General features: G+C 71.3%; 40 protein-coding genes and 1 pseudogene. 14 read left to right on the forward strand and 27 right to left on the reverse strand.

Annotated elements, in window-relative coordinates:
* Both STRTUCAR8_RS07780 and STRTUCAR8_RS07785 read right to left on the reverse strand, forming a co-directional pair.
* On the reverse strand, positions 1 to 880 hold an 880-nt coding region (locus STRTUCAR8_RS07780), incomplete at its 3' end, for an alpha/beta hydrolase (RefSeq protein ID WP_006374998.1).
* Between the two features lie 515 nt (positions 881 to 1395).
* Positions 1396 to 2409, reverse strand: a complete 1014-nt coding sequence (locus STRTUCAR8_RS07785) for an NADP-dependent oxidoreductase (RefSeq protein ID WP_006375004.1) — start codon at positions 2407 to 2409, stop codon at positions 1396 to 1398.
* A 196-nt stretch (positions 2410 to 2605) separates the two neighbouring features.
* Between STRTUCAR8_RS07785 and STRTUCAR8_RS07790 the strand changes: the two genes are divergently transcribed.
* The gene (locus STRTUCAR8_RS07790) at positions 2606 to 3079 is read left to right on the forward strand and encodes a winged helix-turn-helix transcriptional regulator (protein WP_044471820.1); all 474 of its coding nucleotides are present in this window, start codon (positions 2606 to 2608) and stop codon (positions 3077 to 3079) included.
* Between the two features lie 306 nt (positions 3080 to 3385).
* Here the strand turns inward: STRTUCAR8_RS07790 and STRTUCAR8_RS07795 are convergent, their stop codons facing one another.
* Both STRTUCAR8_RS07795 and STRTUCAR8_RS07800 read right to left on the reverse strand, forming a co-directional pair.
* Positions 3386 to 4084, reverse strand: coding sequence for an SDR family oxidoreductase (locus STRTUCAR8_RS07795; RefSeq protein WP_006375003.1), 699 nt, complete (start codon positions 4082 to 4084; stop codon positions 3386 to 3388).
* A gap of 341 nt (positions 4085 to 4425) precedes the next feature.
* Positions 4426 to 4659, reverse strand: coding sequence for a hypothetical protein (locus STRTUCAR8_RS07800; protein ID WP_143666574.1), 234 nt, complete (start codon positions 4657 to 4659; stop codon positions 4426 to 4428).
* A 350-nt stretch (positions 4660 to 5009) separates the two neighbouring features.
* On the opposite strand from STRTUCAR8_RS07800, the gene lpdA reads away from it, so the two are divergent.
* Entirely contained in the window at positions 5010 to 6422 is a 1413-nt protein-coding gene (gene lpdA, locus STRTUCAR8_RS07805; RefSeq protein WP_006375019.1) for a dihydrolipoyl dehydrogenase, read from the forward strand.
* A gap of 231 nt (positions 6423 to 6653) precedes the next feature.
* Here lpdA and STRTUCAR8_RS07810 read toward each other — a convergent pair.
* The 4 genes and pseudogenes from STRTUCAR8_RS07810 to STRTUCAR8_RS54005 form a co-directional block, all read right to left on the reverse strand.
* Positions 6654 to 7007 (reverse strand): annotated as a pseudogene (locus STRTUCAR8_RS07810) (helix-turn-helix domain-containing protein); the annotation flags it as partial.
* A gap of 378 nt (positions 7008 to 7385) precedes the next feature.
* On the reverse strand, positions 7386 to 7844 hold the full coding sequence (locus tag STRTUCAR8_RS07820) for a hypothetical protein (protein WP_006375012.1): 459 nt from the start codon (positions 7842 to 7844) through the stop codon (positions 7386 to 7388).
* Between the two features lie 92 nt (positions 7845 to 7936).
* Positions 7937 to 8446 (reverse strand): hypothetical protein, encoded by a 510-nt coding sequence (locus STRTUCAR8_RS54000; RefSeq protein ID WP_241784680.1) that lies wholly within the window; start codon positions 8444 to 8446, stop codon positions 7937 to 7939.
* Positions 8443 to 8841, reverse strand: a complete 399-nt coding sequence (locus tag STRTUCAR8_RS54005) for a hypothetical protein (protein ID WP_006375000.1) — start codon at positions 8839 to 8841, stop codon at positions 8443 to 8445. The genes STRTUCAR8_RS54000 and STRTUCAR8_RS54005 overlap by 4 nt, the downstream gene beginning before the upstream one ends.
* Positions 8842 to 9243: 402 nt before the next feature.
* Here STRTUCAR8_RS54005 and STRTUCAR8_RS07830 point away from each other — a divergent pair, with 402 nt between their 5' ends.
* The 4 genes from STRTUCAR8_RS07830 to STRTUCAR8_RS07845 all read left to right on the forward strand — a co-directional run bounded on the left by STRTUCAR8_RS07830 (position 9244) and on the right by STRTUCAR8_RS07845 (position 14927).
* A complete protein-coding gene (locus STRTUCAR8_RS07830) occupies positions 9244 to 12342 on the forward strand; it encodes an AfsR/SARP family transcriptional regulator (RefSeq protein WP_006374989.1) in 3099 nt (1032 codons plus the stop codon).
* A gap of 84 nt (positions 12343 to 12426) precedes the next feature.
* The gene (locus tag STRTUCAR8_RS07835) at positions 12427 to 13092 is read left to right on the forward strand and encodes a M15 family metallopeptidase (protein ID WP_006374981.1); all 666 of its coding nucleotides are present in this window, start codon (positions 12427 to 12429) and stop codon (positions 13090 to 13092) included.
* 62 nt (positions 13093 to 13154) lie between these two features.
* On the forward strand, positions 13155 to 13691 hold the full coding sequence (locus STRTUCAR8_RS07840) for an RNA polymerase sigma factor (protein WP_006374993.1): 537 nt from the start codon (positions 13155 to 13157) through the stop codon (positions 13689 to 13691).
* Positions 13692 to 13790: 99 nt separating this feature from the next.
* Positions 13791 to 14927, forward strand: coding sequence for a C40 family peptidase (locus STRTUCAR8_RS07845; protein WP_086025732.1), 1137 nt, complete (start codon positions 13791 to 13793; stop codon positions 14925 to 14927).
* Between the two features lie 281 nt (positions 14928 to 15208).
* On the opposite strand, the gene STRTUCAR8_RS07850 is transcribed toward STRTUCAR8_RS07845, so the two are convergent.
* From STRTUCAR8_RS07850 to STRTUCAR8_RS07875, 6 genes are all read right to left on the reverse strand, one after another.
* Positions 15209 to 15628 (reverse strand): TOBE domain-containing protein, encoded by a 420-nt coding sequence (locus STRTUCAR8_RS07850; protein WP_006375020.1) that lies wholly within the window; start codon positions 15626 to 15628, stop codon positions 15209 to 15211.
* Between the two features lie 92 nt (positions 15629 to 15720).
* Positions 15721 to 16821, reverse strand: a complete 1101-nt coding sequence (locus STRTUCAR8_RS07855) for an ABC transporter ATP-binding protein (RefSeq protein ID WP_078507144.1) — start codon at positions 16819 to 16821, stop codon at positions 15721 to 15723.
* A 5-nt stretch (positions 16822 to 16826) separates the two neighbouring features.
* Complete coding sequence (gene modB / locus STRTUCAR8_RS07860) at positions 16827 to 17693, reverse strand: molybdate ABC transporter permease subunit (RefSeq protein WP_006375001.1); 867 nt, start codon at positions 17691 to 17693, stop codon at positions 16827 to 16829.
* The gene (gene modA / locus STRTUCAR8_RS07865; RefSeq protein ID WP_006375005.1) at positions 17690 to 18514 is read right to left on the reverse strand and encodes a molybdate ABC transporter substrate-binding protein; all 825 of its coding nucleotides are present in this window, start codon (positions 18512 to 18514) and stop codon (positions 17690 to 17692) included. The genes modB and modA overlap by 4 nt, the downstream gene beginning before the upstream one ends.
* Before the next feature lie 141 nt (positions 18515 to 18655).
* Positions 18656 to 19522: a sugar phosphate isomerase/epimerase family protein gene (locus tag STRTUCAR8_RS07870; protein WP_006374999.1), complete on the reverse strand. Its 867-nt coding sequence runs from the start codon at positions 19520 to 19522 to the stop codon at positions 18656 to 18658.
* A complete protein-coding gene (locus STRTUCAR8_RS07875) occupies positions 19519 to 20535 on the reverse strand; it encodes a Gfo/Idh/MocA family oxidoreductase (protein ID WP_006375013.1) in 1017 nt (338 codons plus the stop codon). Before STRTUCAR8_RS07875 ends, STRTUCAR8_RS07870 begins: the two co-directional genes overlap by 4 nt.
* A gap of 177 nt (positions 20536 to 20712) precedes the next feature.
* Here STRTUCAR8_RS07875 and STRTUCAR8_RS07880 point away from each other — a divergent pair, with 177 nt between their 5' ends.
* The gene (locus STRTUCAR8_RS07880; RefSeq protein WP_044471816.1) at positions 20713 to 21705 is read left to right on the forward strand and encodes a LacI family DNA-binding transcriptional regulator; all 993 of its coding nucleotides are present in this window, start codon (positions 20713 to 20715) and stop codon (positions 21703 to 21705) included.
* A 14-nt stretch (positions 21706 to 21719) separates the two neighbouring features.
* Here STRTUCAR8_RS07880 and STRTUCAR8_RS07885 read toward each other — a convergent pair whose 3' ends face one another.
* Positions 21720 to 22724: a sugar ABC transporter substrate-binding protein gene (locus STRTUCAR8_RS07885; protein WP_006375014.1), complete on the reverse strand. Its 1005-nt coding sequence runs from the start codon at positions 22722 to 22724 to the stop codon at positions 21720 to 21722.
* Between the two features lie 348 nt (positions 22725 to 23072).
* On the opposite strand from STRTUCAR8_RS07885, the gene STRTUCAR8_RS07890 reads away from it, so the two are divergent.
* Positions 23073 to 25127, forward strand: coding sequence for a phosphocholine-specific phospholipase C (locus STRTUCAR8_RS07890; protein ID WP_006375017.1), 2055 nt, complete (start codon positions 23073 to 23075; stop codon positions 25125 to 25127).
* Positions 25128 to 25203: 76 nt separating this feature from the next.
* Positions 25204 to 26124, forward strand: coding sequence for an LURP-one-related family protein (locus tag STRTUCAR8_RS07895; protein ID WP_006375011.1), 921 nt, complete (start codon positions 25204 to 25206; stop codon positions 26122 to 26124).
* An 84-nt stretch (positions 26125 to 26208) separates the two neighbouring features.
* Here STRTUCAR8_RS07895 and STRTUCAR8_RS07900 read toward each other — a convergent pair whose 3' ends face one another.
* Together STRTUCAR8_RS07900 and STRTUCAR8_RS07905 are read right to left on the reverse strand one after the other, a co-directional pair.
* Positions 26209 to 27273, reverse strand: coding sequence for a DMT family protein (locus STRTUCAR8_RS07900; RefSeq protein ID WP_006375022.1), 1065 nt, complete (start codon positions 27271 to 27273; stop codon positions 26209 to 26211).
* Entirely contained in the window at positions 27270 to 28067 is a 798-nt protein-coding gene (locus STRTUCAR8_RS07905; RefSeq protein WP_006374983.1) for a phosphatase PAP2 family protein, read from the reverse strand. Before STRTUCAR8_RS07905 ends, STRTUCAR8_RS07900 begins: the two co-directional genes overlap by 4 nt.
* A 239-nt stretch (positions 28068 to 28306) precedes the next feature.
* On the opposite strand from STRTUCAR8_RS07905, the gene STRTUCAR8_RS07910 reads away from it, so the two are divergent.
* Entirely contained in the window at positions 28307 to 28918 is a 612-nt protein-coding gene (locus STRTUCAR8_RS07910; RefSeq protein ID WP_006374994.1) for a TetR/AcrR family transcriptional regulator, read from the forward strand.
* 174 nt (positions 28919 to 29092) lie between these two features.
* On the opposite strand, the gene STRTUCAR8_RS07915 is transcribed toward STRTUCAR8_RS07910, so the two are convergent.
* The gene (locus STRTUCAR8_RS07915; RefSeq protein ID WP_006374997.1) at positions 29093 to 30085 is read right to left on the reverse strand and encodes a DUF2510 domain-containing protein; all 993 of its coding nucleotides are present in this window, start codon (positions 30083 to 30085) and stop codon (positions 29093 to 29095) included.
* Between the two features lie 511 nt (positions 30086 to 30596).
* Between STRTUCAR8_RS07915 and STRTUCAR8_RS07920 the strand changes: the two genes are divergently transcribed.
* Positions 30597 to 33278, forward strand: coding sequence for an ATP-binding protein (locus STRTUCAR8_RS07920; RefSeq protein ID WP_006374982.1), 2682 nt, complete (start codon positions 30597 to 30599; stop codon positions 33276 to 33278).
* Between the two features lie 43 nt (positions 33279 to 33321).
* Here STRTUCAR8_RS07920 and pcaDC read toward each other — a convergent pair whose 3' ends face one another.
* The 7 genes from pcaDC to STRTUCAR8_RS07955 are packed head-to-tail and all read right to left on the reverse strand — an operon-like array spanning position 33322 to position 39772.
* Positions 33322 to 34449, reverse strand: a complete 1128-nt coding sequence (gene pcaDC, locus STRTUCAR8_RS07925; protein ID WP_006374987.1) for a bifunctional 3-oxoadipate enol-lactonase/4-carboxymuconolactone decarboxylase PcaDC — start codon at positions 34447 to 34449, stop codon at positions 33322 to 33324.
* Entirely contained in the window at positions 34446 to 35753 is a 1308-nt protein-coding gene (pcaB, locus tag STRTUCAR8_RS07930; protein WP_044471821.1) for a 3-carboxy-cis,cis-muconate cycloisomerase, read from the reverse strand. Before pcaB ends, pcaDC begins: the two co-directional genes overlap by 4 nt.
* 44 nt (positions 35754 to 35797) lie before the next feature.
* A complete protein-coding gene (gene pcaG / locus STRTUCAR8_RS07935; protein WP_006374988.1) occupies positions 35798 to 36379 on the reverse strand; it encodes a protocatechuate 3,4-dioxygenase subunit alpha in 582 nt (193 codons plus the stop codon).
* Positions 36379 to 37152 (reverse strand): protocatechuate 3,4-dioxygenase subunit beta, encoded by a 774-nt coding sequence (gene pcaH, locus STRTUCAR8_RS07940; RefSeq protein ID WP_006375009.1) that lies wholly within the window; start codon positions 37150 to 37152, stop codon positions 36379 to 36381. The genes pcaG and pcaH overlap by 1 nt, the downstream gene beginning before the upstream one ends.
* 9 nt (positions 37153 to 37161) lie before the next feature.
* The gene (locus STRTUCAR8_RS07945) at positions 37162 to 38373 is read right to left on the reverse strand and encodes a thiolase family protein (RefSeq protein ID WP_006375008.1); all 1212 of its coding nucleotides are present in this window, start codon (positions 38371 to 38373) and stop codon (positions 37162 to 37164) included.
* On the reverse strand, positions 38370 to 39017 hold the full coding sequence (locus STRTUCAR8_RS07950; RefSeq protein WP_006374992.1) for a CoA transferase subunit B: 648 nt from the start codon (positions 39015 to 39017) through the stop codon (positions 38370 to 38372). The genes STRTUCAR8_RS07945 and STRTUCAR8_RS07950 overlap by 4 nt, the downstream gene beginning before the upstream one ends.
* Complete coding sequence (locus STRTUCAR8_RS07955) at positions 39017 to 39772, reverse strand: CoA transferase subunit A (protein WP_006375007.1); 756 nt, start codon at positions 39770 to 39772, stop codon at positions 39017 to 39019. The genes STRTUCAR8_RS07950 and STRTUCAR8_RS07955 overlap by 1 nt, the downstream gene beginning before the upstream one ends.
* A gap of 232 nt (positions 39773 to 40004) precedes the next feature.
* Here STRTUCAR8_RS07955 and STRTUCAR8_RS07960 point away from each other — a divergent pair, with 232 nt between their 5' ends.
* Together STRTUCAR8_RS07960 and STRTUCAR8_RS07965 are read left to right on the forward strand one after the other, a co-directional pair.
* A complete protein-coding gene (locus STRTUCAR8_RS07960) occupies positions 40005 to 40478 on the forward strand; it encodes a MarR family winged helix-turn-helix transcriptional regulator (RefSeq protein WP_006374996.1) in 474 nt (157 codons plus the stop codon).
* Positions 40479 to 40588: 110 nt separating this feature from the next.
* Entirely contained in the window at positions 40589 to 41389 is an 801-nt protein-coding gene (locus STRTUCAR8_RS07965; RefSeq protein WP_044471817.1) for an IclR family transcriptional regulator, read from the forward strand.
* Positions 41390 to 41642: 253 nt separating this feature from the next.
* On the opposite strand, the gene STRTUCAR8_RS07970 is transcribed toward STRTUCAR8_RS07965, so the two are convergent.
* Together STRTUCAR8_RS07970 and STRTUCAR8_RS07975 are read right to left on the reverse strand one after the other, a co-directional pair.
* Positions 41643 to 42641, reverse strand: coding sequence for a DUF3048 domain-containing protein (locus STRTUCAR8_RS07970; protein WP_044471818.1), 999 nt, complete (start codon positions 42639 to 42641; stop codon positions 41643 to 41645).
* Between the two features lie 141 nt (positions 42642 to 42782).
* Positions 42783 to 43853: an ATP-dependent DNA ligase gene (locus STRTUCAR8_RS07975; RefSeq protein WP_006375021.1), complete on the reverse strand. Its 1071-nt coding sequence runs from the start codon at positions 43851 to 43853 to the stop codon at positions 42783 to 42785.
* 74 nt (positions 43854 to 43927) lie between these two features.
* On the opposite strand from STRTUCAR8_RS07975, the gene ligD reads away from it, so the two are divergent.
* Positions 43928 to 44938 (forward strand): non-homologous end-joining DNA ligase, encoded by a 1011-nt coding sequence (gene ligD / locus STRTUCAR8_RS07980; RefSeq protein WP_044471819.1) that lies wholly within the window; start codon positions 43928 to 43930, stop codon positions 44936 to 44938.
* Positions 44939 to 44956 lie beyond the last annotated feature (18 nt).

Raw genomic sequence — 44956 nt, forward strand, 5'->3', positions numbered from 1 at the left:
CCATCTGCCCGATGGCCTGGTCCACCTCGGGTACGCGTCCGGCGCCCAGGACGAACGAGTGCTGCCCTTCGGGCATCGCGTGGCTCTCGGTGGTGACCTTGAAGTCCGCGAGGCGGCGGCCGAGCTGGGCGCCGTCGTCGGCGAGGGTCTCGTACTCGCCGTAGTAGACGAGTGTGGGCGGCAGGCCGGTCAGATCGGCCTTTACGAGGCTGATCTCGGGGGATGCGAAGTCCACGGCCGCGTCCTGCAGCCAGGCGCCCCGGAAGAGCTCCAGCGTGCCCCGGCTGAGCATCTTGTCGTTGGTCTCGTTGGCGTCCACGGCCGGGTTGCCGAGTGTGAGGTCGGTCCAGGGGGAGACGCTGACGATCGCTCCGGGCGTGGCCTCACCCTTGGCGAGCAGGCGCAGCGGCAGCATCACCGCGAGGGTGCCGCCGATCGAGTGGCCGGTGCTGCCGATGTTCTGCGGCTGGTAACCCTGCGAGAGCAGCCAGCGGTAGGCGGTTTCGGCGTCGTCGAGCTGAGCGGGGTAGGGGTGTTCGGGTGCCAGGCGGAAGTCCACGACGAGGGAGCGGGCACCGGCCGCCTTCGCTATGTGGCCGGCGGCCTTGCGGTCGGAGTGCATGGACGCTGTGACGGATCCGCCGAAGTGAAAGTGCAGCAGCGCGCGGTCGGGGCCGGCGCCCTCGGGGATGGCCCACAGGGCGGGGACGCCGTCCGCGTCGACCTCGGCGTAGGAGACGCCTTCCGGCTCGGTCGATGCCTTGTGGTTGGAGTCGACGATGTCGCGGATGACGGCCAGGTCGAGGCCAGGTGTCGACGACTTCGCGCTCACGCTCGCGAGGAACTCCGCGAACTCGTGTGCTTCCCTGCTGACTCCCATGAGGGCGCTCCTTCTCAAGACGGGTGCCGTGCGGGGTTCTCCCGCGGCAGCCGGGGCGATGTGCTGACGCTGACCATGACGCTACTAGTTGAGTATAGAAAAATAAACCCAGGTGGGGTTGCGGTCATCCTCATGGACGTGAGCAGCCCTCTGAGGGGCATCGGTGTGGACTCTCTCTCGATCCGGGCACGTCGAACCGCCCCGTCGAGGGGGTTCTGAGGTCGCCGGCGGGACGTGGAGGCTCCGGATTCTGTGGCGCGACCGTCCCCTTCGGGCGGCCGAACGCGGTACCGGCTGTGCTCGGAACACCTCCGTTGCGGATCGGCGGCCTGAGGTCCGGCTGTCGTGTGGGGAGGACGCAGAGCAGCAGTCCTCCGTAGACGGACCACGGCAGTCCTCTGTGGTCGAACGGCGGCTCCCCGCGGCCGTGGTCACAGTCACCATCGGATCGCCGACAGCGTCGTCGCCCCCTCTGCTGATCGTGCCGGACGGAGGGTCCGTGACCTGCACCGGCGTCAGTGGTTGTCGGGCACCATCGAGACCACGACCTTGCCGGCCTTGGTGCGGCCCTGTTCGACGTGCGCCATCGCCTCGAGTGTCCGGTCGAACGGGAAGGTGCTGTCGATGACCGGGCGCAGCTTCCCGCTGTCGTAGAGGGCGCCGAGCTTGCGTAGTTGGGAGCCGTTGGCCTGCATGAAGAGGAACTGGTAGCGCACGCCCAGTGCCTTGGCCCGCTTGCGGACCTTGCGGCTGAGGACGCTCATGACCGGGCGCATGACGGCGGGGGCGCCGAGCTGCTTGGCGAAGGCGGCGTCGGGCGGGCCGACGACGCTGATGGCCAGGCCGCCGGGCTTGAGTACGGTCAGAGACTTCTCGAGGTTCGTCCCGCCCAGGGAGTCCAGCACCAGGTCGTAGCCCGAGAGCACCTTGGAGAAGTCTTCTTTGGTGTAGTCGACGACGACGTCGGCGCCAAGGCTTCTGACCAGGTCCTCGGACCTGGTGTTCGCCGTCGTCGCCACCGTGGCGCCGAGGTGCTTGGCGAGCTGGATGACCGTCGACCCGAGGCCGCCGGCTCCGGCGTGGACGAGCACTTTCTGCCCCGGCTTCACGTGCGCGCGCTCGACGAGGATCTGCCAGGCGGTCAGGGCCACCAGTGGTACCGCGGCCGCTTCCTGCAGGGTGAGGGAGGCCGGCTTGGGCGCGACGTCGTCCGCGTCGATCGCGATGAACTCCGCGAAGCCCCCCACCCGCAGGTCGCGCGGACGGGCGTAGACCTCGTCGCCGACTTCGATGCCGCGTACGGCGGAGCCGACCCGGGTCACGACGCCGGCCACGTCGTGGCCGAGCACGAACGGGGTCTTGTACTTCAGGAGCTGCTTGAACTCCCCGTTGCGGACCATCTTGTCCAGCGGGTTGATGCTGGCGGCGCTCACTCTGACCAGGACGTCGCGGTCCCCGACGACGGGCTCGGGTACCTCCGCGGCGCGCGCGCCGTCCTTGCCGTACTTCTCGACGACGAAGGCCTTCATGTCGGCCGCCTTTCTGCGCGGTGTTTCGGTGGCTGATGCGATTCATCGGGCTGGTCCCCCTGTGTGCCCGTGTCTCGCGTGCGGCCGGGTTGATGTGCCGACTGCGATGCTACTAGCTGAGTATGGATAAGTAAACTCAGGAGAGGTTAGAATCACCCTCATGGATGTAACGACCGAAGCTCTGCGGGACGCCGGCATGGACCCCCGACTCGACCGGGACACGTCGAACTGCTCGATCGCCCGGACCCTTGAGGTCGTGGGGGAGAAGTGGACGATCCTGATCCTTCGCGAGGTCTGGTACGGATCGTCCCGTTTCGGTGAGTTCGAACGCGTCCTCGGTTGTCCCCGCAACCTCCTCGCGGCGCGGCTCAAGATGCTGGTGGAGGAAGGGATCCTGGCCACCGAGACCTACAAGGAGCCGGGCTCGCGAAGCCGTCCCAAGTACGTGATCACGCCCAAGGGCACGGACCTGGTCCCGGCCGTGATGGGGCTCCTGCAGTGGGGCGACCGCTACCGCGCCGACCCGGAGGGCCCGGCCATGCTCTCCCGCCACCGAGGATGCGGCGCGCACGTCGACGCCCAGATCCGCTGCGAACAGGGCCACGCCGTACAGCCGGAAGAGATTGAGAGCACCCCCGGCCCGGCGTTTCGTCTGCGGGCCGCCGAGTGAGTTTGAGTGCGGTCGCGCCAGGGGCTCGGCGTGGGCTCGGTCCCCCGAGGTGTGCTCGCTGCGTCTGGCCCGGGCCTGGTGGGGGTGGGCCTTCGCGCGGTTGGCGCGGCGGGACGTGGAGCACCGGTGTCGGTTGCGGGCGGGGGAGACACGGGAGGGGGCTCGGTTACAGCCGGAACAGCCGGAACCGCCGGAACCGCCGGCAAGTGCGCTGAATTCTCGGGCCCCGGCGCGGGCCTCCTTGACCCACCTGCGGGGAGCGCCGGCGTTCCCGGGTCTCGTCGGCGGCTCCTGGAGGGCTTGTTTTCAGGGGAGTTGCGGGTAGAGCACCGAAACGCCCCCGGACAGCGCTGCCTGCGCCTGGCGGGCGGCGTTGTCGGCGAGGATCTCGTAGGCGCCGGCGGCGATGCCGTCCACGGCGATACGCGCGATGTCGGCGGGGTCGGACTTGGCCGCGTCGACGGTTCTGGCCATGTCGGTGTCCATGTAACCGACGTGCAGGCCGGCGACGCGGATGCCCTGGTCGGCGAGTTGCACCCGCAGGGTGTTGGTGAGCGACCACTCCGCGGACTTGGCGGCGCAGTAGGCGCCCAGTTCCGGGAAGCTGACCCAGGACAGGCCGGACAGGACGTTCAGCATGGCCCCGCCGCCGTTGGCCGCGATCTGGGGTGCGAAGGCGCGGGCCACCGTCAGGGTGCCGAGGAAGTGGGTGTTCATCTCCAGGCGGATGTCGTCCAGGTCGGCGGTGAGCAGGTCGGCGCCGGTGGAGGAGCCCGCGTTGTTGACCAGCACCGTGACATCACCGGTGGCAGCGGCGGCGGCCGCGACGGAGGCGGGGTCGGTGATGTCGAGTGCGATCGGCTTGGCGCCGGGCAGGTCGACCTGGTCGGGGTTGCGGGCGCCGGCGTAGACGGTGGCACCGCGGCTGAGCAGTTCGGCGGCGAGGGCCCGGCCGAATCCCCGGTTGGCGCCGGTGACAAGGGCGGTACTGGCGGAGAGGTCCATGAAGGTTCCCGGTGAAGTGGAGGGGAGATGACAAGAGCGCTGAGGGCGTGGCCAGAGTGTGGCCCCGGCCCATTAAATTACGATCATAATCGTAAACGGGATGGGTCGGTGCCCGCAAGCGATCCGCGTGATGAACGTGCTGCGCCCGGCTGCCGTGCCGGAGTGTCGGCCCACTTCGACGTCGGTCATGCTCGGGTCGACCGGTGTGACGCTCGCGCCGAGCCGTCAGGCGGCGGACAGCGGGAGCGCGAACTCGACGCGGTTGGTCAGCTTGAGGGCCACGACGTCACCGGGCCCGATTCCGAGGTCCTGGAGCTGACGCGCCGCCATTCGGCCACGGCTCAGCGGACATCCGTCGCGCAGTCATCCTTGTTGCGCTCGGCGAGGGCGCGGGCCGCTCCGGAGCGTTGGTCCGAGCGGCTCCCGGATCGCAGCGCGAGCCGGACCCCGGTGGCTGTTCCCTGGTGATCGCCGTCGCCCGCGACAGGCAGGGCCGATCGCCGGCCACGACGGCCCGGACCGGATCCGGCCCGTACGAGATGACGGGATCCCTCCTGGCGCGGGGTGCCGTCCACGCGGTCCAGCCTGATGCCGTCCGCGGACCCGGCGTGCACGGCCCGGGTCGCCGACTTCGGCCTCGACGTTCCCAGGCTCGGTGCCGCCGAGGCGGGAGTGCGCGAAGCCGACGGGGCGCCGGCCCGTCGTCGATGACGCGAGAGCGGGCATGGATCACCGCGCCGCGGCGCTGAAGGTGCCATCCGGGGAGCCGCCGCTGGGATGGTGGACCACATGGTCGCCTCCACCGGTTGCCCGCGGCCGGGCGGTGGCGGATGCAGCCGCCGGCGTGTTGATGAAGAGATTGTTCGATCGGGAGTGAGCCCGCCCCTCGCAGGGGCCGGCCGCCGCAGCGGAAAGGAAGCCGTCCATGGACGAGCAGGATGAGCGCTTCGACGTCGTCGTACTCGGCGCGGGACCCGGCGGATACGTTGCCGCCATCCGGGCCGCCCAACTGGGCAAGCGCGTCGCGGTCGTCGAGGAGAGGTACTGGGGCGGCGTCTGTCTGAACGTGGGCTGTATCCCCACCAAGGCCCTGTTGCGCAATGCCGAACTCGCGCACATCTTCACGCGCGAGGCGAAGACCTTCGGCATCAAGGTCGAGGGTGAGGTCTCCTTCGACTACGGCGAGGCCTTCCGCCGCAGCCGGAAGGTCGCGGACGGCCGCGTCAAGGGCGTCCACTACCTGATGAAGAAGAACAAGATCACGGAGGTCAGCGGGCGCGGTACGTTCGTCGATCCCCACACGCTTCAGGTGGTGGACTACGACGGCGACACCCGCACCATCGGCTTCGACCAGTGCATCATCGCCGCCGGGGCGACCCCCAAGCTGCTGCCCGGCACCCGCCGTACGTCGCGTGTGGTGACGTTCGAGGAGCAGATCCTCGCCGAAGACCTGCCGCAGTCGATCGTGATCGCCGGTGCCGGTGCGATCGGCATCGAGTTCGCGTACGTCCTGCACAACTACGGCGTGAAGGTCACGATCGTCGAGTTCCTGGACCGGGTCGCGCCGCTGGAGGACGCCGAGGTGTCCGCCGAACTCGCCAAGCAGTACCGGAAGTTGGGTATCGACGTCCTCACCTCGACCCGCGTCGAGTCGATCGACGAGTCGGGTGCGCAGGTCCGGGTCACGGTCACCGGCAAGGACGGCGCCCAGCAGGTTCTGGAGGCCGACAAGGTCCTGCAGGCGATCGGCTTCGCGCCGAACGTCACCGGCTACGGCCTGGAGAACACGGGCGTCAAGGTCACCGAGCGCGGCGCGATCGACGTCGACGGCCGCTGCCGTACCTCAGTCCCGCACATCTACGCCATCGGTGACGTCACCGCGAAGCTGATGCTGGCGCACGCCGCCGAGGCGATGGGTGTGGTCGCCGCGGAGACCCTCGCGGGCGCGGAGACCATGGAGTTGGACTACGTGATGATCCCGCGGTCCACTTTCTGCCAGCCGCAGATCGCCAGCTTCGGCTACACCGAGGCGCAGGCGAGGGAGAAGGGCTTCGACGTCCAGGTGGCCAAGTTCCCGTTCACCGCGAACGCCAAGGCTCACGGCCTGGGCGATGCGACGGGCTTCGTGAAGCTGATCAGCGACGCCAAGTACGGCGAACTCCTCGGTGGCCACCTCATCGGCCCCGACGTCACCGAACTCCTTCCCGAGCTGACCCTGGCCCAGCAGTGGGACCTCACGGTCCACGAGGTCGCCCGCAACGTCCACGCCCACCCCACCCTCGGCGAGGCGGTCAAGGAAGCCGTCCACGGCCTCGCCGGCCACATGATCAACATGTAGCGCGCCGCGTGGGGTCGTGTCCGTCGTTCTCCTGGTCCCGGGCCGGGCTGTCGGATCTGGACGAGGGCCGCAGGCGGCACGAAGCCGTGCCCCGGTCGGCCTCCTCATCGGATCGGGCGCCTCGCGGAGTCCAGCAGGTGAGGCATGCGGTCCGACAGGTCGCGTCCGCCTGTGCCGACGAGAGTGACGACGGCACCGGGAACAGCGCGAGCCACACCGGGGATCGGGTGCTCACACGGCGGCATAGGCGGTGTCGGCCGCCGGGGTGGGTGACAGGGCGCCGCGGAAGGTGCGCCGGTAGGCGAGTGGGGAGACGCCGATGGCGGCGTGCAGGTGTTCACGCAGCGAGGTGCCGCCGGCGAAGCCGACCTGGCCGGCGATCTCGTCCACCGGGAGGTCGGTGGTCTCCAGGAGGTGCCGGGCCCGCTCGACGCGCTGCTGGATCAGCCAGCGTCCCGGGCTCATGCCCACCTCCTCGGTGAAGCGGCGGGCGAAGGTGCGCAGGCTCATGTGGGCGTGCTCGGCGAGGTGGGCCAGGGTCATGGGCTCGCGGAGGTTCTCCAGCGCCCACTGCGCCGCGATCGCCAAGGTGATCGTCGCAGCGGCGACCGCCGCAAAGCCGAAGCTGAGCTATCCCGCCGGCTCGATCGCCGCGCGCGTGAGCGTGCTGCGCCGCGTCGTCCCCGCCCGGGCCTTCGACAAGAGCGTCCGCAAACTCAACCGGATGACCCCATCGGCGCCGGCAAGATCCCCGGGACGGCCGTCCTGGGGGCCCTCGTCGGACTGGCCCCGACTGGAGGCAGGCGTCCCCGTGGCGGCTCGACCGAGATCGAGCTCGCGTGAGCGCAGGTCGGAAACTTCCTGAGAGCGGGGCGTCATCGCCCCGCGGCCGGGCTGGTCAGCGGTGGTACGAGCGCCCCGGTACGCCCGTCAACGGGAGTACCGGGGCGCGCTCGGTGGGGGTCAGCCCTGGCTGCAGTAGTCGACCCAGCGGTGCGAGGAGATGTTGTTGTTGACGCTGGCACCGAACTGGGACAGGCCCGCGCCGTAGGTGAAGTGGTAGTTGTTCGTCGTCGTGTCCCACCAGCGGTCACCCTGGCCGATGCAGGCGTGCGCGCCGCCGCCGTTGGGAGCCGTGTACAGGTCGACCGCGTCCAGGCCGCCCGCGTAGCCGTTGTTCCAGATGTCGGAGGTCAGGTTGCGGCAGCTGCCCCAGTTGTCGGAGTTGCCCTGCCACTTGCACTCGCGGCCGCCGCCGTAGGGCTGGGTGTAGACGTGCAGGTAGCCGTCCGCGGAGGCGAGCTGGACGGACTTGGTGCCCTGCGTACCCGCGTCCAGTGCGCTGGCGCTGGAGAGCGGGGAGAAGAGGGCGGCGACGGCGGCGGCGGAGGCCGCGACGGTGAAGAGACGCTTGACGGACATGGTGTTCCTCGTTTTCGTTGGTTCGTTGTTGCGTGGGGATGGTTCGACCACGGCTCGGCGGCCGTGGAAGTCTGTTGGGGGAGCGGGCCGGCTCAGTCGCCGCGGGCGACGATCGCGCGGGCCCGGGGCAGCGCCTCGCGCTTGAGGCGGGCGAGATCGGCCGTCTCCTGCGGGTAGCGCCGCCGCAGCTTGTCCCGGTACTCGGTGTCCAGGGACTTCGCCACGGTCGACAGACCGCTTGATGCGGCGCAGGCCGCCTCGGCCGAGGCCAGCCGTACCTCCTTGGCGTGCGGCCACGGATCCGCCGGCTGGGTGGCCGCGGCGCGGGCCTCCGCGGGGCCCGGGTACGTGAGCCCCTGGCCGCGCATACAGCGGGCCCACGGTTCGACGGCCGCCCGGTAGCGCCTGTCGTTCGTCACGAGACCGACGCGCATGCCGGCCAGGCTCTCGGTGACCCGGGTGGCCCGGAACCAGTCCTGGAGGTCCGAGTACAGCTTTCGTTCGGCGTCGGCCTGGCAGCCCTGGTCGCTGTGGGAGACCTGCATGCCACCCGGCAGCCGGGCCGAAAGCCCTTGTGGCCGCGCCCCGTTGAGGGCGCTCACCAAGGCGGCCCGGTCCTTCGCCGGCCTGGAGTGGAAGTACCGCTGGTTGGGGTTGCGCCGGACCTCGGCCTCCCGGTCGCGCCGCAGTCGGTGCCGTAGCCGTGGGCCCTGGCCCACGCCGGGTCGTCCACGACGTAGGGGAACCGGGTCGAGACGTCGTCGGGCCTGAGCGGCTCGACCCAGTACTCGTGCCCCTGCTTCTCCATGCACTCCTTGATGAGGAGCTGCTCGGCGAGCGCCAGCGTCTCCCGGGGGGTGCCCGTGGTCCGGCGCGGGGCGGCGTCGGCGGTACCGGGAACGGCGGCACCGGGGACCGCCGCGGCGTCTCCCGAGCAGCCGGTGGCCGTCGTCGCCAGCAGACCGGCGGTCAGCAGGGCCAAGGTCCAGCGGTGCATGCGGCGCCTCCCGGGTGCTTCTGTCGAACGGACGTGTTCTTCTCGACCGGTTGACGCCTTGCGGGCCGCATCCGTATGCGCTCGGACCTCGGGTTTCTTTTCTTTTCGCGATCTTTCTCCGACGGTCATACGACGGCGTCGGGAGAGCCGTCCTTCCTGCGCGCCACGCGAATCACCGAGCGGCGGAATCCAGCCAACCGGTGACAGAAGGGAGGAGCGCCGGCCCCTGCCGACGGCACGGCCGACAGGCTCTGTCCGCCGCGTGATCGCGGGGGAGTGGAACCGGTTGGCCGCATCGACCGGATCCGGTCACGGCGGTCCGGCCGCAGCCGTGCCGAACACGTGATCGCCGATATCTTTTACCCTGTTCCGCGGGGCGGACGGTACGGCGATCGGGGAGCGATGTTCGAGGTGCGGCTGCTCGGTCCGGTGGAGGTGTGGGAGGGCGACCGGCGGGCTCCGCTCGGCGGTGTCAGACCCCTCGCGGTCCTCTCGGCGCTGGTCGTCCACCTCGGTGAGGTGCTCTCCACCGAGCGGCTCGTGGACTGCGTCTGGGACGAGCGGGCACCGGCCACCGCGGGCGCCCTGGTGGCCACCCATGTCTCCGCCGTGCGGCGCGCACTGGCCCAGGTCACCCCGGCCACGGTCGTCCGGACGCGACCGCCCGGCTATGTCGCCGACCTCGAACCGTCCCAGGTCGACGCCCGCCGTTTCGAGGATCTCCTCGCGTCGGGCCGGACCTCGGCCGCGGACGGCCGCCCCGAGGAGGCCGCCGACCTGCTGTCCGAGGCGCTGGGGCTGTGGCGCGGGCCGGAGGCACTGGAAGGGCTCGCCCAGTCGTTCGCCCGGATCGAGGCCGCCCGGCTGGCGGAACTGCGGCTCATCGCCCAGGAGGAGTCCTTCGCCCTGCGCCTGGACCTGGGCGGCGCGGACCGGACGATCGCCCCCCTGCTCGCGCACGTCGCCGCCAACCCCCTGCGGGAGCGGCCACGCGGCCAGTTGATGACCGCGCTGTTCCGCACAGGCCGGGTCTCCGACGCCCTGCGCACGTACCAGGAGGGTCGCGCGATCCTGCGCGAGGAACTCGGCATCGACCCCGGCCCGCAACTGCAGTCCCTGCACCAGGCGGTACTGACCAACGACGCGAAGCTGTCCGGCGACGCCGGGCCGCAGCGCACGGTGAGGGAGCGGCCGAGGCTGCCGAAGCCGTCGTCGGACGCCCCGCGCGGCGCGTCCGGCGCCTCGCCGAGACCCGCGCCGTCTCATCTCCCGCCGGACATAGCCGACTTCGTGGGCCGCTCCGAGCAGATCGACTGGGCGTCCTCGCTGCTGAGCAAGGTCGACGAGACCGGCCGTACCGCCTCACCGATCGGCGTACTCTCCGGCCGTTCCGGAACAGGCAAGACCGCGCTCGCCGTGCATGTCGGCCACCGTATGTCCGCGCTCTTCCCGGACGGCCGCCTCTTCGTGGACCTGCGCGCGGGGGACACCGCCCCGCTGCAGCCCGCCGACGCCCTGGCCAGGTTGCTGCGCGCCATGGGCGCCGACCCCGAGGACCTGCCGACCTCGGTCGAGGAGCTGACGGGGCTGTACCGCACGCTCATCGGGCACCGGCGCGTCCTGCTGATCCTGGACAACGCGGCCGGCGAGGCGCACGTACGGCCGCTGCTGCCCTCGGGCCCCGGCTGCGCGGTGCTCGTCACCAGCCGGCGCCGGCTGGTGGCGCTGGAGGGCGCCGCCCATCTGGACCTGGCCGTGCCCGACGAGGGGGAGGCGCTCGAACTGCTGCGCAGGGTCGCCGGCCCGGACCGTACGGACGCCGAACCGGAGCGGGCCGCCGAGATCGTCTCGCTGTGCGGGCGGCTGCCGCTGGCCGTGCGCATCGCCGGCGCCCGGCTGGCCGCCCGCCCGCACTGGACGCCGGGCCGGCTCGCCGGACGGCTGCGCGACCAGCGCAGCCGGCTCAACGAACTGAGCGCCGGAGACCTGGAGTTGCGCACCAGCCTTGAGCTCGGATACGCCGACCTCGACCTGTCGGAGCGCCGGGCGCTGCGCCGGCTGGCCCTGTTCGACCTGCCGGACTTCGCGGCGTGGATCGCCGCCCCGCTGCTGGACATCGGCACGCTGGAGGCCGAGGAGGCGGTGGAGCGGCTGGTGGACCGCCACTTCATCGATGTGATCGGCGTCGACGACACCGGGCGCGGCCGGTACCGCATCCACGACCTGGCCCGGGAACACGCGCGGGAACACTGTCTGTCCGAGGAGAGCGCCGAGGAGCGCAGGGCGGCCGTGCTCCGGCTGGTGGCCTCCTGGCTGGGCCTGGCCAGGAAGGCGGCGGCCCTGGGCCCGGGCGCGGCCGGCCGGTACTTCCCCGAGCCGGCCGCCGTACGCGCCCTCGACGCGGAGACGGAGGAGGAGCTGCTCGGACGCCCCGCGTCCTGGTTCGCCGCCGAACAGGCCTGTCTGCTGGCGGCGGTCGAGTACTGCGCGGACAACGGTATGGACCGAGCCGCCCGCGACCTGGCCGGCGCGCTGATCGCGAGCTCGGCCGCGCTGTACAACCAGTTCGACGCCTGGACCCGCTCGCACGCCGCCGCCATGGCCGCCGTACACCGCAGCGGGGACGGCGAGGGCGAGGCGTGGCTGCTCGCGGGACTGGGTCAACTGCGCTACGAACAGGACGAGTTCGAGGAGTCGTACACCTACTTCAGCAAGGCCCTGCGGCTGTTCGAGGCACGCGGCGACGTACCGGAGGGCGCGGCGCTCGCGCTGGCCGGGATGGGGACGGCCCGACGCGAACAGGCCGGGTACGCCGAGGCGTCGGACCTGCTGAACGCGGCGCTCGGCCTGTACGGGGAGTCGGGCGAGCGGGGTGCCCGCGCCCGGGTGCTGTACGGCATCGGCTATGTGCACCGGGAACAGGGGCGGGGCGCACAGGCCCGGCAGGTGCTCGCGGAGGCGCTGGAGCTGTACCGCGCGGAGGGCGACCGGAACGGTGAGGCGCTGACCCTGCGGTCGCTGGCCCTGTGTCATCGGGCCGAGGGCCGACTCGCGGACGCCGAGCGGCTGTTGCACGAGGCGCTGCGGATCTTCGCGGGCCTGCGGGACACGTTCGGGGTGATGTACACCGAACAGTCGCTGGCCAAGACGGAGTTGCGGCTGGGGCGTCTCGACGAGGCACGCGAGCGGCTCGGCCGATGCCTGGAGATCGCCCGCGAACGCCAGGACCGGTTCGGTGAGGCACTCGTCCTGCGCACCCTGGGCGAGTGGCATCTCGCGGCCGGTGATCCGGACGGCGCCCGGGAGCCGCTGGAGCGGGCCCTTTCGGCCTGGCAGACCCTGCGGCTGCCGCTGTGGCGGGCACGTACCGTCCGGGATCTGGCCGAGGTGTGGGAGGCGCAGGGGGATTCGGCGGCGGCGCGCTCGGCCCGGGCCGAAGCACACGCGGTCTTCCGGGAGTTGGGCTGCGGGACGGCGGAACCGGCGGCGGACGCCGAGTAGTCCCCCACCGCCTGCACGCGCTCCGGTGGGCCGCTTGCAGACAACTTGCAGAGGATCTGCAGCGCCGTCCGGGACTCTTTGAGCGTGACAGAGATCATCACGCTCTCGGACGCCCGGGTCGCCGCGGTCACGCAGGACGACTGCGGTGAGTCGCTGGTCGACCTGCGCGGGACGGGCCACCTGAGGCTCGACCACCGGCAGGCCGACGACGACGGCCACTACGCCCACCTCAGGTCCGGTGCGCTGCGCAGGCTGGTGCGGGCCCAGCGCCTGCTGCCGGCCGGGGTCAGGTTCCTCGTGGTGGAGGGATACCGGCCGCCCGACCTGCAGCGCCGCTACTTCGAGCAGTACTCGCGAACCATGCGCCTGGCCCACCCGGACGCGTCGCCCGAGCGGATCCGCGAACTGGCGAGCGCGTACATCTCCCCGCCGGAGGTGGCACCGCACGTCAGCGGCGGGGCCGTCGACCTGACGCTGTGCGACCAGGACGGCCGTGAGCTGGCGCTGGGCACGGAGGTCAACGCGACCCCGGAGGAGAGCGAGGGCGCCTGCCGCACCGAGGCGCCCGGCATCAGCGCCGAGGCGCGCGCCAACCGGGCCCTGATGGGCTGGGCCCTCGGCGCGGCCGGCTTCGTCAACTACCCGACCGAATGGTGGCACTGGTCGTACGGAGACCGGTACTGGGCGCTGCTGCGCCAGGCACCGGCCGCCCGCTACGGCCCCGCCGCCCAGCCCGGCCCGACGGCCTGACCAGCCGCCCGCCGTGACACGACACGACCGTACGACCGCGCGTACGAACGAGGGGAACAGTTGTGAACACCAGCACCTACGCCTGTCCGCCACCACCTCGCGAGGACGGCGACGGGATGAGTCCGAAGGACTTCGACGCCTCCTTTGCCGCGGACATGCCACGGCTGCGCCGACGGCTGCTGGCCCTGACGGGCAACCCGCACGATGCCGACGACCTGGTGCAGGAGACCTATCTACGGCTCTCCAGACGGGCCCGCGCCCAGAACCTGACGCACCAGCAGCACCCGTACGCCTACACCTGCACCGTCGCCCTGAACCTGCTCCGTGACTCCTGGCAGCGACCCTCCCGCCGCGAGGAGGCCACCGACCGGCTGCCCGAGACCGGCTGGGACGGCGGACTGGCCTCCTACGAGGCTTCCGAGACCACGCTGGCGCTGCTGGGTGTGCTCTCCGAGAAGGAGGCCGCGGCGGTGATCCTCGTGGACCTGGAGGGACTCAGCCACGACACGGCCGGAGAACGGCTCGGCGCGCACCGCGGAACCGTCCAGCGCAACCGGATGCGGGGCCTGGCCAAGATGCGCGACGCGCTCGGCAGCTGACTCGTGCCGCTCCCTCCACGGGGGTGGGGGAGTGGCACGTACCACCACCGCCGTCTCCGGCCCGGCCGGTGACGTCACTTCGAAGAAGAGAAGAGTTCTCTGATGATCAGCAGCACGCGCCGCCGGACCAGCGGCGCGCTCCTGGGGGCCTCGGTCCTCGCCCTGTCCGCGTTCTTCTCCGCTCCGGCCCAAGCCGCGCAGGACGCCACCTGCGGCGTTCTCGCTCCGGGTGCGTCGGCCACCGCGCAGGCGGCCGTGAACGCCGCCTGTTCGCAGATCGGCGTCTGGTACAGCTGGGGCGGCGGGCACGGCGCGTCGCCGGGCGCCAGCTACGGCTACTACGACGGCTCGGACCCCGACAGCCTCCACGACAACGAGCGCAAGGGCTTCGACTGCTCCGGCTTCGTGCGCTACGCGTACGCGCAGGCCACCGGCAGGGACCTGATCAACGGAACGGCCGACGACCAGTTCCACAGCTCCCAGGCCTCGGCCCGCTTCTCCGCCTCGCAGGGCAGCGCCCCGCTGCTGCCGGGTGACCTGATGTTCTGGGGCAGCGGGCACGTCCATCACGTCGCCATGTACCTGGGGGGCGGGCAGATGGTCGAGGCGTACGAGTCGGGCACCCACATCAGGGTCGCGCCCGTGCGCACCGGTGGCGACTACGCGGGCGCGATCCGGATCAACGGGTCGGGCACTCCCACTCCGCCGCCCGCGAACGGCGGTACGACCTTCGAGACCTGGGGCACCGGGGTGCGCACCCACCGCACGCCTAGCGTGGGCGGCGCGGTGGTCGACACCTTCGCCGGACCGACCCAGGTGTCGGTCCAGTGCCAGCAGCACGCGGAGAGCGTGACCGCCGAGGGCTACACCAACGACATCTGGTCCAAGCTGGCCGACGGCTCCTGGCTGACGAACATCTACATCAAGGGCCCGGCGTCGCTGCCCGGTATCCCGGACTGCGGCGGCAGCAGCACCCCTCCGCCGTCGAGCGGCAGCAAGCCGTTCCAGACCTGGGGCACCGGGGTGCGTACGCACAGCGAGCCGAACGTCAACGCCGGGGTGGTCGACTACTTCGCGCAGCCCACCACGGTCAACGTGGTCTGCCAGGCGCACGCCCAGGAAGTGACGGCCGAGGGCTACACCAATGACGCCTGGGCCAAGCTGACGAACGGTTCCTGGATGACGAACATCTACATCAAGGGCGGGGCCTGGCTGGCCGGCGTCCCGACCTGCTGACGCACGCAACTCCCGTTCCCGGCCGCCGGAGGGCAGCCTCCGGCGGCCCGGTGCCGCGCCCGGCACGAGGCCGTCCAGCCGCCCACGGTGGTGCCGACGGTGCCCACTACTCGGCCTGTCGACCGACGTCCCGCCGACGGCCGGACCCTCGCCTGCCCCGTCCGGCACGGCGAGCGCCACGGCGTACGGCACTGTTCGGCCGCCTCGCGCGACACGCTTCCCGGGGGCGACGTGGTCTCCCCGCGGCGGCGCCATGTGCGCTACCGGGCGGCACCGGACGCTCACCCGGTGGAGAGGGAGATCTCGGTCGACTTGATCAGGGCGACGACCGGGGAGCCCGCCGCCAGACTCAGGTCGTGCACGGCGTCCGTGGTGATCGCGGCCGTGAGCGTGCCGCCCGCGACGGTGACCTTGACGGACGCCATCGCGGCACCCGCGCTGATGTCGACGACGGTGCCGGGGAGTTGGTTGCGGATGGAGACGCCCTCGACTACGGCGGTGGCGAGCGCGACCTCCGTGGACTTGACCAGGGCGTGCACCGTGGTCCCCTCCGCGAGCCCGAGATCGTCGACGGACTCCCGGGTGATCGCGGCGGTGATCTCCTGCCCGCCGTCGAGGCGGACCTTGACGGTGGCCATGACCTGCCCGGAGGTGACGGCGAGTACGGTGCCGGGAATCTGGTTGCGGATGCTCAGGCTCATGGCGGAACGCCTCACAGGGAAGAAGGTACGGAACAGCGGCTTTCGCGGCTTTTGCGAGGCTCACGCTAGCCGGGCCGGGTACCGGCTCCCGCTCAGGCCGGGTACGCGTGCGTCTGTGTCGCCTTGACGGTCGCCCAGACCTCGGCGCCGGGATGCAGGTCGAGTTCGGCGGCGGCGACGGTGGTGAGGTCGGCGGCGAGGGGGAGTTCCCCGGTGAGGTTGGCGCGTATCCGGTCGCCGTGGGTCTCCATGCCGGCCACCTCGCAGCGCCACAGGTTGCGGGCGCTGGAGCCGGTGGGCCGGCTCTGGTGCAGGGTCACCGCGCTGGGCGGGAAGGCGACGAAGACCGGGCCGGTGAGATCCTCGGTGGTGGTGATCACCGGACCGGTGTCCAGGGTGACGGCGTGCCCCTCCGCCCGGCCCGGGTAGAGGTTCAGCCCGACGAGCTGGGCGATGTAGTCGGTGCGCGGACGCCGCGCGATGTCCTGCGGCGGCCCCTCCTGGACGACCCGGCCGTGTTCGACGACCACCAGCCGGTCCGCGAGCACCATGGCGTCCAGCGGATCGTGCGTGACCAGCACCGCGACCGCCTCGAAGTCGGCCAGGTGGCGCCGGAGTTGGGCCCGGACATCGAGGCGGGTACGGGCGTCCAGCGCGGCCAGCGGCTCGTCGAGGAGCAGCAGCCGGGGGCGGGTCGCCAGGGCGCGGGCGAGGGCGACACGCTGGGCCTGGCCGCCGGAGAGCCGGCGCGGCTTGGCGCCGGACTGCTCGGCGAGCCCCATCCGCTCCAGCCACCCGGCGGCTGTCACCCGGGCCTCCGCTTTGCTCGCCCCCCGGCAGCGCGGGCCGAAGGCGACGTTGTCGAGGGCGGTGAGGTGCGGAAAGAGCAGGTAGTCCTGGAAGACGACGCCGACCGGCCGCGATTCCGGTGGCGTACGCTCCAACTCCGCCCCGTCCAGCCGCAGATGGCCGCCGTCGAGCGGGGTGAGCCCGGCCAGCGCACGTAGTGCGGTGGTCTTGCCGGCGCCGTTGGGGCCGAGCAGTGCCACGACGTCGCCGGGCGCCGCCGCCAGTCGGATGTCGAGCCGGAAGGAGCCCCGGTCGACGACGACATGGGCGTCGAGCCCCGCACCGGACGCACCGCCGCTGCCACTTCCGCTACTGGAGCCGGCGCTGGATCCGGTCTCGTCCATGGAGGTCATGACGCGGTCATCCAGCGGTCGCGCAGCCCGGCCAGCACCGCGATCGAGACGGCGAGCAGCACCAGGCTCAGGGCGATGGCGGCGGCCGGGTCGCTCTGCAGGGCCAGATAGACCGCCAGCGGCATCGTCTGCGTACGGCCGGGGAAGTTGCCCGCGAAGGTGATCGTCGCCCCGAACTCGCCCAGCGCCCGCGCCCAGGCCAGTACCGCGCCGGCCGCGACCCCCGGGGCGATGAGGGGGAGTGTGACCCGGCGGAACGCGGTGAAACGGGAGGCGCCCAGTGTCATGGCGGCCTCCTCGTAGCGCGGGTCGGCGGCCCGCAGCGTCCCCTCCACGCTGATGACGAGGAACGGCATCGCCACGAACGTCTCCGCGACCACGACGCCCGCCGTGGTGAACGGCAGCGTGATGCCGAACCAGGAGTCCAGCCACTGCCCGACGACCCCGTTGCGCCCGAGGGCGAGGAGCAGCGCAACACCACCGACGACCGGTGGCAGCACCAGCGGCAGGGTCACCAGTGCCCGTACGAAACCGCGTCCGGGGAACTCGGTGCGGGCCAGCAGCCAGGCCAGCGGGACGCCCAGGACCAGACTCACCGCCGTCGCCGAGGTGGCGCAGAACAGCGACAGCCGCAGGGCCTGCCAGACCTCGGGGCTGGTCAGCTGCTCGGGCAGGCCCCGCCACGGGGCCCGTACCAGCAGCGCGAGCAGCGGCAGCAGCAGGAACGCCAGGCCCACGAGCGCGGGGACGAGGAGAGGCACCGGGACGGCGGAGCGACGGGCCCGGACGCGCCCGCGCCGAGGCCCACCGGTGAGGGTGTCGGCCACGGCGACGGGCTTGTCGGAGCTGTCGGGCTCGGTCACGGCTTGAGGAATCCCGCCCCGGTCAGGACCTGGCTGCCCTCGGCGGACCTGACCAGCTCGACGAACGCCTTCGCGGCCTCCGCGTTCGGCGCGTCCTTGAGCAGGACGATCGGATAGTCGTTGACGGCCTCGGCCGACTCGGGGAACTCCACGCCCTCCACCTTGTCACCCGCGGCGTGCACGTCGGTCTTGTAGACGACGGCGGCGTCCGCCTCCTTCAGCTCGACCTTCGTCAGGGCGCTCTTGACGTCCTGTTCGTACGACACCGGGGTGAGTTTCAGTCCGCTCGCGGCGAGGGTCTTCTGCGCGGCGGCGCCGCACGGCACCTCCTTGTCGCAGAGGACGACCTTCAGGCCGGACTTCGTCAGGTCCTTCAGAGACGCGATCTTGTCGGGGTTGCCCGGCAGGGTGGCGATCTCCAGCTGGTTGCGGACGAAGGTGACGGGGGTCCCGGCGGCGTCCTTCGCGGCGGTGACGATCTTCATCGTCTTGGGGCTGGCCGACGCGAACACGTCGGCCGGGGCACCGCCGGTGATGCTCGCGGCGAGGGAGTCGCTGCCGCCGAAGCTGAAGGTGACCTTCGTACCCGGGTACTTCTTCTCGAAGTCCTTGCCCAGCGCGGTGAAGCTCTCCTTGAGGGAGGCGGCGGCGAACACGGTCACCGTGCCGGACACCTTCGGGGAGGAGGAGTCCGACGCGGCGGAGTCCGCCTTCGCCGCCGGGTCGTCGGAGGAGCAGGCGCTCAGGGCCAGCAGCGCGGCGACACACGCGCCGGCCACCTGGAAGGTCCGGCGGGTCCGGCGTGCGGAACGGGTCGTCACGGGGCTGCTCCTCTGTCTGTCGCGGACAAGCACCGATAATACGTCCGCAAGTGCAAGGAGTAAGCCCCCTGTCTCATTGCATGAGCATGGGTGACAGGCGAATGATCTGGCATGTGCGAGTTTGCCGGGTGAGGCCGCCGATCACGCCCCGAGCTCCTTCCGGATCCGGTCGAGCATGAACGCGGAGGACTCGTGGGCGCGTTCCTCCCAGGCGAAGACGCAGGCCGTGGCGACGCCGTCGAAGTTCAGCTCGCGCAGGGTGGAGAAGAAGGCGTTCCAGTCGACCTCGCCCTGGCCGATGTCCAGATGCTGGTGGACACGGGCGGTGGTGCCGGGCGGGTTGAGGATGTAGCGCAGGCCCGAGGAGCCCTTGTGGTTGAAGGAGTCGGCGATGTGCACGTGCTGGAGCTTGTCGCCCGCGTGGCGCATCATCGCGGCGACGTCCGCCGTCGGATCGGACCCCGACAGATGGAAGCTGTGCGGGGCGCAGTAGAGGTAGTTCACCCAGGGCTTGTCGACGGCGCGGACCAGCTCGACCGCAGGGGTGTTCTCCTCGCAGAAGTCGTCCGGGTGCGCCTCCAGGTTCAGCGCGATGCCCTCGCGTTCGAACAGCGGCAGCAGTTGCTCCAGTGAGCGCCAGAACGCGGCCTCGCTCTCGGCGGCGCGGTCGGGGCGGCCGTTGAACTCCGAGTTCATCAGCGGGCATTCGAGGTCGGCGGTGATCTCGATCATCCGCTTCCAGTAGCTGACGGCGGCCTGCCGCTCGGCCTCGTCGGGCGAGGACCACTTGTAGAGGGGGAGTACCGAGGAGAGCTGAACGCCGTGCAGGCGAAGGGAGTTCTTCAGCTCCGCGACGCGCCCGGCGTCGGCCCGCGGGTGCAGGAAGAACGGCATGAAGTCGTCGCGCGGCGACAACTCGATGTATTCGTAGCCGAGTTCGGCCACCGTTCGCACCATGTCGTCGATCGGCAGCGCGCGGAACATGTAGGGGTCGAGGGAGATCTTCACGCGGCACCTCCGTAGAGAGCGGGCTTAGGCTTGAGGCCGGTGGCGACGACGTCGCCCGACTCCAGGGCCTCGACGGTCGCGCTGGTGATGACGGTCGCGGCGTAACCGTCCCAGGCGGACGGTCCGGTGGGCTCCGTACCCGCCGCGATCCCGGCGATCCACTCGCGGAACTCGGTGTCGAAGGCGGCGGCGAAACGCTCCGTCCAGTCGGTGAGGACCTCCGTGCTGTGCTGCCCGGCGGTGCGCACCCCGGCCGAGGCGGGGTCCGGCAGCCGGACGAGGCCCTCCTCACCGACCACCTCGCACTGGATGTCGTAGCCGTACCGGCAGTTGACGAAGACCTCCAGGTCGACGCGGACACCCCTGGCGGTCTCGAAGAGCATGATCTGCGGGTCCCTGAGGTGGGCGAACCGCCTGCTCGTGGCGCGTGGGGTGACCACCTGGGCGGAGACGATCTCGTCGTCGAGCAGCCAGCGCAGTACGTCGATCTCGTGCACGGCCGTGTCGAGGGCGGCCATGGCCGAGGTGTAGGACTCGGGGACGGCCGGGTTGCGGTGGGCGCAGTGCACGATGAGCGGCTCACCGATGCGGCCGGCGTCGATGACCTGTTTCACCTGCCGGTACCCGGCGTCGTAGCGGCGCATGAAGCCGACCTGGACCAGCCGGCGGCCGAGCGCCGTCTCGGCCTCGACGATCCTCAGACAGTCCTCGGCGGTCGTGGCGAGAGGCTTCTCGCAGAACACCGGCTTGGCGGCGGCCAGCGCGTTCAGCACGTGCTCGGCGTGGGTCGGGCCCCACGAGGTCACGAGCACGGCATCGACGTCGGCCGCCCCGATCAGGGCCGCGCCGTCGGGCAGCACCCGCGCGCCGGCCGGGATCGCCGCCTCCTCGGCGCGGGCCGCGTCGATGTCGGTGACCGCGGTGACGCGCGCGCCGGTGACGGTGTCGGTGAGGCGCCGGATGTGCTCCTTGCCGATCCAGCCGGCGCCGATGACGCCTACACGCACAGGCATGGGTGGTGTTCCTTTCCGAGGGGGAGGGGTACGCGGGATTTCCGCATCGATCTGTCGCGCTCTACTAGCGCGCACTAGTTCAGTGCTGCGAGTACGATGACCCCTGTTCAAATGTCATGTCAATGGCTTCGGAGGGTTGGTTCACAGGTGGATGCACCGGGCAGGCAGCGGCCCACGATGGCGGACGTCGCCGAGAAGGCGGGAGTCTCCCGGGCGCTCGTCTCGATCATCTTCCGCAACCAGCCGGGAGCCAGCGAGGAGACCCGCGAACGGGTGCTGCGGATCGCCGACGAGATCGGCTACCGCCCCGACAGCGCGGCCCGGCTGCTGGCCCGGGGCCGCAGCCGCACCCTCGGAGTGATGTTCACCGTCCAGCAGGCGTTCCACGCGGACCTCATCGAGGGCATCTACCCGGCGGCCGAACGCCTCGGCTACGACGTGCTGCTCTCCGCCGCCGCCGAGGGCCGCAGCGAGGCCAAGGCGGTTGAAGCCCTGCTCAGTCACCGATGCGAGGCACTGATCGTGCTCGGGTCGGACGCCGAGGGCGCCCACCTGGACGCGCTCGGCCGCCAGACGGTCGTCGTCTCGGTCGGCCGCCGGGTGCCCGGCGCCCGCGTCGACTTCGTGCACAGCGCCGAGGGCAAGGGCGTACGGCAGGTCATGGACCACCTCGTCGCACTCGGGCACCGCCGGATCACACACATCGACGGCGGACGTGGTCCCGGGTCGGCCGACCGCCGCCGCGCCTACCGGGCCGCGATGCGCCGCCACGGACTGGAATCCGAGGCCCGGGTGATCCCCGGTGATCACACGGAGCGGTCCGGCATCGGGACCGGACGGCTGCTCCTGGCGGAACGCGACCAGGGGCAGCCGCTGCCGACCGCGGTCCTCGCGGGCAACGACCGCAGTGCGATGGGCCTGTTGATGTCCCTGACACGAGGAGGCGTCGAGGTACCGCGCGACCTGTCCGTCGTCGGGTACGACGACAGCCATCTCTCCCACCTGATGCCGATCGGTCTGACCACCGTCCGTCAGGACGCGGTGCTCATGGCGGAACGTGCGGTGGAGTTCGCCGTCCGGCGGCTGGAGAACCCGGGGCTGGATCCCCAAGAGGCGGTCCTGGAGCCGAAGTTGGTGGTACGCGGTACCAGCGGACCGCCCTCGGAGTAGGCGGCCCTGGGCGGTCAGCGTGTTCCCTTCGCGGCGAACTCGGCGACGGAGTCCGCGTTCTCCCTGGTGATGAAGGCGGGCCCGGTGAGAACCGGCGCCGTCCCGCCGCCGCTGAAGTTGCCGTTCGTCCTGTACAGCCACAGCGCGTCGACGGCCAGGTAGCCCTGCAGGAAGGGCTGCTGGTCGACCGCGAACTCCACGGTCCCGTCCTGCACTGCCTTCACCAGGTCCTTGTTGAGGTCGAACGTCGCCAGCCTGGCCTTGCTCCCGGCGTCGGACAGTGACTGGACGGCGGTGAGCGCGATCGGGGCGCCGAGGGTGACCACCTGGTCGATCGACTTGTCCTGCTGGAGCTTCGCGGTGATCGTCGACTTCACGGACGGCATGTCCGTGCCGTTGACGTACAGGGTGTCCGTCTTGCCGCCGAAGCCCTTCCGCAGGCCGGCGCAGCGGGCCTCCAGGGCGACCTGCCCCTGCTCCTGGACGACACACAGGGCGTGCTTGGCGCCGAGCTGGTCGAGGCGCTTCCCGAAGGCCTGCCCGGCGATGTTCTCGTCCTGGCCGAAGTACTCCAGCATGCCGAGCCGCTTCCAGTCGTCGAGCCCGGAGTTGAAGCCGACGACCGGGATGCCGGCCGCCCCGGCCTTGGCGACCACGTCCTTCATGGCGTCCGGCTTGGCCGCGGTGAGCGCGATGCCGTCGACCTTCTGGGCGATCGCGTTCTGCACCAGGTTGGCCTGGTTGCCGGCGTCGGGATCGCTGGAGTAGACGAGCTTGACGTTGTCCTTGGCCGCCGCGGCCTGGGCGCCCTTGCGGACCAGGTCCCAGAAGGTGTCGCCGGGCGCGGCGTGGGTGACCATCGCGACCGTCATACGGGGCGTGGCCGCCTTCCCCGCCGAGGCGGCGTCCGTGCCCTCCTCGGACTTCTTGCCGCCGGAGCCGCTGGAGCAGCCGGCGGCGAACAGGACGCTCGCCAGGACGGTGGCGGTCAGGCCGACTGCTCGGTGGTTTCTGCGCATGTCCCGTGCACCTCGCTGTGCTGGTCAGGGTGGGAGTCGGGTCTCTCGGTCGGACCCACTAGAGCGCTTTAATAGCGCGCTCTAGTGGCACGTACTATGAAGCCGCTCCAGCGGCGATGTCAACGGGTATGTCAGGACGTCCCAACAAAAGGTCCGGCCGTGGGGCGCGGGTGGAGCCGTGGGGATCTCTTGGGCAGGCCTTGGCCCGTCCCTCATCTCACGTACCGATGACCTTCACGCCGATGCCACCGGACCCTTCCGTGCCGTTCGGTACCCCTGGGAAACTCCAGGCGCGCATTCCGTCACGTTCCACCCGATGCCGTCACCAGGACGAGAGGCTCTCCCCCCATGCCCGAGGTCAACCGGCGCCGCTTCCTCCAACTCGCGGGCGCGACAACGGCGTTCACCGCGCTCTCCAACAGCATCGAGCGTGCCGCCGCCCTCCCCGCGCACCACCGCACCGGGACGATCGAGGACGTCGAGCACATCGTCGTCCTCATGCAGGAGAACCGTTCCTTCGACCACTACTTCGGTTCGCTGCGCGGGGTCCGGGGCTTCGGCGACCCGCATCCGGTGACGCAGGCGAACGGCAGGTCGGTCTGGCACCAGTCGGACGGCACCAAGGACGTGCTCCCCTTCCACCCGGACGCCGACAACCTCGGCCTGGCCTTCATCCAGGACCTCCCGCACAGCTGGAGCGACGGGCACGTCGCGTTCAACAACGGCAGGTACGACAAGTGGATCCAGGCCAAGTCGTCGACGACGATGGCCTATCTGAACCGCGAGGACATCCCGTTCCACTACGCGCTGGCAGACTCCTTCACCATCTGCGACGCCTACCACTGCTCGTTCATCGGCTCCACCGACCCGAACCGCTACTACATGTGGACGGGCTACACGGGCAACGACGGCAAAGGCGGCGGCCCCGTCCTCGGCAACGACGAAGCGGGATACGGCTGGACGACCTACCCGGAGCGCCTCGAGAAGGCGGGTGTGTCCTGGAAGATCTACCAGGACGTCGGTGACGGGCTCGACGCGGCCGGTTCCTGGGGCTGGATCCAGGACGCCTACCGGGGCAACTACGGAGACAACTCGCTCCTCTACTTCAACCAGTACCGCGACGCCAAGCCCGGCGACCCCCTCTACGACAAGGCCCGCACCGGCACCGACGCCCGCAACGGCGAGGGCTTCTTCGATCAGCTCAAGGCCGACGTGTCAGGGGGCAAGTTGCCGCAGGTCTCCTGGATCGTCGCCCCCGAGGCCTTCACCGAGCACCCCAACTGGCCCGCGAACTACGGCGCCTGGTACATCGCCCAGGTCCTCGACGCGCTCACCTCGGACCCCGAGGTGTGGGCCAGGACGGCGCTGTTCATCACGTACGACGAGAACGACGGCTTCTTCGACCACCTCGTGCCGCCGTTCCCGCCCGGCTCCGCCGCACAGGGGAAGTCGACGGTCGATGTCGGCCCGGACCTCTTCAAGGGCGACAGCAACCACGCGGCCGGTGCCTACGGGCTCGGGCAGCGGGTGCCGATGCTGGTCGTCTCGCCCTGGAGCAAGGGCGGGTTCGTCTGCTCGGAGACGCTCGACCACACGTCGATCATCCGGTTCATGGAGAGCCGCTTCGGGGTGCACGAGCCCAACATCTCGCCATGGCGGCGCGCGGTCTGCGGCGATCTGACGGCCGCCTTCGACTTCTCCCGCAGGGACACCGAGCCCGTCGCCCTTCCCGGCACCGACGGTTACCTGCCGCCGGACAGGAACCGCCACCCGGACTACGTCCCGACGCCGCCCGCCCACCCTGTCCTGCCCCGGCAGGAACGCGGCCTGCGCCCGGCCCGTCCGCTCAAGTACGCCCCGTACGTGGACGGTTCGGCAGACCTGACGGCCGGAAAGTTCACGCTGGCCTTCGCCTCGGGCACCCACGCCGGCGCTTCCTTCCTGGTGACCTCCGGCAACCGCACCGACGGTCCGTGGGCGTACACCACCGGAGCCGGCAAGACCCTCTCCGACACCTGGAACTCGGCGTACTCGAAGGACGCCTACGACCTGACGGTGCACGGCCCGAACGGATTCCTGCGCGTCTTCAAGGGGCGCGGCAAGGGCGCCGCCGGACCCGAGGTGACCGCCCGGCACGTCGGCGACGACCTCGAGCTGATCCTCACCAACAAGGGCGCCAGGGCAGTGCAGTTGAAGCTGAGCAGTGGATACGGGGGACACGCGCGCACGATCGCGGTGCGGGCCGGCGCGGTCGTCCGGCACCGGGTGGACCTGGGTGCCAGCAAGCGGTGGTACGACCTGACGGTCACCGCAGAGGGCGACGCGTCGTTCCTGCGCCGGTTCGCCGGGCACGTGGAGAACGGCCGGGCGGGTGTGAGCGATCCGGCGATCGTGACCTGCTGAGGGGCGCGGTACGGGGTCCGGGGCACCTTGACCGGGACATGGTTTTCATCCAGCCACGCCACGGTAGTGTGCCCCGGTGACCACGCAATCGAACATACCTGCAGGTTGGTACGCGGACCCGCACGGAGCGCCCCAGACGCTCCGGTACTGGGACGGTTCCCAGTGGACCGACCACACCAACAGCGACCAGCAGCAGGCGCAGCAGCCCCAGGCCCAGCAGCCGCCGGCGGCGCCGGTTCAGCAGCCCCAGCAGGGATTCGGACCGCCCCAGGGGCAGCCGCAGGGCCAGCCGCAGAAGGGCTTCGGCGCGGCGCAGCCGGCGGCCGCCGGTGCCGACCCGCGGGTGCAGCGGCAGGTGCAGCAGCAGGCCGGGGTCGCGGCGGGCGGGGCCGGCGGCGGCACGCTGTTCAGCGAGCCGGTGCTGGTGGTCAACCAGAAGGCCAAGCTGATCGAGCTGACCAACGAGTACAAGGTCATGGACCAGCAGGGCCGGGAGCTCGGCTCGGTCGTCCAGGTCGGCCAGAGCGCGCTGAAGAAGATCCTGCGTCTGTTCTTCAGCCTCGACCAGTACATGACGCACAAGCTGGAGATCCGGGACGCCCACGGGCAGCCCGTGCTGCTGCTGACGCGCCCCCGGAAGTTCATCAAGTCACGGGTGATCGTGCAGCGTCCGGACGGTTCGCCGGTCGGTGAGATCGTCCAGCAGAACATGATCGGGAAGATCAACTTCGCGATCAACGCGGGTGGACAGCAGGTCGGCGCCATCAAGGCGGAGAACTGGCGGGCCTGGAACTTCGCGATAGTCGACCACGCGGAGAACGAGGTCGCCCGCATCACCAAGACCTGGGAAGGTCTGGCGAAGACGATGTTCACGACCGCGGACAACTACGTCCTGCAGGTCCACTACCAACTGCCCGAGCCCCTGCTGAGCCTCGTCGTGGCGACGGCGCTGACCGTCGACACGGCGCTGAAGCAGGATTCACGCGGCCTGGGCTGACCGGTCGGTTCACGGCGGGCGGGTCGGTTCACAGGGACCGACCGAAGCCCCTGTTCACAGGTGTGTTCACAGGGGCCGGCCGGTTCACAGTGACGTCAGGTGTCCCGGCTGCGACGGCTGCCGGGGCATCAACGACGGTTCGACGGGCGCCGGGTGGGCCTCCAGCGCGAGGACCGACGCCACCGGATGCTCCTCGTCGTCCAGGACCGAAGCCGCTGCCGATGCCGCCGCTGTAGCCGCCGCCGAAGCCGAGGACGGAATCACGATGCGCTCCGGCGACACCGGAACCGCGTCCGCGATCGGCTCCGTGACAGTCTCCGGGACCAGGTCCGGCGTCGCCCGCGACAGCGTCACCACACCCCACCCCGCGAGCCCCGCACCCACCAGCGCCAGGAGCAGACCGGCCGCCCCGCCCTGGAGCCGCTCGCCCAGCAGCGTCAGGCCGATCACCGCCGCCGCGACCGGGTTGGCCAGCGTCACCATGGCCAGCGGACCGCCGAGGCCGCCCCGGTAGGCGGTCTGGGACAGGATCAGGCCGCCCGCCGCGAACGCCGCGACCAGCAGTGCCACCCCGATCACCTGCCAGCCGAGCAGTGGACCCGAGCTGTCCGTCGCCGCGACGGTGACGGTCTGGGTGAGCGCCGAGGCAACCCCGGACGCGATACCGGACGCGCTCGCGTGGCGCAGGCCGGGCCGGGCGCCGGGGCGGGCCAGCACCCCGATCAGGACCATCGTCGTACCCGCGACCGCGAGGGCCTCCGGGAGGCTCAGGATGTGCTCCGGCGCCGGACCGGACGCCGTGACCAGGATCGCCGCCAGGCCGAGCAGCGTCAGCGCGGTACCGCGCCACTCCACAGCGCTGACCCGCCGGCCGGCGACCCGCGCACCCAGCGGCACCGCCGCGACCAGCGTGAGTGCGCCCAGCGGCTGGACCACCGTGAGCGGCCCGTACTTGAGGGCGACCACGTGCAGCAGCGCGCCCCCCGCGTTGAGCAGCACCGAGCCCCACCACGCGCCGGACGCCAGCAGTCGGCCCATTCCCGCGTCGGCGTTGCGGGAGGCGAGCCGCTCCTGGGCGACGGCCGCGGCGGCGTAGGCGACGGCGGAGAAGAGGGAGAGGGCGACGGCGGCGAGCGTGGCGGCGTTCATCGTGATGCTCCCACGAGGACGGGCTCGTCGACCGGGGTGAGCCTGCTGCCCTGGCCCGCCGTCGACTCGGTGCGGTGAGGCAGGTGGACGACCGCGAGGGCGATGCCCAGCAGGGCCGAGGCCACGATCGCGTCGAGCCAGTAGTGGTTCGCCGTACCGACGATCACCAGCAGCGTCACCAGCGGATGCAGCAGCCACAGCCAGCGCCAGCGCGAGCGGGTCGCCACGATCAGGCCGATCGCCACCATCAGGGCCCAGCCGAAGTGCAGCGACGGCATGGCCGCGAACTGGTTGGACAGGGTGTCGGCCTCGGGCGAGGCGCCGTAGACCGTCGGTCCGAAGACCTGGCCGGTGTCGACGAGGCCCGCCTCGCCGAGCAGTCGCGGCGGGGCCAGCGGGAAGGTGAGATGGATCACCAGGGCGGCCCCGGTGACCGCGGCGAGGACCCGCCGGGCCCAGACGTAGTGCGCGGGGCGCCGCAGATAGAGCCAGACCAGGAAGGCGATGGTGGCCGGGAAGTGCACGGTCGCGTAGTAGGTGTTCGCGACGTGGACCGCGGTGTCGCTGTGCAGCAGCGCCGACTGCACGGCGCCCTCGCCGGGGAGACGCAGGGCCCGCTCCCAGTCCCAGACGCGGTGCGCGTTCTGGAAGGCCTCGGCGGTGTGCCCGGTCGCCAGCTGCCGGCCGAACTTGTAGACGAGGAACAGCCCTACGACCAGCAGGAGTTCACGGACGAGCGGCGGCCGTCGTATACCCGCGGGTTCCGCCTTGGCAGGCTCGGTGCTGGCTTTCATCCCCCGGCCCTTTCCCTGAGTGGCGCGTGTGCGCGCGTGCTGCGTGATGGGCGGGAACTCGTCTGTACGGGCGCTCGTCTCATCGATACGTTGGTGTACCGATACGAGAGTGTACCGAAACGATCCCGTACCGGTACACTGGCGTATCGATGGACTTACGACACACTGGAAACGGGAATAAGCCACAGAGCCGCCCGACAACCACGACGGCACCGCCAGAAGAGAAGGGGAGCGCAGTCATGACGTCGCAGGCCGCGGAGGGACCGGAACCGGTCGTAGCCTCCCGCCGCTCCAGGATCACGCCCGAGCGTGAGCAGGAGTACTTCGACGCCGTGCTCGTCCAGATCCGAGAGTGCGGATACGACGCGCTGACCATGGAGGGCGTCGCCGCCAGCGCGCGCTGCAGCAAGTCGACGCTCTACCGGCAGTGGAAGACGAAACCGCAGTTCGTGGCCGCGGCGCTGCGCGCCAACCGGCGCGCCCGCTTCGCCGTCGACACCGGGTCCCTCGGTGGGGACCTGCGGGCGGCGGCGCGGGCGACTGGCGAGTCCTCGGGCCGCGACACCCAGCTGATGCAGGCTCTGGGCCACGCCGCCATGCAGGACCCCGAGCTACAGGAAGCGCTGCGCGAGGCGATCGTCGAACCGGAGCTGGCCGCGTACCGCGAGATGATCCGCCGCGCGGTCGAGCGGGGCGAGGTCGCCGCCGACCATCCGGCGCTGGAGTACGTACCGGCGCAGATGATAGGCGTCCTGCGGGTCCGTCCGGTCCTGGAGGGGCGGTACGCGGACCCGGAGTACCTCGTCGGATTCGTGGAGGCCGCGGTGCTCCCCGCGCTCGGCGTCACCTGAGACGCACGCCGCCGTCCGTGGCACGCCCGGGCGGTGACCTGTCCGCGCCGACCCGTGGGGACGGGGGCGGCGCGCACCCCCCGGCCGGGTGGGGTTCCTCTTGAGCGGAGAGGCGCTCCACCCGGCCGATCCATCTCCACCCGCACCTCTGTCTGCCCGGAGCGGACCGGCGGATCAGACGTCCGTCCCGCTGCCGCCGGCCGTCGAGACCTTGATTCCGGCGGTTATCCGGTCGATCACCGCCTCCTTCTGGTCGGCGTCGACACCGAAGCGGACGACGACGATCTGCCGGGGGTTCGACGGCGCGGGGAAGGCCAGCGACTCGACGATGCCGTCGGCGCCCTTGCTCGTGACCGCCTTCCAGCGGACCAGATAGCCCTTCTGCCCGGCCACGGTCACCGCCTTGGAGGCGAGGACGTCGTGCGAGGTGATCTTCCCGTAGGTCGTGCCGCCGTAGGACTCCTCGGCGTTCGCCGAGATGTCCGCCTTGGCGACCGCCTCGGCCGTGCTGCCCGAGGTGCCCAGTGCCAGCGCGGGCGCCGAGTAGGCCCCGCCCTTGGTGCACGACTTCGTCGTGTCGCCCGGGCACTTGTACGAGCTGTCCGAGGTGATCTGGCCGCCCACGGTGATCTGCTGGCCGTACCAGCCGTCGGGGATCGGGATGCTGATCCCGTTGATCGCGTCGGGCACGGAACCGCTGTCGATCTTCGGGCTTTCCGAGGGCTCGGACTGCTGCGGATCCGGCGTCTGCCCGCCCGGGCCGCCGCCGGTGCCACCACCGGGACCGCCCTGACCGCCACCGTTCTGCCCGCCGCCGTTCAGGCCACCGGTTCCGCCCTGGCCGCCCGGCACCTGTGCGCTGACGTCGCTGCCGCCGTCGTCCTTGGTCAGCGCGTACACGCCGCCGCCTATGCCGGCGAGGACGGCGATCGCCACCGCGACGGCTATGCCGGTGCGCAAACCGCGCCGCGTGCCCGTCGGTGGATGCTCCGGGTACGCCGGATAGGACCCGCCGGTGGCCAGCACCGGTGGACCCCAGGCGGCGGCCGAGCCCTCGGGACGGGTCTGTTCCGTCCATGTCCTGCCGTCCCACCAGCGCTCGGTGGCGGGGCTGTCACTTGTCTGCCCGGGGTCGGGATACCAACCGGGAGGAGTCTCCTGCGTCATGCCCCCACCGTATGAGGCCAGAGTGAAAGGCGGATGAGAGGAGTGGCCTTTCCGCCGGGAAAGGCGCGGAATGGCGGGCCGAGATGCCGAGATAGCGGGATACGTGAGGTCAGGCGCCCGCCGCCTCCACCGCGCCGACCGAAGGGGAACGCCAGTGCGAATGACGTTCACGTTCGCACCGGCGCTTCCCTCCCGCCGCCACCCTCCGGGGTGAAGAGGGTGACGAGGGTGTGCCGCGCGGAGATCCTCCGCGGGGTGCGGGCAGGGCGGGCCCCCAACGAGCGGGGCTCGACGGAGGCCCGCCCACCGCCGACGGCAAACCGGCCGCGGCACAGCGGATGTTGACGGTCCATCACCTCAACCACGGCTGGTGACGGGCCCGACGCGTCGTCCTGCCGCCCTCCCTGTCACTCGTCCCGGCATTACCTGGGCGGACCCGCCTCCACCACGGCAGCCGGACGGCTACTCTCGGGTTCTGTACGTCGTTCAGGCGACTTGGGGAGGTAGCGGGATGACGGAGGAACGGCCCGGGACGGCCGGCTCTGCCGCCCTGTGGGAGCGCGACACACAAGTCGCCGCCGTCGACCGGGCGATCGACGCCCTGCGCGCCGACAGCGCCTCCTCGGGCAATCTGCTGCTCTTCACCGCCGAGGCGGGCCTCGGCAAAACCGCGCTGATGGCCGAGACCCGGCGCATCGCCGAGCGGCGCAACTGCACGGTGTGGTCGGCACGCGGCGGCGAGACGCTCAAGTCCGTCCCCTTCAACGTCGTACGGCAGCTGCTCCAGCCCGCGCTGGTGTCACTGATGCCGGAGGAGGCCCGCGAGTACCTCGGCGACTGGTACGACATCGCAGGCCCCGCCCTCGGCATCACCGAACCCGGCGACCGGCAGGCCGACCCGCAGGGTGTGTGCGACGGCCTGGTCGCGGCCGTACGGCGGCTCGCCAAGCGGGACTGGCCGCTCGTCCTGCTCATCGACGACGCGCACTGGGCCGACCAGGAGACCCTGCGCTGGCTGGCCGCGTTCGCCGAGCGGCTCGACGACCTGTCCGTCCTCGTCGTGGTCGCCCGCAGGCCGGGCGAGGCCACCGGCGCCCGCGCCGACCACCTGGAGGCGATCGCCGGGGCGGCGGGCCCCGTCGCCACGCTCGACGCCCTCACCCCGGCAGCCGCCGCCGGACTCACCCGCACGACCCTCGGCCCGCACGCGGACGCCCCGTTCTGCCGCGAGGTGTGGGCGGTCACCGGCGGCAACCCGTACGAGACCGTCGAACTCCTCGCCAAGGTCCAGGACGCCCGGCTCGCCCCGGTCGAGGCATCCTGCGGCCGGCTCCGCGAACTCAACAACGCGGCCCGCGGCGGTGGTCTCGTCGCCCGCCTGGAGGAACTCGGCGTCGAAGCCACCCGTTTCGCCTGGGCGGCGGCCATTCTCGGCACGGGTATCTCCGTGGACCTCGTGGCCCGGCTAGCCACCCTCAGCACCAACGAGGCCTACCGCTGCGCCAACCTCCTGTGCGGCGCACGCATCCTCACCGAGCCCCATCTGATGGTCGGTCAAATCGCCGACGGCGAGCTGGAGTTCGTCCACCCGCTGATCGCCACCGCCGTCTACGACTCCATCCCGGACGGCATGCGCACCGCCATGCACGGCATCGCAGCCCAGGTCGTCACCGAGTCCGGGCTCGGCGCCGCCGCGGCCTCCCACCATCTCCTCCACGTGTATCCGGACGACGACGAGGAACTCGTCGACCAGCTGCGCGAGGCGGCCCGCGAGCACCAGGCGGTCGGCGCCCCGGACGCGGCCCGCCGCTGTCTGGAGCGCGCCCTGCTGGAACCGCCCCGGCCCGAGAGCCACGCGCACGTGCTCTTCGAACTGGGCTGCGCGACCTTCCTCACCGCGCCCGCCACCACCATCCAGCACCTCCAGACCGCGCTCGCGATGCCCGGCCTGGAGGGCGCTCTGCGCGTCGACGCGATCGTCCGCCTCTCGCAGGCCCTGCTGCACAACGGCCAGTCGGAGGAGGCCGTCCGTACCGTCGAGGCGGAGGCCGGCCGGCATCAGCCGGGCCCCGCCCGGATGCGTCTGCAGGGCGTGCACTTCATGCTGGAGGGCATCCACGGAGGCGACGTGTCGGTGCCGGGCCGCTCCGAGCGCCTCGCCGACCTCGCCCGCCCCTGCACCGGCCGGGACAACTCAGAGCGCGCGCTGCTCATGCTGCGCGGCTTCGACGCCATGTCGCGCGGCGAGAACGCGGAGGAGGTCGTGGAGGTGTGCGACCGCGCCCTCGTCAACGGCCGCCTCGCGCCCGGACTCGGCTGGACCGACCCCGAGTGGGGCATCGAGCTGCCGATGATGCTGGCCTGCGCCTACGCCTACACAGACCGTCTCGACCGCGCCGAGGCGCTCTACATGGACGCCCTGCGCGCCTACGAGACGGCGGGCTGGAGCGGCGGCCACCTCTCCCTCGCCCACGCGTACGTCGGTCTCGGGCACCGCAGGCGGGGCCGGCTCAGAGAGGCGGAGACCTCACTGCGCGAGTCCCTGCGCCTGGCCGAACGCGTCGGACGCGGCCTGCCCCTGTACTGGTCGGCGACCTGCAACCTCGTCGACACCCTGCTCGCCCGCGGCCATGTCCAGGAGGCCTGGGCGATCGCCGAGCAGTACGGGTTCGCCCCGCCCTACCCGTCCACCATCGTGCTGCCCGAACCTCGTGCCGTACGCGGCAGGCTGCTCATCGCCGTCGGCCGCAAGAAGGAGGGCATCAACGAACTGGAAGCCGCGGAGAAGGCGGCCACCGGGCGCGGTTTCCACAACCCGGTGCTCGCCACCTGGGCCGTAGACCTCGCCCGGGCACTGGCCACGGAGGACCCGCTGCGGGCCGCCGTGCTGGTGGCCGACGCCCGCCGGTACGCCGAACGCTTCGGCACGGACACCGCCATCGGCGAGGCCCTGCGCTGCGCGGCGGCCCTGGAGACCGGCCAGCGGGCGGTTCGCCTGGCCGCCCAGGCGGTCGCCTACCTGGAGTCCTCTCCCTGCCAGTACGAACACGCTGCGGCCCGCGTCGAGTACGGCGTCGCCGCCCGCTCGATCGCCGAGATCCAACGCGGCCTGACCCTGGCCAAGTCGTGCGGCGCCGACGGCCTGGTCGCCCAGGCGCGCGATGTCCTGGAGGGCGGACGGGGACTGCGCTGACCGGCGGGGCGCACGGTGGTCGTCGTACCCACGACCACCAGGGTCACCCTTCCGGGCCGTCCTCTTCCGCGAGGACGCGCTGCGCCGCGGCGAACGCCGAGTTGGCTGCCGGGACTCCGCAGTACACGGCCGTCTGGAGCAGTACCGCGCCGATCTCCTCGGGGGTCAGCCCGTTGCGGCGGGCCGCGCGGACGTGCATCGCCAGCTCGTCGTAGTGGCCGTGGGCGACCAGCGCGGTGAGCGTGATCATGCTGCGCTCACGCCGGGTGAGCGTCGGGTCGGTCCAGATCTCGCCCCAGGCGTAACGCGAGATGAAGTCCTGGAAGCGGGCCGTGAAGGGCGTCTGCCGCGCCTGCGCCCGGTCCACGTGCGTGTCGCCGAGCACCTGCCGGCGCACCTCCATGCCCCGCCGGGGAGCCGTCCCGAAGTGCGGGCGCAGCGCCGCCAGTACGGCCTCCGGGCACTGCGCGACGGCCAGGTGCGAGGCGCCCGGCAGTTCGACGAGCGTGGCACCCCGCACGGCGTCCGCGATCTCCCGCAGATGCGCCGGGGGAGTGGCCGGGTCCTGCCGTCCGGCCACGAGCAGCGTGGGCACGGAGATGTCGGCCAGCCGGTCACGCAGGTCGAAGGCGGCCAGCGCGTCGCAGCAGGCGGCGTACGCGTCCGGGTCGGCGTTCCGGTGATCCGCGACCAGCTCCGGCACGGTGAACCCGGTTGTGAACCAGCGGGCGTCGGCACTCTCCGCGAGCCCCGCCAGGCCCTCGCTCCGTACCAGCGCGGCCCGTTCCTCCCACGGCTTGCTGCCGTTGAAGTGGGCCGAGGAGCACAGGACGGCGAGCGACGACACCCGCTCCGGGTGGTGGACTGCGAGATACAGGCCGACCGCACCACCCAACGACACGCCCGCGTAGGCGAATTGGTCGATCCCGAGGGAGTCGGCGAGCGCCAGCACGAGCGCCGCCAGATCACCGACGGTGGCCCCGGGCCCGATCAGCCCGGGCGCCGAACCCCCGTGCCCGGGCAGGTCCCAGCGGACCACCCGGTGGGTGACGGACAGCTCGGGCGCCACCTTGTCCCAGAGGGCGTACGACGTCCCGAGCGAGGGCCCGAGCAGCAGCGGGGGAGCGGTGGCGGAGCCCTCGACGAGGTGGTGCGGCAGCTTGTCGGTCACGGTCGCTCCAGAGCGCGGTCGGTGAGGGCTCCGGCGGAGCCGGTGTAACGGGCGGGGTCGGTCAGGTCATCGAGGGGCAGGTCCTTCAACTCGGGCTCCTCGGCGAGGAGTTCCGCGAGAGAGCGGCCCTCGGTGTGGGTGCGGGCGGCCACCTGGGTGAGCAGCTCCTTCGCGCGGGCCCGGCCCAGCACGGGCGCGAGTTCGGCCGCCAGCCGTTCGGAGACGATCAACCCGTGGGTGAGGCCCAGGTGTTGACGCATGACACCCGCGTGCACACGCAGCCCCTCCGTCAGCTCCACGGCGTCCCGGGTCGCGCCTCCTGCCAGCCGGAGCAGCTCCCTGAGCGTCTCCCACTCGGCGTGCCAGGCACCCGCCGGACGCTCGTCCTCGGCGACCAGCGCGCCGTACAGGGTGGCCGCGAGCTGCGGCGCCCGCCGGGCCGCGGCGGCGATCAGCGTCGACCGTACGGGATTGGCCTTGTGCGGCATCGCCGACGAACCCCCGCCGCTGCCCTCGGACACCTCGGCGATCTCGGTACGGGCCAACGTCAGCACGTCGGCGGCGAGTTTCCCGAGGGCGCCGGCCGTGAAGGCGAGCGCCCCGGCGAGATCCGCGACCGGGGTGCGCAGGGTGTGCCAGGGCAACACTGGTTCGGCGAGCCCGAGTTCACGGGAGTAGACGGCGACCAGGGCCTGGGTGTCGACCGGAGCGTCACCGGCGCCGAACACGGTGAACGCGGCCAAGGTACCCGCGGCGCCGCCGAGTTGGGCGGGGAGACCCCGACGTACGGCTGTCACCCGGTCTCGTGCGTCCAGGACCAGGGAGCGCCAGCCGGCCGCCTTCAGCCCGAAGGTCGTCGGTACGGCGTGCTGGGTGAGGGTGCGGCCCGGCATCGGGGTGTCGCGGTGGACGGCGGCCGTGCGGGAGAGCGTTCGCGCGGCGCGGTCGAGGTCCGCGCCGATCAGGTCCAGGGTGCGGGCGGCGACCAGCATCGTCGCCGTGTCCAGGATGTCCTGGCTGGTCGCGCCCCGGTGGACGTACGGCCCGTACTCCGCGCCCACCGCCGCTGTCAGGTCCGCGACCAGCGGGATCACCGGGTTGCCGCCGGACCGGGCGCGCAGCGCGATCGACCGGACGTCGAAGCCGGAGACGTCACCGGCTGCCGAGTCGACCGCCGTGGCCGCTTCCTCGGGCACCAGCCCCAGCCCGGCCTGCGCACGGGTCAGTGCGGCCTCCGCGTCGAGCAGCGCCCGCAGATAGGCGGTGTCGCTCGTCGCGGAGGCCGCCGGGGAACCGGCCCACATGGGAGAGAGCAGGCCGGTGTCGGCGTCGGACTCGGCAGGTGGTGTCACTCGAACTCCAGGAAGACCGTTTCGCCCTCGCCCTGAAGGCGGATGTCGAAACGGTACGTGCGCCGCTCGCCCTCGGCGGCGACCAGCGTGGCGCGCCGCTCGGCGGGCAGGGAGTCGAGCAGCGCGTCGGCGCCGTCCGCGAGATACGCACGCGTGTACAGGTGGGTCAGCAGGCCGCGCGCGAACACACACACGCTGATGTACGGCAGCCCGACGTTGCCCGGCGGCAGCGTGTACAGCGCGTAGTGCCCGTCGGCGTCGGTGGCGACCCGCCCGAAGCCCGTGAAGTCGGTGCCGTTGCGGCCCAGGAAGCCGCCGGTCACCGGGTCGCGGCGCAGGGATCCGGGGGCACCGGCGAGGGAGCCGTCGGGCGCGGCCTGCCAGAACTCCAGGAGGGCGTCGGGGATCGGGTTCCCCTCGCCGTCCAGGACGTGTCCGTGGAGGATGATCGTGTCCGGGTGGCCCTTGGGCGCGACCTGCTCGCCCTCGGGGAAGGGGAGGGCGTAGCCGTAGAAGGGGCCCACGGTATGGGACGGGGTGGGGAGGACGTTCGCCGGGGAGACGGGGGAGACGCTCATCAGTCGCGGCCTTCTTCGATCCAGGTGGCGGAGGGACCGTCGAGGACGATGTCCCACTCGTAGCCGAGCGAGAACTCGGGCTGGGACAGGTCGTGGTTGTACTCGGCGACGAGACGGTTGCGGGCGGCCTCGTCGGTGACCGAGCGCAGGATCGGGTCGTAGCGGAACAGCGGGTCGTTCGGGAAGTACATCTGGGTCACGAGGCGCTGGGTGAAGGCCGTGCCGAAGACGGAGAAATGGATGTGCGCGGGACGCCAGGCGTTGGTGTGGTTGCGCCACGGGTACGCGCCCGGCTTGATCGTGGTGAACCGGTACCGTCCCTGATCATCCGTCAGGAGACGTCCCACGCCGGTGAAGTTGGGGTCGAGCGGCGCCGGGTGCTGGTCCCGCAGATGCGCGTACCGGCCGGAGGCGTTGGCCTGCCACAGCTCGATCAGCTGACCGCGCACGGGACGCCCGTCCCGGTCGAGGAGCCGGCCGGAGACGGTGATGCGCTCGCCGAGCGGCTCGCCCTGGTGCTGGATCGTGAGGTCGCTGTCGATGTCCGTGATGTCGGTGACCCCGAACACCGGACCCGACAGCTCGACCGTCTCCGGGTCCCCACCACTCACGGCGACAAGTGGCTGTTTCGGGTACCGCAGCACCGAGCTGCGGTACGGGGCGTAGTCGCGCGGCGGATGGTTCTGTACGGGCGCGCCTTCGGCGACCGCCTTGTCGTAGGCGTCCTGGAGGTCACTGACCTCGATGTCGATGTCCGACTGGGAGAGAGCCATGGGGAGTTCCTAGCGTTCGAGGACGAGGGCGAGGCCCTGGCCCACGCCGATGCAGAGGGTGGCGACGCCGACTCCCGTGCCCTTGCGGGCCAGTTGGTGGGCGACGGTCCCGGCGAGCCGGGCACCGGAGGCGCCGAGCGGGTGCCCGAGGGCGATCGCGCCGCCCTGCGGGTTGAGAACCGCAGGGTCGAACTCGGGCCATTCGGCGACGCAGCCGAGGACCTGTGCGGCGAACGCCTCGTTCAGTTCCAGAGTTGACAGATCGTCAAATGCTTTGCCCGCCTTGGCGAGCGCCCGGTTGACGGCTTCTACGGGGGCGAGCCCGAAGTAGTCGGGGGCGATCGCCGAGACGCCGGTGGCGGACACGCGGGCGAGGGGTTCGCGGCCGGTGGCCTTCAGACCCTCCTCGTCGACCAGGAGGAGAGCGGCGGCGCCGTCGTTGAGGGGGGAGGCGTTTCCGGCCGTCACGGTGCCGCCGTCCGTACGGAAGGACGGCTTGAGGCGGGCCATGGCGGCCAGGGAGGCGTCGGCGCGTACGGATTCGTCGGCGGCGAAGGCGACCGGGTCGCCCTTGCGCTGCGGGACGGGGACGGGGGCGAGTTCGGCGTCGAACAGGCCTGCCTGCTGGGCGGCGGCGGCCTTGCGATGGCTGGCGAGGGCGAACTCGTCCTGCTGCTCGCGGGTGATCTTGTGCTTGTCGGCGATGAGTTCGGCGGACTCACCCAGCGGGATGGTCCACTGCGGGTCCATCCTCGGGTTGGTCATACGCCAGCCGAGCGTCGTCGAGTACAGCTCGGTGTGCCCGGCGGGAAAGGGCTTGTCGTTCTTGGGCAGGACGTAGGGCGCGCGGGTCATGGACTCCACACCGCCCGCGAGGGCGACGGAGGCGTCGCCGACGGCGATGGCACGGGCGGCCTGGATCACCGCCTCCAGGCCCGAGGCGCACAGCCGGTTGACGGTGACGCCGGGGACGGAGGTGGGCAGTCCGGCGAGCAGTCCGGCCATACGGGCGACGTTGCGGTTGTCCTCGCCGGCGCCGTTGGCGTTGCCGAAGTAGACGTCCTCGATGCGGGAGGGGTCCAGGCCGGGTGTACGGGCGAGCAGTTCGCGGATGGCGTGGGCGGCGAGGTCGTCCGGGCGGACACCGGCCAGGGCGCCGTTGTAGCGGCCGATCGGGGTGCGTACGGCGTCGACGATGTAGACGTCCTTGAGACGGCTCACGGCTGGATCTCCTCGGGGGTACGGACCTTCGCGGCGGTCTTCGCCACGATCTCCTCGACACTGACGCCCGGCGCGGTCTCCACCAGCACCAGCCCGTCGCCGGTGACATCGAGAACACCCAGATCTGTGATGACCCGGTTCACACATGCCTTGCCGGTGAGTGGCAGTTCACACTGCTCCAGGATCTTCGGGGAGCCGTCCTTCGCGGTGTGCGTCATGACCACGATGACCGTACGGGCGCCGTGAACCAGGTCCATCGCGCCGCCGATCCCGGTGATCAGCTTGCCCGGGATCGCCCAGTTCGCCAGGTCACCCCCGGCGGACACCTGCATCGCGCCCAGCACGGCGACGTCGATGTGCCCGCCCCGGATCATCCCGAAGGACAGCGCAGAGTCGAAGAAGGAGGCGCCCGGCAGGACGGTCACCGTCTCCTTGCCCGCGTTGATCAGGTCCGGGTCTACCTGGTCCTCGGCCGGATAGGGGCCGGTGCCGAGGATGCCGTTCTCCGACTCCAGGATCACCTCGACGTCGGCGGGGAGGTAGTTGGGGATCAGCGTCGGCAGGCCGATGCCCAGGTTCACGTACTGCCCGTCGCGCAGTTCCCGCGCGGCCCGGGCGGCCATCTCTTCCCTGGTCCAGGCCATCAGCTGCTCACCGTCCGCTGCTCGATCCGCTTGTCGGCCACCTGCTCGGGCGTCAGGGCGATCACCCGCTGCACGAAGATGCCCGGCAGATGCACCGCGTCCGGGCCGATCTCGCCGGGCTCGACCAGTTCCTCGACCTCGGCGACCGTGATCCGGCCGGCCATGGCCGCGAGGGGGTTGAAGTTCCGGGTGGACTTGTTGAAGACGAGGTTGCCGTGCCGGTCACCCCTGGCGGCCCTCACCAGCGCGAAGTCGGTACGGATGGCGCGCTCCAGCACGTACTGCGTGCCGTCGAACTCCCGTACCTCCTTCGGCGGTGACGCCAGAGCGACGCCGCCCGAGCCGTCGTACCGCCAGGGCAGACCGCCCTCCGCGACCTGGGTGCCGACCCCAGCCGGCGTGTAGAAGGCGGGGATGCCGGACCCGCCCGCGCGCAGCCGCTCGGCGAGCGTTCCCTGCGGGATCATCTCGACCTCCAGCTCACCGGCCAGATACTGGCGGGCGAACTCCTTGTTCGCGCCGATGTACGAACCGGTGACGCGGGCGATCCGGCCCGCCGCCAGCAGCACCGCGAGGCCCGACTCCATGGCCCCGCAGTTGTTGGACACCACCGACAGACCTGAGACCGCGCGCTCGTACAACGCCCCGATCAGTACGTTCGGAACCCCACTGAGCCCGAAACCACCCACCGCGAGCGACGCGCCGTCCGGCACATCGGCCACCGCCTCCAAGGCTGTGGCGACCACCTTGTCCATCCGCGAAGCCCCATCTCTTCCGAATCTCTTCCGAGCGCAATTACTCAGGGCACTGAGTATTTCGGCAAGGTTTCCCTCACGCTGCCACTCGTCGGACACGGCGTCAAGAGTCATGAGAAAACAGCAGGTGGAGTCAGTGTTTCCAGACGGGAGACATGGAGAGGGCTGGGACTGTATCGTCAGTACACCAACTAAATTCTTTCCCCAGAAGACGACGACCCCAGGAGCGGACATGGCCGCGGTGGACCTCTCCACCCACCCCGGGCACCTCGCCCGGCGGCTGCAGCAGGCGCACTACCTGCTGTGGAACACGATGGTCTCCGAGGAGATCACCTCCCCGCAGTTCGCGGTCCTGAACGCGCTGGTCGCCGAACCGGGCCTCGACCAGCGCACGGTCGGGGAGCGGGTGGGCCTCGACCGGTCCACGGTCGCCGAGGTCGTCAGCAGGCTCGGTCGCCGCGACCTCATCGACAAGGTGCGCGACCCGGAGGACGGCCGCCGCTCCCTGCTGCGCCCCACGGAGGACGGGGTGCGCACACACCGCAAGCTGACCGTACGGACGGCCCGGATGAACCAGGTCTTTTTGGCCCCGCTCTCCGCCGGCGAACAGACCGTCTTCCTCGACCTCATCCAGCGCGTGGCCGACGCGGCGGAGGGGCTGCGCAACCCGGTGGAAACCCTCACCTCCCCCGGCTCCCCGCGCTGACAGCGCTTGCACGGCAGGCCGGGTCCGCCCAGCGGACCTGGAGCGGATACCGTGCGGGGCGAGACCGTGGCCCGGACCGTGGGGCGGTCCGGAGCCGAGGAGGAACAGGGATGGCAGCCGGAGGATCCGGGGCAGGGGGCCCGGCGGAGTCCGACGCCGCGGGGTCCGAACCCGCGGGGATGCGGACCGTCCAGCGGGCCATCGACATCCTGGGGCTCTTCGACGAGATCCGGCCCGCGCTGTCCCTCCGTGAGATCGTCAGTGCCTCCGGGCTGCCCAAGACCACGGTGCTGAGACTGCTCCAGACCCTGCGGCTCAACGGCCTGCTCTGGGTCGACGAGCACGGCCGCTACCTCGCGGGCCCCGCCCTGCTGCGCTGGTCCCGGCTCGCCGAGCAGGCCTGGCGGCTGCCGGCCGCGGCCCGGACGCTGCTGCGCGACCTCGCCGCCGAGCACAAGGAGACGGTGCACCTGTATGTGCGCCGGGACATCCACCGCGTCTGCATCGCCCAGGAGGAGGGCCCGCAGGCGCTGCGCCAGGTCGTGCGCGTGGGCGACGAACTCCCGCTGTGGGCGGGCGGCGTGGCCAAGGCGCTGCTGCTGGACGCGCCCGAAGGACTGCTGCTGCGGGTCGCGCAGGCCTCACCGTACGGGGCCGGACATCTGGCGACCCTCCGGACCTGGATCGAGGAGGCCCGCGATCACGGGTACGCAGTGAGTCACGGCGAACGCGAGGAGGGGCTGTCGGCGGTGGCCGTGCCGGTGCGGGTGAGGAGCGGGTCCGTGCTGGCCGCGCTGTCCTTCGGCGGGCCGAGCACACGGTTCACCCCGGAGCGGGTGACACGGTTCGCGACGGCGCTGCGCGAGGCGGCGGCGGAACTGGCACGGGCGGGACTGCCGTTCGAGGGATGAGGAGGCGCTCCGCTGGGTGCGCTGTTCGGCCCCGGTTCCGCTGAAGGTGGTCGCGCCCGCGCGGGCATGGTTGTGTGCCTGGTGCCTGGTGCCTGGTGCCTGGTGCCTGGTGCCTGGTGCGGGTCGTGGAGGCTCGGGTGCTGTGTTCGGTGCCGCCGAGGTGACGTGAAGGACTGCTGTGGGGGGACTGCGGTGGGTCGGTCGGTCCGGGCGCCGCGTCGCGCACAGAGCGGCGGGGTGACAGGACGCCCCGTCAGGCCTTCACGAACAGGACCCACACCTGCCCCGTCGCGAAGTTCACGGGCGAACCGTCCGCCGTCGTGAAGTCCGTCCCGTCCGTGGTCGCCGCGCGCCGCCACTGGACGTCGAACGCGCGCCCGTCGCGCAGTACCTGGGCCCGGCCCGAGCCCACAGACTGGGTGTACGGCGAGTTGTTGCCAAGCACGTCATGGAAGCGCGACTCGCGCACCTTCACGTACTGCACGACGACCGTCGCGGCGGCGATCCGCTCGCCGTCGCCCGCGACGGTCGGGGTTCCGTCCATCGACACCAGCCAGCCGTGCCGGTCCGCGGACCAGGTGAACGTGAAGCGCGCCGAGGGGAAGCGGACGGTGCGCGACTTCTCCGCGGTGCCGCCCCCGGGCGCGGTGCCGTAGCGGAAGCCGGTGGTCAGCGCGTCCGCTCCCGGGGCCGTGCCGACCAGCTTCCGCGGCCGCAGGTACAGGTTGTGCGGCGCCGCCTTGTCGGTCACCCGGTAGTAGGCGCCGGAAGCCGCCGACTCCGGGGGTTCGGCCGTCAGCGGCGCCCGGTCGATCAGTGGCAGCAGCTTGCGCTGGGCCCCGGAGAAGGCGAGCGTCGGCTCGGCGAACTGGCCCAGCAGCTCCAGATCGGACTCGCGCGCGCTGCGCACCGGCCCGACGGCCTCCGGCAGCCGGGTCGCGTAGATCGCCATCAGCCGGCTCAGACCGCCCTCGACCTGCTCGGCGTACACGATGTCCGCCGCCTCCAGGCCGGTCTGGGGGCGGGCAGCCGGGACGTTGTCGATCTTCACGGCGATGACCGGGCCCGCGCTCGTCGGGTTGGGCGATTCGGAGTGGCCGGGCTCCTGGCTCCGGCCGTGGGTCTGTCCGCGTCCGTCGTCGGAGGAGCGGTCACCGCTCGTGCAGCCGGCCATCAGGGAGGCCGTCACGGTGGCGGTCACCAGCGCCGCCGCGGCCGCTCCGTGCCGCCACGTCCGTGTCGTTCGCGTCATCTGTCGCATACCCACCGTCGCCACCGAGTCCGTGTCTACGATTGTGCGCTTATCGGGTCATTGGTGGCCATACCCGATCGGTTCTGACGCGCGCGTTCTGGGGCCCGAACGGCCCACGGAGGAGGTGGTCCAAGGGTGACCTCAGTCCTGCGGCCCGAGAATCTCCGCGAGGTCGTACCCCACCGGCTCCTCCAGCTGGTCGTACGTGCAACTGTCGGCCGTACGGTCCGGGCGCCAGCGGCGGAAACGGGCCGTGTGCCGGAAGCGCGCCCCGTTCTCCATATGGTCGTACGCCACCTCGGCCACCAGTTCGGGCCGCAGTGGGATCCATGAGAAGTCCTTCTTCGTGGACCAGCGGCTCGGCGCCCCCGGCAGCCGTGCCGACTCGTGCGCCGTCTCGTCCGTCCAGGCGGCCCACGGATGCTCGCCCACGTCCGCCAGCCGCAGCGGCTCCAGTTCCTCGACGAGTTCGGCCCGCCGCTTCATCGGGAACGCGGCGCTCACCCCGACATGCTGGAGGGTGCCCCGGGCGTCGTGCAGCCCGAGCAGCAGTGAGCCGACGATCGGCCCGCTCTTGTGCAGGCGGTACCCGGCGACCACGACATCCGCCGTCCGCTCGTGCTTGACCTTGAACATCACCCGCTCGTCCTGCCGGTAGCGCAGAGTGAGCGGCTTGGCGATGACACCGTCGAGGCCGGCCCCCTCGTACTGCTCGAACCATCGCCGCGCCACCTCGATGTCGGTGGTCGCCGGCGCCACGTGAACCGGCGGGGTCACTCCGGACAAGGCCATGGTGAGCAGCGCGCGCCGGTCGGCCAGTGGGACGTCGACGAGTGACTCGTCGGCCAGCGCCAGCACGTCGAACGCGACGAACGACGCCGGGTTCCGCTCGGCCAGCGTCCGCACCCGGGACTCGGCGGGGTGGATGCGCTCGGTCAGCGCGTCGAAGTCGAGGCGCCCGCCGAGCGCGATCACGATCTCGCCGTCCATCACACACCGCTCGGGCAACCGCTCCCGGAGCGCCGCCACCAGCTCGGGAAAGTACCTGGTCAACGACTTACCGGTACGACTGCCGACCTCGACCTCGGCCCCGTCACGGAACACGATCGCCCGGAAACCGTCCCACTTCGCCTCGTACTGCATGTCCGGGGGGATCCGGGCCACGGACTTGGCGAGCATGGGCTTCACGGGGGGCATGACCGGGAGATCCATGGTTCGATTCTGCGCGCCTCTGACCGTGATCGCCCGGTATGCGAGCTTCGCGCGGTGCGCCTACCGTGGCTCGCATGGGTGAAGCGGTGGAGCTGGAAGCGTTCGGCCGGACGGTGCGGCTGTCCAGTCCGGACAAGGTCTTCTTTCCGGAGCGGGGCTTCACCAAGCTCGACCTCGCCCAGTACTACCTCGCCGTCGGCCCCGGCATCCTGCGTGCGCTGCGCGACCGGCCCACCACCCTGGAGCGCTATCCGGACGGGGTGAGCGGCGAGAACTTCTTCCAGAAGCGGGCGCCCAAGAACATGCCCGACTGGATCCCGACCGCGCACATCACCTTTCCCAGCGGTCGCAGCGCCGACGAGATGTGCCCGACCGAGGTCGCCGCCGTGCTCTGGGCCGCCCAGTTCGGCACCCTCACCTTCCATCCCTGGCCGGTGCGCCGCGCCGACGTCGACAGCCCCGACGAACTGCGCATCGACCTCGATCCGCAACCCGGCACGGACTACGCCGACGCGGTGCGCGCCGCTCACGAACTACGCGCCGTGCTCGACGAGTTCGGCGGTCTGCGTGGCTGGCCCAAGACCTCCGGCGGGCGGGGACTGCACGTCTTCGTGCCGATCGAACCGCGGTGGACGTTCACACAGGTTCGACGGGCGGCGATCGCCGTCGGACGGGAACTGGAGCGGCGGATGCCGGAGCAGGTGACGACCAAGTGGTGGAAGGAGGAGCGCGGGGAGCGGATCTTCGTCGACTACAACCAGACCGCCCGCGACCGCACCATCGCCTCCGCCTACTCCGTCCGGCCCCGGCCGCACGCCCCCGTCTCGGCGCCGCTGACGTGGGAGGAGGTGGCGGACGCGCGGCCACTCGACTTCGACCTCGCGACCATGCCCGGCCGTTTCGCCCAACTCGGCGATGTCCACGCGGACATGGACGACCACGCGTTCTCCCTCGACACCCTCCTGGAACTCGCCCGCCGCGACGAACACGAGCACGGACTCGGTGACCTCCCGTATCCCCCCGAGTATCCGAAGATGCCGGGCGAGCCCAAACGCGTACAGCCGAGTCGGGCCCGCAAGGAGTGACTTGGCCGACACGGCGGG

This window comes from Streptomyces turgidiscabies Car8 (genome assembly GCF_000331005.1).
Lineage (GTDB): Bacteria > Actinomycetota > Actinomycetes > Streptomycetales > Streptomycetaceae > Streptomyces > Streptomyces turgidiscabies.

Excerpts from the sequence above, each read along its gene's own strand:
- STRTUCAR8_RS07785 (WP_006375004.1), bottom strand. The coding sequence starts at position 2,409 with ATGAAGGCCTTCGTCGTCGAGAAGTACGGCAAGGACGGCGCGCGCGCC.
- STRTUCAR8_RS07790 (WP_044471820.1), top strand. The coding sequence starts at position 2,606 with ATGGACCCCCGACTCGACCGGGACACGTCGAACTGCTCGATCGCCCGG.
- STRTUCAR8_RS07795 (WP_006375003.1), bottom strand. The coding sequence starts at position 4,084 with ATGGACCTCTCCGCCAGTACCGCCCTTGTCACCGGCGCCAACCGGGGA.
- lpdA (WP_006375019.1), top strand. The coding sequence starts at position 5,010 with ATGGACGAGCAGGATGAGCGCTTCGACGTCGTCGTACTCGGCGCGGGA.
- STRTUCAR8_RS07820 (WP_006375012.1), bottom strand. The coding sequence starts at position 7,844 with ATGTCCGTCAAGCGTCTCTTCACCGTCGCGGCCTCCGCCGCCGCCGTC.
- STRTUCAR8_RS54005 (WP_006375000.1), bottom strand. The coding sequence starts at position 8,841 with ATGCACCGCTGGACCTTGGCCCTGCTGACCGCCGGTCTGCTGGCGACG.
- STRTUCAR8_RS07830 (WP_006374989.1), top strand. The coding sequence starts at position 9,244 with ATGTTCGAGGTGCGGCTGCTCGGTCCGGTGGAGGTGTGGGAGGGCGAC.
- STRTUCAR8_RS07850 (WP_006375020.1), bottom strand. The coding sequence starts at position 15,628 with ATGAGCCTGAGCATCCGCAACCAGATTCCCGGCACCGTACTCGCCGTC.
- STRTUCAR8_RS07855 (WP_078507144.1), bottom strand. The coding sequence starts at position 16,821 with ATGGACGAGACCGGATCCAGCGCCGGCTCCAGTAGCGGAAGTGGCAGC.
- STRTUCAR8_RS07875 (WP_006375013.1), bottom strand. The coding sequence starts at position 20,535 with ATGCCTGTGCGTGTAGGCGTCATCGGCGCCGGCTGGATCGGCAAGGAG.
- STRTUCAR8_RS07880 (WP_044471816.1), top strand. The coding sequence starts at position 20,713 with ATGGCGGACGTCGCCGAGAAGGCGGGAGTCTCCCGGGCGCTCGTCTCG.
- STRTUCAR8_RS07885 (WP_006375014.1), bottom strand. The coding sequence starts at position 22,724 with ATGCGCAGAAACCACCGAGCAGTCGGCCTGACCGCCACCGTCCTGGCG.
- STRTUCAR8_RS07890 (WP_006375017.1), top strand. The coding sequence starts at position 23,073 with ATGCCCGAGGTCAACCGGCGCCGCTTCCTCCAACTCGCGGGCGCGACA.
- STRTUCAR8_RS07900 (WP_006375022.1), bottom strand. The coding sequence starts at position 27,273 with ATGAACGCCGCCACGCTCGCCGCCGTCGCCCTCTCCCTCTTCTCCGCC.
- STRTUCAR8_RS07905 (WP_006374983.1), bottom strand. The coding sequence starts at position 28,067 with ATGAAAGCCAGCACCGAGCCTGCCAAGGCGGAACCCGCGGGTATACGA.
- STRTUCAR8_RS07910 (WP_006374994.1), top strand. The coding sequence starts at position 28,307 with ATGACGTCGCAGGCCGCGGAGGGACCGGAACCGGTCGTAGCCTCCCGC.
- STRTUCAR8_RS07915 (WP_006374997.1), bottom strand. The coding sequence starts at position 30,085 with ATGACGCAGGAGACTCCTCCCGGTTGGTATCCCGACCCCGGGCAGACA.
- STRTUCAR8_RS07920 (WP_006374982.1), top strand. The coding sequence starts at position 30,597 with ATGACGGAGGAACGGCCCGGGACGGCCGGCTCTGCCGCCCTGTGGGAG.
- pcaB (WP_044471821.1), bottom strand. The coding sequence starts at position 35,753 with ATGTGGGCCGGTTCCCCGGCGGCCTCCGCGACGAGCGACACCGCCTAT.
- pcaG (WP_006374988.1), bottom strand. The coding sequence starts at position 36,379 with ATGAGCGTCTCCCCCGTCTCCCCGGCGAACGTCCTCCCCACCCCGTCC.
- pcaH (WP_006375009.1), bottom strand. The coding sequence starts at position 37,152 with ATGGCTCTCTCCCAGTCGGACATCGACATCGAGGTCAGTGACCTCCAG.
- STRTUCAR8_RS07950 (WP_006374992.1), bottom strand. The coding sequence starts at position 39,017 with ATGGCCTGGACCAGGGAAGAGATGGCCGCCCGGGCCGCGCGGGAACTG.
- STRTUCAR8_RS07955 (WP_006375007.1), bottom strand. The coding sequence starts at position 39,772 with ATGGACAAGGTGGTCGCCACAGCCTTGGAGGCGGTGGCCGATGTGCCG.
- STRTUCAR8_RS07960 (WP_006374996.1), top strand. The coding sequence starts at position 40,005 with ATGGCCGCGGTGGACCTCTCCACCCACCCCGGGCACCTCGCCCGGCGG.
- STRTUCAR8_RS07965 (WP_044471817.1), top strand. The coding sequence starts at position 40,589 with ATGGCAGCCGGAGGATCCGGGGCAGGGGGCCCGGCGGAGTCCGACGCC.
- STRTUCAR8_RS07970 (WP_044471818.1), bottom strand. The coding sequence starts at position 42,641 with ATGACGCGAACGACACGGACGTGGCGGCACGGAGCGGCCGCGGCGGCG.
- STRTUCAR8_RS07975 (WP_006375021.1), bottom strand. The coding sequence starts at position 43,853 with ATGGATCTCCCGGTCATGCCCCCCGTGAAGCCCATGCTCGCCAAGTCC.
- ligD (WP_044471819.1), top strand. The coding sequence starts at position 43,928 with ATGGGTGAAGCGGTGGAGCTGGAAGCGTTCGGCCGGACGGTGCGGCTG.